This is a genomic window from Planktothrix sp. PLAVEN19ND (assembly GCF_057220675.1).
The window spans coordinates 2,259,043-2,316,315 of record NZ_CM170132.1 but is presented as its reverse complement, the minus strand read 5'-3'; the positions used below and the strand labels follow the sequence as shown (position 1 = coordinate 2,316,315).

The window sequence follows — 57,273 nt, the reverse complement described above, 5'->3', positions numbered from 1 at the left end:
GAAGTTTTGGATAATCCCCAAGTCTATAAAGAACAGCCTTATATTGTAGCAATTGATATCAAAACTAAACAAGTTGTTCCCTTTGTGATTTTACCTAATCAACAAGAAATTAATATCAGTTTATCTCCCGATGGATTAGCCTTACTTTTTGACCAAACCGTTATTGAAATGGGAGAATCAGATAATCTAAATCAATCCACAAAAACTCAAGCAGGAGATACAATTAAAACCAGTCGCATCTGGATTTTACCCTTAATGATAGATACGCCTACCGATGGTTCCAAACCTCAAGTTAAACCAGAAGAATTGCCCTTTTTTGGTTTCCATCCCCAATGGCTACCCTAAAATAGTAGTAAGCCCTTTAGGGCTAAGAGAGTCCTAAAGGACTCACTACGAAATTAACTAATTAGTGCAAAAATATGAGAGTTAAGTTTAATATTGTCCGCCAAAGTCCTAATACCTCAAGGCAGGTGCAAAGTTATCTCCTCGATGTTGAACCAGGAAATACTATTTTAGATTGTCTTAACCGAATTAAATGGGAACAAGACGGGACTTTAGCGTTTAGAAAAAACTGTCGCAATACCATTTGTGGCAGTTGTTCCATGGGAATTAATGGCCGTTCTGCGTTAGCTTGTAAAGAAAATATTGGCAGTGAAGTCGCCCGTTTACAAAAAATTGCCGAGGCGAATTCCGGTCAAACCCCCTCAAACGATATCCCAGAAATGACCATTGCCCCCATGGGAAATTTACCCGTGATCAAAGATTTGGTGGTGGACATGAGCCGTTTTTGGGATAACTTACAAACCGTTGAACCCTATATTAGTACCGCCGGACGGGCTATTCCTGAACGGGAATTTCTGCAAACCCCAGAAGAACGAGCCCAACTTGACCAAATGGGCAACTGTATCCTCTGTGGAGCTTGTTACTCCGAGTGCAACGCCGTCGAAGTTAACCCCGATTTTGTGGGGCCCCACGCCCTTGCTAAAGCGCAACGGATGGTAGCGGACTCCCGGGATGCCAAAACCGAACAACGTCTGGAACAGTATAGCGAAGGAACTAACGGGGTTTGGGGTTGTACCCGTTGCTTTAACTGTAACTCCGTGTGTCCGATGGAGGTCGCCCCCCTGGATCAGATTACTAAAATTAAACATGAAATCCTAGAACGCAAAGATGCCAGCGCCAGTCGTCCCATTCGCCACCGCAAGGTTTTAGTGGAATTGGTAAAACAGGGGGGTTGGGTAGATGAACGCAAATTTGCTGTAATGGTAGTTGGGAATTATTTCCGCGATCTCAAGGGGTTACTCAGCTTAGGGCCCGTGGGAATGCGGGTGATCATGCGGGGTAAATTTCCCTTGACCTTTGAACCCTCTGAAGGCACAGAAACGGTGCGATCGCTCATTCAATCTATTCAAGACCTAGAAAAACAACCATGACTTCTTCAACACCTTCTACTCCAGTCCAACCCAACCCCCAACCCGAACCCGCCATGGGTTGGACTCGTTACGCCGAACAAATTAACGGCCGTTTTGCCATGTTGGGATTTGTTCTATTAATTGTATTAGAATTTTTCACTCATCAAGATTTATTCACTTGGTTGGGTTTACGTTAGATTTTGTAGAGGCGTTTTATATAACGTCTCTACATATATTTATGACCGCATATTCCAAACAATTCTTTTTGTTGTAAACTTAGAAATCAAATCAACGAACTTTCAAGACCTTAACAATATCACCCGGATTAATTTGAGATTGACCTATCGGTAAAACCGCTAACCCGGTTGTTTGTGCCAAATTAATTAAATTGCCAGAAATTTGACTTCCGGGGGCTAATTGAAACTCATATTCCCCATCTACTAAACATAATTGACCCCATACATAAATTTCTCGTTTTCCTCCTCCTTTTAACTCTTGACGCGATCGCGCCTTTATAAATTCCGGCCCCCAAAACTGAGATAATAACCCCGATTGTTTTTTAATTGCAGGTTGGACAAACCGCCAGAAAGTTACTAAAGCAGAAACCGGATTTCCGGGTAAACCAAAATATAAACAATTCGGGAATTTGGCTACCGTTAAAGGTTTTCCGGGTTTAATCGCAACAGATTGAATATGAATTGTTCCACCCAAGTCCGTTAAAATTTCCTCAACATAATCATAATCCCCAACAGAAACCCCCCCGGTTGAGATCACCATATCGGCTGTTTCTATCGCTTGAGAAATTGCTTTTTTTAACACCTCCGGTCGATCAGGAATTATCCCTAATTCGATCACTTCCGCCCCTAAATTCCTGACCACCGCTGCCAAGGCATACTGATTAGAGTCTACTAATTGTCCCCGTTTTAAAGGGGTATCGGGCGTAACTAATTCATCCCCCGTTGATAATAACGCCACTCGCAAGCGTCGATAAACCGGAACCTGGGTACATTGTGCCGCCGCTAACACCGCAATCTCCACAGCATCCAAAGGAATGCCAGGAGTAAGCAGGGGTTTCTCCAGCTTTGTAATACGATCCTTGATGTCGAACAAAAGCCTGGGGTTTGGGAGCCGATAAAATTTTAACCTGATTTCCGTCCCGTTTTGTTTCCTCCTGTATCACAATGGTATCCGCACCATTTGGAATACAAGATCCCGTAAAAATTCGGGCAGCTTGTCCCATTTGAATCGTAGATTTGGGAGCAGATCCAGCCGGGATTTCTTCAATAATTTCTAATAATTTGGGATGGTCTATGGAAGCATCCGCAACATCTTCATATCGGACTGCATATCCATCCATTGCTGAATTATCCCAATGGGGAAAATCCAATGAACTTACGACCGATTTAGCCAAAACTCGACTAGCAACTTGAGTCATTGCCACCCCTTCTTGATCGATTTCAGTATTCAGAGGTTGGACTAAATTTAATATTATTGATTCTGCTTGTTCTACAGGTAACATTATTTTTTATAGGATTAACTAAGGTTCACTATCTCCTCCGTCCAGCCCTTGGTGATACAGATCACAAAAAAATAGGGAATTGATCATCATCCTTCCCAGATGAGCGTCACTGAAATTTATCATAACTTTGGCCATAATTAGAGGAGAATCAAATAAACTAAACACTAATCACAGCAATCTCTGAGTTTTAGGATTAGAATTTATCAACCTCTCGCCTTACTGTGATATGACCATGATAAAACCAAACCGGACTAAAAGTATCATCCCCGATCCCGAGGATTGGATCACAGAGCATTATGTACTAGCGAGTTTTGCTAACACCCTGAGTACCCTAAAACAACTTTTAGGGGATGAAGACACCCAAATCGATCACAAAATTTCCTACAACCACGAAGGCGAATTAGTAATTGGAACTGCAACCCGAAATCTGTTAAAAGAAAGCTACGGCGATGACCATTGGCAGTATGTCGAAAATTACCTGTCGGTGTATGAATATTAGAGATTAGGTGATCAAATTCAACTCTTTATCCTTGTCTATATAAAAGGATAAATTATTTGGCATGATTATGATTAAAAATACAGGAATTACGCAGCTAGGCTATATTTAGATTAGCAGGGGCTACGAATGTTGGGTTGTTGATGTAAATAAAACTGATAAAGGTGCATCCCTGGGGTTAAATTCGTTATTCTCTGGTTAGCTTAAATTAGAACTATCTGATACCGACTTGTGCTAATACCTGAAACAGAACTGAATTAATAAAACTCAGGGCTAAAGCTCCAATTACAGCACTCCAAATTCCCCAACGCAAGCGAAATCCTTCCACAAGTTTAGCTGCTAAGGCAAACATGGCAACGTTGAGAAGAAATGAAACAAAAGATCCGGCAAAAATCAAAGTTGCTGGAAGCAAAATTAATCCTAAAATCGGACGGACTAAAGCATTAACAATTCCAAAAACCGCCGCCGAAATTAAGGCTTTTTTAAAATCCTCAATTTCAACCCCAGTAAATTGACTCAGTAAAGCAATCAAATATAAGCTAACGGCTGTTACTAACCAAGCAATTAACAAACTAACTAACATTTTGAGAACTCCAGTATTCTTATAACGCCTGATTCTACTCCTAATTCATCACAGTCTGAAGATAAAATTATAAAATCTTTATTTTTCCTTAATAAAATTTAAAAAAACTCGCCCCGCACCATTCATTAGTACGGGGTTAACCTTCAGAAATTAAACATTAAATCGGAATAACAGCACATCTCCCTCTTGGACAATGTATTCTTTTCCTTCACTGCGAACTAATCCTTTTTCCTTTGCAGCATTCATAGAGCCCGTCGCCACTAAATCCTGATAAGCTACGGTTTCCGCCCGAATAAATCCCCGTTCAAAATCAGAGTGAATCACTCCTGCGGCTTGGGGTGCAGACATTCCGGCTTTAATTGTCCAGGCGCGAGTTTCTTTCGGGCCCGTGGTTAAATAAGTGCGTAATCCTAATAATTCATAAGTCGCTCTAATTAGGGATTTTAACCCCCCTTCTTCTACTCCTAAAGAGGCTAAAAAGTCCGTTCGTTCTGCTTCGGATAAATCCACTAATTCCGCTTCTACCTGTGCCGAAATAACGACTACTTGAGCATTGTCTAATTTAGCAACTTCTCGAACTTTTTCAACTTGGGCATTTCCCGTTGCTAAATCATCTTCTGAGACATTAGTTGCATAAATAACGGGTTTTTGAGTGACTAAACCTAAGCCTTTCACCGCTTCTAATTCTTCTTCTGTTAATACAGCTTGACGGGCGGGTTTTCCTTCATTTAATAAAACCGCAATTTTTTCTAACCCTGTCACTTCGAGTTGTGCTTCTTTACTGGTTCTCGCCTGTTTACGGGCGCGGTCAATCCGTCGTTCAACTTGAGATAAATCTGACAAGGCTAATTCTAAATTAATAATATCAATATCTCGCAAGGGATCAACTGAACCCGCAACGTGAATAATATCATCATTTTCAAAGCAGCGAACCACATGAACAATGGCATCCACTTCTCGAATATGGGATAAAAATTGATTTCCTAACCCTTCTCCTTGACTCGCTCCTTTGACTAACCCAGCAATGTCTACAAATTCAATTCGAGTGGGGATAATTTGTTCCGACTTGGAGATTTTTGCTAATACATTTAACCGTTCATCGGGAACTGCGACAACGCCGACATTCGGTTCAATAGTACAAAAAGGAAAGTTCGCCGCCGTTGCCTTAGCATTGGCAACTAAAGCGTTAAATAATGTCGATTTACCAACGTTGGGAAGTCCAACAATTCCGGCTCTTAGCATGGGTTCGATGTTTAAGTTAAACGTTCAATAGAATACTTGATTTATTATTATAAACCTTTTAGGGACAAATTTAACAAATTTCTACTTGAGCAGAATTGAAACCGTATTAGGATACAATCAATGGGGTGTGAGCGTCCTGGCTCGCCAGTTATCACCTAACAGTTTATAAACGCTCACAAAACATACTATATTTGAGTTAAAATATGGATAATTCTCTTAAAATAGCGGATTTATTTTCTGGAATTGGGGGGTTAAGATTGGCTTTTGAAAAGGCTGATTATCAATCTGTTTATTCTTGTGAAAAAGATCCTGCTTGTCAATCAGTTTATTTTAATAATTTTGGAGAACAGCCAGAGGCAGATATTACTAAAATTGATTATAATAATCTTCCTAAATTTGATGTATTAACTGCCGGATTTCCTTGTCAACCCTTTAGTATTTGTGGAAAACGCCAGGGGTTTCAAGATACCAGAGGAACCCTATTTTTTCATATTTGTGAAATTATAGCCATCCATCATCCCAGAGTTGTTGTCTTGGAAAATGTGAAGCATTTGTTACATCATGATCAGGGAAAAACCCTCAAGACTATTTTATATTCTTTAGAAGATTTGGGCTATGCTGTGGATTATAAATTATTGAATGCTAAAGACTTTGGACTGCCACAAAATCGAGAGCGTTTAATCATTGTAGCTTGCAAAGATCAAAAATTTTATTTCTCAAAATTGCAGAGGGTTTATCCTGTTCCTAAATTAAGGAGTTTTTTAGATAAAAAGGGAAATTTTGAATACTTAAACCCGGAAGAATATACGCTGATCGAGAATTATAAACAGCAGTTATCGGGTCTGATTTTTGTGGGATATCGGAATAAGAATATCTGGAAAAAAGGCATTAGACCGAATACCGAACATTTATCTCGGGTACATCATCAACCGAATCGAATTTACTCCATTGATGGAGTCCATCCCACCATTCCATCCCAGGAAACATCGGGACGTTTCTTTATTTATATTCCCGAAGAAAATCGAGTTCGTAAGTTAACTATCCAAGAATGTTATAGAATTATGGGGTTTCCCGATACGTTTAAACTGCATCCCAATTTGGGAGAATGTTATAAACAAATTGGAAATTCTGTTTGTATTCCTCTATTTCAAGAACTTGCCCTACAGATTAGAGAACAAATTTTTGGTTATTCTGATCATCAGCATTTATCAGGATGGACAGTCAAACAATCGATTAAAGAACCTATTCAACTTAAAATACCGGGACTTTTTGAATGAATATGAATTGCAAAGAAAAACTGTTGGAAATCTACAATAACGCTATTTCAATTATTGATATTGAAAATACAATTCCTGAACAGGATAAAAACTATATTTTAGAAATAGGCTCTAAGTGTAAGAGTCAGAAAGGAGTTTATACAGTTCTTGTTACATTACTGACCTATAAGATTTTGAACCCTCAACAAGATATTAGGTATCATCAATCTAATATGCCTAGTGGTTTTTCTGGTCGAGGTATAGATACACAATATATTACACCAACCCTAAAACAATTAGGTCTTCCTGCGATGGCTGAAAGTGGTTGGTTAACCCGTTCTCTTGAACAGCCTTATCCTTATACCTTAAACTATGAAGGGAAAATTAATGATAAAAATGTTAAAAAAGCGTTTTTATCTATTATTGATTATGTTCAAAACAACCCCGAAAAAGCAGAAATTTGTCTACGGTTATTGATGAATCAGGTTATAGAAGTTGCCAAGGCAAATCAAATTAACATTCTTAAATTATCTAATCCTGATAAGATGGATATTAAAACTCTGATCAATTGTCTGGATCAACATTTTAACTTTGACTATGAAACTCGTGGAGGTTCTAAACTTCCTGTCATTGCTTTCTATGCAATTTACAGTTGTTTAGTTACTGAAATTGAGAGATATAAATCCTGTACTCTCAAAATTTTGGCAAGCCATACGGCATCTGATCGAACATCTCAAAGTGCCGGAGATATTGAACTACTTGATGAGGCGGGTAATTTGTTTGAAGCAATAGAAATCAAACATGGGAAAGAAATTGATCTTCAAATGATTCATATAGCCAAAGAGAAAATTATTAAATATAATCCTCAGAGATATTTTATATTTGCGTCCAAAGATATTAAAGAATCAGAATCTAATCTGATCGAGATGGAAATTAAAAAAATAGCAGAAACTCATGGTTGTCAGATTATTTTAAATGGGATTATTCCTACTCTCAAATATTATTTGAGACTAATTATGTCGTTAGAAAAATTTATTGATGAGTATTCAAAGATTATTGAGTTAGATCAGGAAATTCAGACAATTCATAAAACCAAATGGAATCAAATTTTATCCAAATTTAATTAAAAATACTCAATTTGAGAATCTAAAAATGATATTAGATAAATTACAAGCACCTCTATGAATATCCCATATTTGTGCCAAAAATAATTATTTTATAGATGGTATTAAAGAAATCAGATTCCAGATGTATCTCTTACCAATTAGGAGGTAAACCGTGTAATTCCAACATTTCTTCATCTTGTAATAATTCCTGGGTCGGACGCTCTACGACAATTTTTCCCTGGGCTAAAATTAAGCATCTATCGGTAGTTTTTTTAATCCAATTCAGATCATGGGAAGCAATTAATATCACTTCTAAGGGTAACTCAGATAATATGTGAGCTAATTTTTTGCGCCAAGCGGGATCTAAACCGTTTGTGGGTTCATCTAATATTAAAATACTGGGTTTCTAATACTAAAATTGATGCTAATGCAGCTAGACGTTTTTGTCCTCCTGATAATTCATGGGAGGAGCGATTTTCATAATAGATTAACCCGAATTGCGATAAAACCAATCGTGCTTTTTCTTTAGCTTCGATCAGAGACATTCCATAGTTACGCAAACCAAACATCACATCTTCTAAAATAGTGGGCATAAATAATTGATCATCAGGATTTTGAAAAGCAAATCCTACCTGAAGACGAATATCAGAAAGATTTTTAGATTCTAAACTAATACCATTAATGAAAATCTGACCTGATTTGGGTAATTTTAACCCGATTAAATTTTCTAATAAAGTGCTTTTACCCGCACCCGTTGCCCCCATTAAAGCCACCCTTTCACCGGAATTTATGGTAAAAGAAATATTTTGTAAGATCGGCTCTTGTCGCGCGTATCCAAACATTAAATCTTGGACAATTAGGGTTTTTTCAGAACTATTAATTTTTGACATAGGAAAAAAATGTTAATAAACTAGCGATAGTGATCACAATAATTATGGTGAAATTATCTCTAGGTGTTGATTGAGATTCTACGGGTAATTTACCTTGATAACCCCGCAGAATCATAGCATTATAAACTCTTTCAGCCCGATCTAAACTTCGTAAATAAAGAGAACCAATCATAGCGGCACTGGTATAACGTAACCAACCGGAATAACCGGATAAACCTCGCAATTTTGCAGCTTCTTGCATTTGACGAACTTCTGAGATTAATATTTCTAAATATTGCCCAGTTAATAATATAATTTCTTGAAAGGTTGCGGGAATGGGTAAACCTTTTAATGCAATTCCTAAACTATGGGGTGGTAATGTAATGAGAAAACTATTCATGATTAGTAAACATACTAGGGAGCGAGTTACCATAAAACTGGCTTTTTCGTATCCCATGGGTAAGGCTAATAATGAAAGTAGGATTAATTCTGCCCCTAATAGTTTTGAGATAATTTTTAGGTGCGGTTTTAAAAGAATTACCCAAAAAAATGCGATCGCGCTATAGCAGCTTAATGCCCACCATACAGATGTTTTGAGTAAGGCAATTCCGATCACAAGCACAAGAGAAATCCGTAATTTAAACGGGATAGAAAATTGAATCATTGTTGAATTATAACTGATTGGGCTTACCAATTTGGAGAATCCCAAAAGCAATACCAAAACAAATTACACTTCCGATAATTCCAGAAATGCTAGTGCCAATTTCTCCTAATCCTTTGATAGTATAATCAGCGAAAGGTGTGGGAATACTAAACCGCACATTTTCGGCTAATTCACCAAAACCGTGAATTTCTGCAACCTTTTCTAAACCATCGGGCCAAGCTGATGCAAACAAGGATAATACTCCGGCAATTAATAATGTACCAATTACAGGAATTAACCATTTATTTAATTGGGGTTGATCTCCAGGTAATAAATCTGGTCTGACCGTAATTAAATAAGTTAAAATTCCGGCGGTAATTAATCCTTCGCCAATTCCAATTAAACTATGAACTCCGATCATTGCAGGTAAAATTATGGCTGCCGTAGCTGTGCCTGATAAAATCAAATTTATGGAACAAGCGATCGCAGCGGCAATAACACTAATTCCCCCGGCAATACCCGCAGCTAAAGGTAAACGAAAACGGGAACCTCCTAATAATTGTTGGAGAATTTGTGTTAGGATCCAACCTATCCAAACTCCCACAATTGCCATGTTAAAAATATTAGCTCCCAGGGCGGTAATTCCGCCATCAGCAAATAAAAAAGCTTGAATCAATAAAACTGTCGCAATGGATACAGAAGCTGCCCAAGGATTCCCTAAAATTACCGCAGCTAAAGTTCCTCCTAAAAGATGTCCACTGGTGCCTCCAGCTACCGGAAAATTAATCATTTGAGCGGCAAAAATAAACGCGGTTGTTAATCCCATAACTGGCGCATATCGTAATCCTACATTCTCGCGGGTACGCCCCAAACAAACTGCTAAAAATCCGGTGCTGGTAAGACTGGTAACAGTTGCTACTGCGGGAGAAATAAATCCATCGGGAATGTGCATAAACTAAGCCCTGATCCTTGAATTGCTGTATTAATGAATTTATCAACATTAATAGTAAATACCTTTTTTTGATAATTTGCAATCCCCTCTAGGGGTATTGTCAGTAAAAAATAGCAACAAATATCATCTAACTCTTGTATTTACTGACTTTTCCATGAGTAAAAATAAAATTCATGTTAGATGAGCGTATTTAGTAGATATATTGTAATATAGTAATATTTGGAGTTAAATTTTAGATTGTTAATATTTGCGCTTAAGCGCAACAACAACGGAGTTTTTTATTCAATGTTAGACCAATTTCAAACACCATTATTGACGGCTTTAAAAAATTGTGCCAATCAACCTGATACACCCTTTTATGCCCCCGGACATAAACGGGGACAAGGGATTTCACCTTTGTTGATAGAACTATTGGGAACTCAACTTTTTAAAGCTGATTTACCTGAATTACCTGAATTGGATAATTTATTTAATCCAGAAGGTGTAATTGCAGAAGCTCAAGATTTAGCTGCTGATGCTTTTGGGGCCGAAAAAACGTGGTTTTTAGTTAATGGATCAACCTCTGGAATTATTGCTGCTATTTTAGCTATTTGCAGAACTGGAGATAAAATTTTAGTCCCTAGAAATGCTCATCAATCTGTAATTTCAGGCTTGATTTTATCCGGTGCGATCGCAATTTTTATCCAACCCGAATATAATCCGACTTGGGATTTAGCCTATAGTATTACTCCAGAAACCGTTGCTCAAACCTTAGAACAACATCCCGATACCAAAGCTGTATTAATAGTATATCCTACTTATCAAGGAATTTGTGGAAATATTACCGAAATTTCTAAAATTACCCATCAATATAATATCCCTTTAATTGTCGATGAAGCTCACGGAGCGCATTTTAATTTTCATCCTGATTTACCAACCCCAGCCCTAAAAGCAGGAGCAGATTTAACAGTACAATCTACCCATAAAATATTGGGTTCAATGACACAATCTTCCATGCTTCATGTTCAAGGAAATTATATTGACAGAAAGCGTCTATCTCAAACCTTACAATTCCTTCAATCTACCAGTCCCAATTATATATTATTAGCCTCATTAGATGCTGCCCGTCAACAGATGGTAACCCAAGGCTATAATTTAATGAATCGAACAATATCCTTAGCACAAATAGCCAGAACGGAAATTAGCAAAATCAAAGGGTTATCTATTCTTGGAAATCCCGAATTAAAACCGACATCAGGATGTGTTAACCTAGATATTACCCGTTTAACTATTAAAGTATCAAACTTAGGAATAAGCGGGTATGAAGCCGATGAAATTCTCCGTCAACAATTCCATGTCACCGCAGAACTTCCTAGTCTTCATCACCTAACTTTTATGATTAGTTTGGGTAATACTGAAACCGATATTAACCAACTGATTAACGGATTAAAAACCCTCTCCGTTGAACACCAACTTTCTGCGACCCCCCATTCTCCCCTTAATTTCTCCCCTACACCCCACTCCGCGCCTTCTAAACCCCCTTTTTCCTGTCGGGATGCTTTTTTTGCCCAAACAGAAAAACGCCCCCTTAAAGACTGTGCAGGGTCTGTAAGTGCGGAAATTATTTGTCCCTACCCGCCTGGTATCCCCGTATTAATGCCTGGTGAAATTATCACCTCTGATGCTCTAAAATTTTTGCAACAAGTTATAGCGTTGGGTGGGAAAATAACAGGATGTAGTGATCCGAACCTGCAACAGCTTAAAATTGTTAAAGGTTAAATTAAAAATAGACAACTATTTATTTATCTCCAACCTAATCATTAAAAGTTGAAATCTCACCCCCAATTAATTCCCAAAATGTCCAAACTTTGGCCTTATGTTACCCCTGGTATTCCCGATGATTTATTTGAACAGTTGCCCGGTATTCCTTTGAGTAAGCGGGAAGTCCGTTTATTATTAGTATCCTTGATGCGATTGCAACCTGACTCAATTGTATGGGATATTGGGGCTGGAACTGGAACAATTGCGGTGGAAACGGGGCTATTATGTCCCCAAGGTCGAATTATTGCCATTGAAAGGGATGAAGATGTGGTGAATTTAATTCGAGTCAATTGTGAACGATTTGAAGTACAGAATATTGATGTAGTTGAAGGGAGTGCCCCCGAATGTTTACAAAGTATTTCCTATCTACCTCATCGGGTTTGTTTGGAAGGAGGAAAACCAATTAAAGCCATTCTGCATGAAGTTTGGAAATACTTACAACCTCAAGGAAGAATTGTAGCCACGGCATCTAACTTAGAAAGTCTTTATGCTATTTCTGAAGGGTTTGCTGAGTTACAAATCCGCAACGTTGAGGTGGTTCAATCTGCCATTAACCGATTAGAAAAACGAGGTAATCATCAAACTTTTGAATCCGTTAATCCTATGTTTATTTTAAGTGGTGAAAAAATAGATTAAATTTAAAATACGCTATAGATAACTGCCCCAGCCCGTCTTAACTTCTGACTCCTAACACTATGCCTTCTTTGTCTCGCATTATCAGTGGAATTATTGGAATTATTTTAGCCTTGGGAATGCTCATTTTTGGAGGATGGTATTTTACCCTGGGATTAAGTGTAATTATTTATTTAGGTCAATTAGAATATTTTCAATTAGTTCGAGCTAAAGGTATTGAACCCGCGGTTAAAACAACTTTATTTGTTAGTCAAGCCTTACTTTTGACCGCCGCATTTTCTCCTAGTTTAGTCGATGCAATGTTTGCCTTAGCCGGAACATTAGTCTGTTTTTATCTATTATTTAGACCTAAATTATCAACCATTGCTGATATTAGTTCTTCAATTTTAGGCCTATTTTATGGGGGATATTTACCCAGTTATTGGGTACGGTTACGAGTTGGACTTGAACCCAATACTTTACTAGAAAAAGCCTTCGCCAGTCCCATTCCTTTTAATGAAAATTGGTTAGAAAATTGGTCAATTTCTAATTTATCCCCAGGATTAACTGCTACCTTATTAGCTTTTAGTTGTATTTGGGCGGCGGATATTGGGGCTTATATTTTTGGCAAAACCTTTGGTCGGACTCGCCTCTCAGATATCAGTCCGAAAAAAACCGTTGAAGGGGCAATATTTGGGTTTTTAGGCAGTATTATAGTCGCCATATTGGGGTCTTGGTATTTAAAATGGCCGGGGTTTCCTTGGGCGGGTTTAATCCTAGGATTATTAATTGGAATTTCCAGTTTATTAGGCGATTTAACCGAATCTTTAATGAAACGAGACGCCGGAGTCAAAGATTCCGGTCAACTAATTCCCGGTCACGGCGGAATTTTAGACCGCGCCGATAGTTATGTTTTTACCGCTCCTTTGGTCTATTATTTTATCACCTTATTTTTACCTTTATTATAGCCGGGAATAGGGAATTAAAACATTTGTTCAGATTAGCTAATTTTCTACAGCACCTAACGCTTTTAAACACTCCTTTTGACCTGCGGTTAACCCTTGATTTCCTGTAATATTCATGTTAGTATAAGAGTTGGGAATAATTAAAGTTTTCAAACACTTTCCGGTTTGAACTTGCCAAAACTTAATCGTTCCATCTTCACTGCTACTAATTAACATTTCACTGTTAGGATTAAACATAACGGATGTAACAGTATTGCTATGTTCTTCTAAACTATAGAGGCATTTTCCAGTGTGGAAATCCCATAATTTTAAAGTAGAATCATCACTTCCACTAGCGATAGTTTGACCATCGGGACTAAAATCAACTGACCAAACCCAACCTTGATGTCCGAATAAGGTATGGAGACATTTTCCCTGATCTAAATCCCATACTTTGATGGTTTTATCCTCACTACCACTAACTAAAAATTGACCATCGGGACTAAACACAATTGACCGAACTTTATTGTTATGTCCGTGTAAAGTCTGCAAACATTCTCCTGTTTGAATATCCCAAATTTTAATCGTTTGGTCATCACTCCCACTGGCTAAAATCGAAGAATTAGGATGAAAAATAACTGTCCAAACCCAACTTTGATGTCCTATTAAAACTTGCAATTCATCGGTTTTAAGATTCCAAATTTTAATCGTGGTATCTTGACCGCCACTGGCTAAATATACGCCATCTCCACTAAACGCGATTGTCCAAATCCCACCTTGATATTTTTCTGTCGGATATTTCAAACATTTGTAACAATCCCCCGTCTCGACATCCCAGAGTCGGATGGTTTTATCATCACTTCCACTGGCTATGATTTGATTATCAGGACTAAAAGCAACTGTCCAAACCCATTGGGTATGTCCCTCTAAATCCTTTAACAATTGACCTGTTTTGGCATTCCAAAGTTTAACAGTATGATGTAAACTACTACTAACTAATTTTTCACCATCGGAACTAAAATCTAGTGCAACCGTCCACCATTTATGTTTACCAAAAGTTAGAATAGGTTGTCCATCTTCTGGATTTAATAACCGAATATAACCATTAGAATCTCCGGCGGCTAAAACTGTGCCATCAGGACTAAAAGCTAAGGAGTGAATTCCGCCGAAAGATTGAGTAAAAACGGTATTTTTAAAATAACAATTAGAAAAATCAACGTTTTGTAGATTAACCCCTTGTAGGTTAGCTTGCCAAATGGTAAGATTAGAGAAATTATAACCGTTTAGATTAGTCTGTAAATAGCAGAATATATTAATCAAATTTCCCCCAATATAACCTGGAGTTAGGGGATATTGCTCTTGAGCTTGACTTACTAATTTTTTTAAATGACTCTCTAAATTAGAGACGGTTTTAAATTTTTCTAATAAACAGTCTATAATCGGATTAATAATCGTTCTAATTTGGCTAGTTCTGATATAATCTTTAGAGGTAGCCAAGATTAACCCATGACTATTAAATAGATTAAAGTCTCCGGTTATTAATTCTTGAGTGATAGCGACAATTAATTTTTCCGTGACATATTCCATTAATACAGGTTGCAAGGTAAAACACTGTTGATTAGCTGTTTTTTCTAGCAACATTCTTAGGTGTAAGGACTCTAAATAATTCGATAAACGTTGTCGAGAAATCTTGGCAACAAAATTACTGTTTAATTCTACCCTTGAAACAGGTTCTCGGTAAATCGCTAACCAAAATAAAATCTGATGTTCTTCAGCAGAAGAAGATTGAAAATGCCAATCTAATAATTGTCGTAGATTGTCAAAAAAGAAGTTTTCGGTGTTGAGAAATTCGCTAATATTCCCCGCAAATACGTTTTGAATATGACAAGCGGTTAAATTTAAGGCTAAAGGATTTCCCTTATAAACATCAATTAAGGTTTCCCATTCCGTTTCAGTGGCTAAAAATTCACCTTTTTCTTGAAATAGTTGTTTTGCGGGGTCAAGGGTTAACCCCTCCAACTGGAAAAAACGCACAGGTTGATGTTGACCTAATAATTTTTCTAAATGACTAATTTTGACCCGACTGGTTAAAATTAAACAACTTTGATGGGAAACTACTGCAATTTTTTCTAATAATTGTTGATAGTCTTCATAACCGGGTTTATATTTTCCTATGTGAGTTTCTGTGGCGATAATCGTCTCAATATTATCTAAGATTAATAAGTATCGGCGTTGTTTTAAATAAGAAATTAATAGAGAAATTTGTTGATCTAAACTATCTGGTAAATCAGTCTTTTCTTGATGAGATAAAAATAAAATCCAGTCTTTAATAATATCCTGAATTGGAGGAGAATTTAAAAGCGATCGCCAAATAATTCCCTCAAATTCTCCCCTAATTTCTTCTGCTAATTTTATAGAAAGGCTGGTTTTTCCTTTCCCTGGAAGTCCCACCACCGCCACCAGACGACAATGATCTTGGATCACCCATTGTTTCAGGGTGTTTAAATCAGTTTCTCGTCCTAAAAAATAAGATACATCCGGTACATCCGCCCAATCTTGATATAAATTAGAAGAATGATGAGAAGTAGATAAATAAGCAACCTTCCGCTTTAACACTTCTAAACGAGTTTTTGTAATTTTTTCATCAAAAACTCCACTCAATAGCTTCCAGAGTAAAGACGCTTCTTTTTTTATACTATCTAGGCTTCTGTTGTTAGTACGAGCAATTTTAAAATACTCCTGTTGATTCAATGATCCACGCAGAATATCCACTCGAACATCTTTCAAGGATGTTCCCCGTTTGTTAAGAACAATCTCATTGATAGATGCAACTATTTGTTCAGTTTTTTGAGTATCCATCGCACGATATTGGATTGATTAATTGTTGTTTCAGCAGGATTTAGTAGCCAGTAAATCAGGAGCAAAATCGGTTTTGTTCACTTTTATTCACTTTATTATACACCTAACTTCACCTATGCTAAACAAGATGGAGAACAAGACCGATTATTCTTTAACAGTTTCTACGAAAAAATGATCAATCAAGATATTTTTGTGCCGTCAAACTTTGATAAACTGGATGATGAGTCTTTTGATGGATTCTGTTCACTGGGAGGAACAGGCTATAACTTCAAGAGTAAAGATAATAAAGAGACTTCTGCTAAAAAGAGTAAAGTTTTACAGCAAAAAGACATGGGAAGGATGATGTCTGATGAAGTGCGGAAGTGTTTATTAAATATGGGGAATGCGTTAGGGGAAGATGCTGTTCCTGCTTTCAAAGTATCCCTAAACCAGTTGGCAGAAGTTCGGTTAATCCAAAGGTTAGAAGCTACTTTAGGGAAAGATTCTGTTTACTATTTAGCTGTTTCTGCTCTAGGTAAAAATCCATCAAAGATACAGCAGGAAGGAAAATCTCAGATAGATGGTGTATTTAATCAGAAATTATCTGAATATGTCTTTATTTTACCCATTGCTCTAGCCGTTACAGATGGAATATCTAAGCAACAACCTTAGACTAACGGAGTAGGGTCATAATTAACTGCTTACTGTAGCTAATGATTAGCCTACTCTTGATCAAAAACATTGAATTATTCACAACTTGTATACCCGTTTTCGTAAAATTAACCGATTTAAGGAGACTTAAACTTATGCTCCGTTCTGTAAAAATTATTTCCCTGATCACCATAAATATTATAACTCTAGGAATATTACCTAGTTATGGCTTGAGCTTAACTGTATCTTCCGAGGTTCCAACATCTTCTTTAATTCTATTTAGCAGTTCTAAAAATTCCCATATTCCCTCTTTTTCACTTGCTGATAATAGATCTTCATCATTAGGACAGCAAATTGATGCTAAAGCAGCAAATACTTTATATGGCTTTAATGGTGCATATTATAGGATTGGTGGAATACTTTTATGGAGCCACTTATCTAATGAACAAAAATACCAATTTGCTCAATCAATTTGTAATTATCAGGGTTCTGATAATTTGGTGTTGGTGGTTATTGACAGTTTAGGAGGTAACCGTTATGGGGATAACCTGGAAGGTTCTGCAATAATGCTGGCAAGTCTGCACACTCTTTGCCCCGATAGATATCGTCAACAAATAAACAACACATCAAAAGAACTAATACGACAATACCCTTTGATTCCCTAATAAATAAAAGATGAATACATCATATACCAGTTCATTTATCAATAAGATTGTAAGGGAGGGTTCCGCAACAATATTCAATACTAACCCATAATATTCCCAAACCCGCCCCTCTTAAATGCGATCGCATTTTTACTATTAACCTGTATTCAAACCATAAAATTGATCAGAGGTTAAAAAATGCGATCGCCTTAGAAGGATCGGGCGAGTTTTGGAAGATAATTACTGATAATTCCAGATGGTATCGGAACCCGCCCTTACGGTTCAATTGTTAATTATTCTTGAAATGCGATCGGCATTTTTTAACAATTATTAACAAATTGTAGGGGCGGGTTTAGGAATAATATTGAATTATTAGCTATAATCTTATTAAACCCTCTTAAATGAGATCTCCTGAGAATAGAGGGCGGGTTTAGGGAGATAATTACTAATAATTAAAGAGGGTCTCGGAACCCGCCCCTACGGTTCAATTGTTAATTATTTAGCCAATGCGATCGCATTTTTTTAACAAAATGTAGGGGCGGGTTCCGCAATAATATTGAATTCTCACCAATAATCCTGCTAAACCCGCCCGTCTTAAAAGCGATCGCACTTCCGATTTAGCAAATGCGATCACTATTTTTGAAGGCGAGGATCGCTAGACGGAGGATGCCACCCGGCTCTAATCCATAAACGACGAGCTTTGATAATCGCCCTTTCATTATGATATTGATCGTTAAGGTCTAATCGAGCGCACGTCCCTCTGCCTGTTGGGGTAATACCAATTATTTCTAAACTATCCGCAGACCAGATAAAATGATCGAGCCATTGCTGTTGACGAGGATTAAATAAAGTTACTTCCTGTTCAGTTTCTGGGTCAGTACCAGTAATAAAATTATAACGATTATTATTACAGCGATGACAAGCTAAAGCTAAGTTTTCGAGTTCATCGCTACCACCAATTGATCGAGGTAAAATATGATCGATCGTAAATAAAGTAGAGCTACTTTCTTCCGCAGAATGGCAATATTCACAAAGAAAACTAGCTCTACTTCTGACTAAATTTCGAGTAGCACGGTTTATGGACATGAGGCTGCTATAACTTTAGCGTTAATTAAGGTAAAAATCCGATCTAGTTCTAGTAAACTTGCTAGTTCTACAACCTCTTCTGAAGTCAAAAGATTAGCCTTTTTTCCCTCAGCCAGTTCTTCTAATCTAGCTTGCAGATTTTCCGTAAATTTGAATAAGTAAAGATTTCTGACTTTCTGAATCGAAATCTCACTATCAATCCAGTAGGAAGGTTGTACCATAAGTTCAGCGATCATGGTGATTTAATTACTCAATTACTATATGTAGAGTATTCATTATATCATAAACTTGTTTGATCGAATAAGTTTTCTGTTAGTTTTTATAAATTTATAGATGATCGTTTGCTTATGAAGAAAACAGCGATCGCTTTTTTGGGGAGGTGCGATCGCGCTTATAATTTACTTAAAGGTTCTGGACTTGTTTAGGTAATAGAACTTAGAGATATAATTTATATTATCGGTAATTCTCAAAACCTATGACTCAAGCTTTAACCAAACTCGTAAACTTCGAGGAATTTGTGGAGTGGCTGCCAGAAAATTCGGCGGTACGCTACGAACTGCATAATGGAGATATTGTTGAGATGGCACAACCAGTAGGCGAACACGAGGAAGTTATCAGTTTTCTTAGCATCGAAATTCCTGTTGAGATTAAACGTCTGGGATTACCCTATGGTATCCCCCGCCAAGTGATAGTTAGACCTCCTGAAAAAGACTCTGGTTATTTCCCTGATGTTTTGGTGCTTGATCGCACAAATCTGGCGAACGAAACATTATGGCAAAAACAATCTACCCTCAGTTTAGGTGCATCAATAGCTTTAGTAATTGAGGTTGTATCAACCAATTGGCGAGATGATTACTATTTGAAATATGCCGATTATGAGGAGATGGGTATTCCGGAATATTGGATTATTGATTATGCTGCGTTGGGCGGACGCAATTTTATTGGAAATCCCAAACAACCGACAATTTCTATCTGTAACTTGGTTGACGGTGAATATCAAATCGTCAAGTTTCGAGAGAACGATCGCATTGTGTCGTCAACTTTTCCAGATTTGAACCTCACAGCAAACCAGATTTTTCAAGCGGGTGTAGTTTAGTTTATTCTAATACTCTTAAATGCGATCTCCTGAGAATAGAGGGCGGGTTTAGGGAGATAATTACTAATAATTCCAGATGGTCTCGAAACCCGCCCCTACGGTTGAATTGTTAATTATTATTGAAATGCGATCGCATTTTTATTATTAACCTGTGTCCAAACAATAAATTTGTAGCAAATCATACGGCATTGGACTATTTATTAGAAATAAATGATAATAAAGAAACATCTCGATTGAGTTCATACGTCACGGGTTTTTTATTCTTTTTAACCTTTCCTTGACTAACTGCTAAATTCAACCAATCTTGCATTTGAGAAAGTCTAACTTGTAATAACTCAGCCAAAGATTTGGCATCTTTTGGTTGTTCAAGTTGACCGAGAATTAGGGGTAATACTGCTTCATAAATAGTTTGAGAAACAGGATAAACGGGTGTATCTTTCTGAATTTCGCTATTTTCAGAAGCGGGTTTAAGTTCATTTTCAGTTTGGGGAGATAACGTTAAATCTATTTCTGAATGAGGAATAGAAATTAAAGCATCTTGATCCATTGCAATAACATCAGTTATAAGTTCTTGAAGTGGACGATTAAAAGGCATTTCAGGAAAAGGTTTAGCTCCCCGATTTATTAACTGTTGATTTCCGTCTGGTATTGTTCCTTGCATTCGCACAAATACTGGAACAGTTTTGATTTTTTCTAACGCTTCAACTGCACCCGCCCAGGTTCCTCCTTGGTCTACTGAAGAACTAATAATTAACCCATAATCTGATAATCCATAAATATATTTATTCCGTCCCATAGCATTACCCACATTAAATCCAGCATCAGGATCATAGGAAGAAATTAAGGTTAAATTTCCGCTTTTAATAAAGTGGCGATACTTGCTAGAAACCGCCGATTTTGCTAAACTATCTCCCAGGACTCCCACAACATTTCCTCCTGCATTTAAAGCCACTAACATCGCTGTTTGATCAACTCCTCTCGCCCCACCTGAAATAATTGGTATTCCCTGTTCTGCACAAGTTTGAACAATATAATCAGTATAATTGAGTCCTTCTTCATCAACATCACGGGAACCCACCACCGCTAAACCACCTTGAGAAAGTAGTTCAAAATTCCCCACACCATATAAAATTGCTGGAGCTAAATGTTGAAGTTTTTGTTTAAGACAGCGAGGATATTCAGGATCACTTCTCCCCAATATCCATAACCCTTGACTTGTCCATTTTTCCACCGCTAAACTTAACATCATTCCCCGTTCTAATAAGGAAATAATTCGGTTAGGATCAAGAGGAATGATCATTTCTAATAGTTGTTTTTTAGCCGTTTCTTCTAATAAATTTTTTGGTGTTAATTGCTGTAGTCGCAGACAATTAGCTAACGTATTATATTCACTTAAAGTTAACGGTTGGGGTTCGGTTTTGCGATTTTGACTAAAACTGGCACATAATAATAAAATTGCTTGGGTATCGGGGGGTAATTGATGGTTCAGCATGGGGCTTAAATTTAACTAGATTGAGATAAGGAATTTAGAGCTAAAGCGAGGGGAAAAACTTGACCACTTCCTCCTTGACGTAATAGGGCGGTAATGATAGTTAATGTCCATCGAGAATCTACAAAATCATCGATTAAAAAAACAGCACCTTTTTGAATATTTTCCAGATCAATTTGAAATGCACCATCTAAATTATGAGCTTGTTGATAGCTATTACTCATCGTTTTTTGAGGTTGAGTTGGGCGAATTTTTTGTACCACTGGAAGAAACGGTATACCCAATTTTTCTGCTAATCTTTGAGCAAAATTCGGTACTAATTCAGAACGATTTAAGGAAGGAACACAAGTTACCCAAGTTGGCATCGGTTGAGGTTGCCATCGCTGAATCATTTCAATTACACCCAAAACTAAAGCATCATCAAAATAACCCTTTTGATATTTTCCCATTTTGACCAATTCTCCCCAACCTGCATCCCCCCAAAGAGATAATGCTCGTCCAATTTCTGCCTTGAACCCTGGTTTAATGTTACCTGAAAAGTTGTAAATTTGTAAGGCTCCTTTTGACGGCCATTGTTTGCGAGGTTCAATAATTAAATCACACCGTTTTAAGTATTTAATGGCTTGATTAACTCTTTCTAAAGCAGCAGTTTCAGGGAATAATTGTTGACCCAAACAAACGGCACATTTTCCACAGGGTTGAGCATAGGGATCATCTAAGGCTGTTGATAAAAATTCCATTAAGCAAGATTTACTGTTCATATAATCTTGCATTTGAGCTTGTTCTTGTCTGCGAATTTGAGTTAATAGTTCTATTTTTTGGCGGTTAGATTGATAATCAATTGCTGTCGCATACCATTTCGTTTTTTGCTTAACAACTGGACTGGGAAATTCTAAAGAAAGTAACTTTAAAACCTTGTCAATTTGTCCTCTGGATAAATTACAATATTGTTCAAGTTCAGGAGTTGAAAAACCATTTTGAGATTGATTTAAAGCATTTAAAATCGATTGAGTATGGGCTTCTGGTGGAAAGGCTGTTTGAATAAAATAATTAATAATATCATCATCTTCATCGCCACACAAAAGAATCCCATAAGCTTGTTCAACGGCCCTTCCTGCCCGTCCTACTTGTTGATAATAATGGACAACGGAACCGGGTCTTTGATAATGAATTACAAACCCTAAATCGGGTTTATCAAAACCCATTCCTAAAGCAGTTGTTGCTACTAACGCTTTAATTTCATTATTCAAAAGTTGATTTTCTAAAGGTTCCCGTGATTCTGATTTTCCATGATAGGCTTTAGCATCAATTTCTTGCGTTTGTAACCATTCTGCCACTTGTTCTGCATCTCTAACCGTGAGGGTATAAATAATTCCACTTCCGGGTAAATGGGGTAAGGTTTCTGCTAACCAAGCCAGACGACTAGCGGGGTTAGGAAGGTGAATATTTTGGAGTTTTAAACTATTCCGATTTAAAGCTCCTCGGAAGATATGTAAATTGTCTCCCAGTTGGGTTTTAATATCCTCAACAACTCGATTATTTGCAGTAGCGGTTGTAGCTAAAACGGGAATAGTTTTTGGGAGAGCTTGTAAAATTCTAACAATGCGACGATAATCGGGTCTAAAGTCATGTCCCCAGTCGGAAATACAATGGGCTTCATCGACAACAAATAAACCGATTTTTTGAGAAATTGGAATTAAAATATTGTTTCTAAAGTCTTCATTTCCAAGACGTTCTGGAGAAATCAATAAAAGATCAATCTGTCCTGCTAATAGTTGCGTTTGAATGGTATCCCATTGCTCTTGATTATCTGAATTAATGGTAGCAGCTTTCACCCCAATTCGTTCAGCCGCTACCATTTGATTTCGCATTAATGCTAATAGGGGAGAAATCAATAAAGTCGGGCCTGAACCTTGATCTCTTAGCAGCCGAGTTGCGAGAAAATAGACTAAACTTTTACCCCATCCTGTGCGTTGAACAACGAGAAGTTGAGAACGATTTTGGATTAAATCGGCGATCGCTTCCCATTGTCCATCTCTAAAATTAGCCGTAGGATTATTTAGGGCTTGTCTAAGAAATAATAAGGCTTGATTTTGAAGAATTTCCGTCATATTTTTGACCAGAAACAGGGTTTATATCTGTTAACTTTGAGGATTTTCCGACAAATTTCCTAACGAAAGGGAATTATTTTGATCCAGATTATCTAAATCATCTAAGATGGCGACAATTTCCCGTTCAAAAGTAACTTTTGCCCGATTAGTTTTCCCCCCAATATATAAGCGATCGCCTTCTTTTAAAGCCCAAATTTGAGAATGGGAAACATAACTCATCATCACACTAATCATTAATAACCCAAACCCTAAATAAACAATCGGAATCCCCGGATCAGCTTTGATTTGTAATCCCGTACTCCCGATAATTTCATCAATAAATACCGTCACCCCATCTACTTCCGTAGACATTCCCTCGCGAACCGTTGAAACTAATTCACCCTTGCCATTATAAACTAATACATTTCCTTTTAAGTCCCTAGCTAAAACAGAAACCCCCGCGCTAAAATCCGGTTTAATTGGAATCCAAGTTCCCCAAATTCTGCCCTTTCCTTGGGTGTCTAGTTGTGCCATTGGTAAGCGAAATACAGGACTTTTATTCACTCGCACCCGCAGGGCAGCAATACCCCAATCTGCTTGATAAAAAGTCACACCTTGATGGTGCAAAGGTTCGTTAACGTGAATAGTTTTGCGATCCACTTCTTCCCCCTGTTGATTTAATACCGATAAATCAGAATAAAATTGATCAATTCTGCCTTCAGGATCATAATCAATCCAAAACCGATTCACTTTAACTGACCAATCTTTAGGAATTTGAGATTGAGAAAATTGTCCCGCATCTAGGATATTTTTAACTTGAAAAATATCCCCCCCTGGAACCATTTCTTGAGCCATAAATCCAGTAATAGAACCAATAATAGAACCCGCTAAAATTATTAACATACTAGCATGAACAATAATCGGCCCAATTCTACCAATCAGTCCCCGTCTCGCATAAAGTTTATTACCTTCTTGAAAGACTAAATAATTACGTTTTTTTAATAAAGGTTCTAAAGCTGTTAATGAACCTGTGGTTAATTCAGCACTTAAAGCGATGTTTTGAAATTGTTTAGGTTTATCGTAATATGTCCAGCGACGGGCTGATTTTAAAGTAGGTAATTGTCTGGTAAAGGTGCAAGCTGTTAAGCTACTACCAAATAATACTAAAAGTGATAAAAACCACCAAGTTCTATAAACATGATCAAGTCCAATAAATACAAGAACTTTCCAGGTTAAAAAGCCAAACAAAGCCGGATGTTCAGGGTAATTAGATTGATAATACTCAAGGGATTGTCCCTGTTCTAGCAGTGTCCCTGAAATACTGAAAATCGCAATAATTAATAACAATAAAATTGCTAGTCGTAAATCTGACAAAAGGGGTAAAATCTCTTTCTTAATCATTTTTTGAATGGCTGTTTCTCCATTGATTATTTTTTGTAATAGTGAAAGTTCTGTATCCATTTTTATTCCCCTTTAATTAAATTAAGTAACAGGTAAAAATCTAAACAATAGCGAAAATACACCAAATCCAACTAATAAAACTCCACTGGTGGGTGTAATCCAACTTGACCATTTTCGCATTTCTAGTAACTTTTTAATTGTGGCGGTAAAGGTTCCTGCTAATACCAGTGGCGCGACATAACCCACCGCATAGGCTAACAATAAAACCCCTCCTAAAATGATATCTCCTGTGGTTGAAACCCAGGCTAATAAGGTAGCTAAAACGGGGGTACTACAGGGAGAAGCCACTAACCCAAAGGTTAACCCTAATAAATAGGATTTTAAGTGATGGGGAACGGCTTTAGGTATCCAGCCTATGGTATCAAAAGCGGGTAATTGTAGCGGTAGAGCTTCTAATAAATTTAACCCCATTAAAATTGCAATTAAACTTACAATAATGGGCAAACCCAAACCAATTTGACCATACACTTGTCCGACAAAAGATGCTAAAATTCCCAACCCAGCTAAGGTCGTAGCTAGTCCCAATGCAAACCAGAGGGATTGAATTGCTGCTTGGAGTCGATTTTCGGTTTCATAACCCCCAATATAACCAATGGTAATCGGTAACATTGACAGCATACAAGGAGTTAAACTGGTTAATAAACCCGCAAAAAAAATAACGCCAATACTGACAAAACTTAGGTGATTCAGTTGAGTTTGAACCAGATTATTTGCTAGTTGTGCCAGTTCATACAATTTAATTTGTAGAGTTTCCAGCATGAAATTAAATCAACAGTTTGTTTCCTTTAATATTATAACCTATTTTGACCTTTGATGATTATTCATGAATTGAACCATCTGGCATAACTGCACCTTGTAATATCACAGTTTCTAAGTTAACTCCTTCCAGATTTGCGCCTTGTAAATTGGCATTACTAAAATTAGTAAATTGAGTAGCATCTCGAAACAATAAACTATTGACATCGGCAAAACTCAAGTTACTGTTTTCTAAATTAGCATATTGTAAATTTGTTCCCCGTAAACTGGCATGGGTCAAGTTTGCTTGACTTAGATTTGTCCCCCATAATCTCGCGCCTAATAATTTAGCTTTTTCCAAATTAGCATAGCTGAGATTAGCTAGGGTTAAATTCACTTCTAATAGGCTCGACTGGGTTAAATTAGCTTCAGATAATTTAGCCTTGTTCAGATTTGCTCTCAATAAATTAGTATGTGCTAAGTTGGCTTGTCTTAAATCGGCTCCTGATAAGTTGGCATATTTTAAGTTGGCTTCTCTCAAATTAGCTTGTTTTAAATTAGCTCCTGATAGGTTGGTATTTGACAAATCTAATCCTTGTAAATTTGCCCCTGATAAGTTACAATATTTCCAAATAAATGAATGACAATCTTTGGTTTCCATTAATTGTTTAATTGTTTTTAAATTGGTCGCATTAGCGGGCAATATCCAGCCCACTATTAAACTTAGAATCAACCCAATTTTAATCACGAAAGCAATTCCTTTCATGGCATAACTCAGATATTGATGGCACCTCAACAAATTATAGTTTATCTCAAAATTGCCTCCTAGATGGTTAAACAGGTTTAGGGACACTGCCAATTGCAGGATAAGTCAGTCGTCTGGCAAAAAATGTCGGGTACTGGGTCAGATGATATCTATAGTTTATATTAAAAATCACATCATTTTCTTGACTTATATTGAATTTTGTATCAAATTAGAAGGTAGGATTCTGGCTATACAGAGGACAGTAAAATGCCGACGATTAATTCGACCTGGGATGACTTAATTCTCCAATGTGACGGACGATATTTGACCAATGCAGAACTTAAGCCTCTGCATCAGTACGTTCAGACTTTAAATGCTCGCACCAAAACCTATGAAGTTCTACGGGTGAAATCGGCAGGTTTAATCAAACAAGCCCTGAAGAAATTCATGTTTTCCCATCCAGAAATCATGGAAAAGCATTCAAAACGCTGTGTGTATGATATGTCAATGACGATGTGTCTGATGTCCGTGGCTTTATTACGCGATGACCCGCACTTTTTTAAGGAATCTTTAATGTTATGGTTAGCCAATATTTTGGCAGCCCACGAAAAAAATACCCAATGTCTACAAGCCTATACCTATCTTCAAGAAACCTTACAAGAACAATTGCCTAGTGTGTGTAATCAACTATTAAAGCCCTATATGGACATTATTTTAGAAGTTTTAGATACTCCCCCTAAACTCCTCGCTAATGTTCAAAGAAGTGGGGTTTAATCCAGATTTTTTCATAGAAAAAAATATCAGGGTGTTATTTATTTAATTTCAAGCTACTGATCATTTCATCGCCAATCACTTCAACTTAACTTTGAGTATTGATGCACACAGGAGTTTAATTTATGTCCCTAACTCAACCGGTTACAACTCGTCATGACGCTTCCCCAGAAGAAAGAGAGTTTGTTTTAAAACAAATTTATCAGCAAGTAATAGAACGTCAACTTTATGAGTTTGAACACAAGCAACTTGCGGATTTAGAGAAGGATTTTATCAAGGGAAAAATCGGGATTCGACATTTTTTAAAAAGTCTAGCAGTTCGTTCTGTTTATTTAGAGCATTTTTACGAGAATAGCTCTAATATGAAATTCATTGAAAATGCTTGTAAACATTTTTTGGGACGAGCACCGAGAAGTAATGAAGAAATTCAGAAATGGGATGATATTTTAGTTCGCCGTGGTGTTGGTGCACTGGTTTCAGAGATGGTAGACTCTGAGGAATATCGCAAATCCTTTGGTTATTTTACCGTTCCCTATTGGCATGAACACCGTTATGAATCCGCGAGTGAATATATTGAAAATGAACGTTTAGGTCATGAACACGCAGGGCAAAGAGGCTGGGCAATTCCTAACCATTATCAACATGAATTACACATTGATTGTGATGGGGGAACCTGTGTAAGAGAGGAGGATAAATTAGCCATTGAACCTGCACAAACTACCCCAGAATTATTTGAATTAAGTACGGAGACAAAGATTACACCCAAACATATTCAACGCCTATCAGCCTGTGTTAAAGAAATTACAGATATTCTCTCCCTGTATCCTCAACCTGTGAGTCAAAAAGAGATCGAAACTGACCTTCAGCAAAAAGTATTAGAGTATGTCAGTGCCAGTAACGCCAGTTTACTGTTTAAAAATTAAAACCCGGGTGGGTAGCCCCCACCTTGGATTATAATTAAAACGATTGAAACGACTCTTAAAACTTTGCAACCAGTGATCGTATCCATTATTATGAGAATAAATCATACCTAGGAAATGGGGGTTTAATTAGTTATGGCGACTAACACTGATCAAAAATCAATGGCGAGGTTAGAAGCTCGTCTGAGTCCAGAAATTAAAGCTCTGTTGCAGAAAGCCGCCGATTTAGAGGGACGCACTCTGACTGATTTTGTTGTCGCAAGTCTTCAAGCGGAAGCTTACCGAGTCATAGAGAAACACCAAACCCTGAAATTGAGTATTGAGGATAGTGAAGCGTTTGTCGATGCAGTTCTCCATTCTCCTCAACCTAATCATGCACTTCAAGCCGCAGCGCTACGATATAAACAGGAAATTATATCTAATGGTTCTCAAAATTGAACCCCTCAACACTCGTCAGCATATTCGCTCCGGTTTCTGTTGTGGGAAGGATAGTTTAGATAACTATATTCGTAAACAAGCATCTCAGGATCTCAAAAGGCGAGTCTCAACTGTATTTGTTTTAATTGACAATCACTCTATTTACCCATGAAATCTATTGAAGAACTTTGTCAAAATTTTGGGATATAATGCAAATCAATCAATATCTCCATACTGCTATTTTAGTGTCTAATTTAGAACAGTCAGAACATTTTTATAGTCAAGTTTTGGGCTTAAAAAAGGTTGAACGTCCGTTAAATTTTCCGGGAATTTGGTATCAAATTGGTGAGTTTCAAATTCATTTAATTCAAGCTGAAACTGTTATTAACGATCAAGTTAATAATCAGAAATGGGGACGAAATCGACATTTAGCTTTTTCTGTTGATAATTTAGAGGAAGCCAAACAACAGTTAATCACTCATAATTGTTTGATTCAAATGAGTGCTTCCGGTCGCACTGCATTGTTTACAAAAGACCCCGACGGCAATATTATTGAATTAAATGAAGTATGAAAATTATTGCTTATTGTTATACTGATCCTCTGTTTGAACAGCCTCCTGATCGAATGATTTGGGGATGGGAAGTGGATCGGGTTTATCAGGATTTGGGGGGAAGACAGGAACTCGCAGACCTGTTAAAAGATTGTGATTTAGAACCACCGGATTATTTATTAATTAGACGGTTAGAGGAGTTAGGAAACTCGGTTTTAGAAGTGGGTGATCGCTTACAACAATTAGAATCTTTTCAGATTAATATTATTGCCATTGAGTCCGATTTTAATACCACCGTGGGCAAAATTAATCGCTCTGATTTAATCCAATTATTTCTGGAAATTCAAACCCGCCAACGCAGTCGTCGCATTTGTCACGGACACGCTAAAAATAGAATTAAAGCCTTGCCTCCCCCGGGAAAAGCTCCCTATGGATATCGACGGGGAAAAGAACGTTATATCTTAGATCGGAGTGTTTCACCGATTGTTAAAGAGTTTTTTGATCGGTTTTTAATTTATGGATCTTTGCGGGGTGCGGTGCGGTATTTAGAAAAACGTTATGGGAAAAAAATATCTGTAACAACGGGAAGAAGATGGTTAACAAATCCCGTTTATCGAGGAGATTTAGAATATAAAAATGGGGAAATTATTTCTAATACCCATATTTCAATTATTTCCCGGGATGAAGCCGCCCAGGTGGATCGATTATTACGGAGAAATCAACAATTGCCTCCTCGGACAGCCAGTGCGCCACGTTCTTTGGCGGGGTTGGTAATGTGTGGAGAATGTCAATCTTTAATGACCGTTGCCCGAGTCACCACCTATCGCCAAGAAAGGGAATATTTATATTTACGTCCGATAAATTGTCCGAGAAATTTTAAGTGTAAAGCGTTATCTTATGAAAGGGGATTAGAGTTGACAATTGAACGTATTTGTCAAGATTTACCACAGGCGGTTTCTGGTTTAAATTTACCGGATTTAGAGAGTATTAAACGGGTTATTATGGAGGAGATTCATCAAAAACAAGAGATTTTATTACAAATTCCAGATTTATTAACTTCTGGAATATTAGATTTAGAAACAGCAGATTTAAGAAGTTATAAACTGCGGATAGAAATTTCTCGGTTACAAGGAAAGTTAGCCGAACTTCCCCCGGTTAATTTAAAAGAAACGGCGCAGGCAGTTTGTATTCCGCAGTTTTGGTTAGATTTATCGGAAACTGAACGAAGATTTTATTTTCGAGAATTTATTAAAACAATTGAGATTATCAGAGACGGGGATAATTGGGAGTTAAAAGTAATCTTTATTTTTTAATTAGACTTTAACACAATATTGATTTCGTCCTTTTTCTTTGGCTTCATAAAGTGCCTGATCGGTAATTTCTAATAAATGTTCAGCCGATGTATCCGGTTGGGGAATTTGACAGGAAATACCAATACTGAGGGTAACAATAGAATTAACCATTGAATAGTTATGATCAATTTTTAATTTTTGAACTTCCTCCTGGATGGTTTGAGCTACTTTCAGCGCTCCTTGTAAATCTGTATTCGGTAGAATAATTGCAAATTCTTCTCCACCATAACGGGCAACTAAATCCCGAGTATTAATCACTGATCGATCAAGGGCTTGGGCAACCAATTTTAGACAAATATCTCCGGCAGGATGTCCGTAATTATCATTATAATTTTTAAAACAATCTAAATCACATAACAGTAGAGAAAGAGGTTGTTGTTCCTCCAGCATTTGTTTCCAAGTGTCAGCAAAATATTCATCAAAATGACGACGGTTAGCAAGGGTTGTTAAACTATCATAGGACGCTAAATTTTGTAATTGACGATTAACTGTTTGTAAGTTTTCTTCCGCTTTTTGACGAATTCGGACTTCTTGTTCTAATTGGCTATTTTGTTGTAACAGTTTTTGATTTTGTTCTATAAGTTTCTTTTTTAAGTCACAAATGGTCAACTGATTTTTGACCCGAGCCAAGACCTCATCCACTTTAAAAGGTTTGGTAATATAATCTACCCCTCCAGCAGAAAACGCTTGCATAATATCCTCAATTTGATTCAGCGCACTAATAAAAATGATCGGGATATCATAGGTTTCTAAATTTGATTTTAGCTGACGACATAACTCGTACCCATTAACACCCGGCATCCGAATATCTAATAAAATTAAATCCGGTTTCAGACTCTCAATCGCTATCAGTGCCATGGGCGCGTTTAGGGCTTTACGAACATAATAGCCATGTTGATTTAACAAGGCAGATAAAACTCGAATATTATCAGGTTCATCATCCACAATCAGCAAATTGCTATGAGAACCAATATTATCTTGATTCATGGTTTACCACTGGGGAGTTGAGGATAAAAACTTGATCAATTGTTCTCCAGGTAGAGGTTTGGCAAAGAAATATCCCTGACCAAATCCACAGTCTAATTCCCTGAGTATTTCCAATTGATCAACTAATTCAATACCTTCAGCAACGACATTCATATTCATGGTTTTAGCCAAACTAATAATCACAGGAATTAAGCCGATATTTTCCGATTCTAGGTTCAGTCTTTGGACGAAGGATTTATCAATTTTCAGGGTATCAACGGGAAAAGAATGCAGATAACTCAGAGATGAATAACCTGTACCAAAATCATCAATACTAATTAAAATATGACGTTTTCTGAGTTCTTTGAGAATAGTAGCAACGTGCTTATGATTGTCCATAATTGCACTTTCAGTAATTTCTAGTTTTAAACAGTCGGGGGAAAGTTGACTATCCTCTAAAACTTGATCAATTTGTTCTAATAAATTGGGTTGAGCAAACTGTTTAACGGATAAATTAACACTCACAAATAAATTCGGATCTATTAAATATTGTTCTTGCCAAGTCCGCAGTTGGTGACAAGATTCTGATAAAACCCAATAGCCAATAGCCGTAATTAAACCTGTTTCTTCAGCAATGGGAATAAATAGATTCGGCGCCACTAACCCCTGTTTGGGATGGAGCCATCTAACTAATGCTTCAAACCCGGCAATTTTGCCTGTATTTAAAGAGATAATTGGTTGATAATGAACAACTAATTCCTCTTGTTCAATACCTCGACGTAAATCAGTTTCTAACTGTAATCTTTGTAAAGCTGCGGTGTGCATTGCCGGATCAAACAGATGATATTGTCCTTTGCCCAGGGCTTTGGCTCGGTACATCGCTGTATCTGCGTCTCGAAGTAAATGTTCCGGTTCGTTATAGTCACAATTCCCGATGACAATACCAATACTCGCATTAATAAAAATCTCGTGTCGTTCTAAGTTAAAGGGTTGAGAAAAACACTGTAAAATCTGATCCGCTAGTGTGGTTACATCATGAAAGTTGGGAATTTCTGTTAATAAAATCGCGAATTCATCGCCCCCCAAACGAGCTAATGTATTTTGGGGTTTAACATAACAGCTAAGACGATGAGCAATTAAAATTAGGAGTTCATCCCCGACTAAATGACCCAAGGAATCATTCACTACTTTAAAGCGATCACAATCTAAAAATAACACCGCAAACTGATAGTTCGGATCGGCTTTAGCCAGATGAATGGATCGGCGTAAATCCGTCATCAGTAAAGCTCGATTGGGTAAACCCGTCAAGGAATCATGAAGTGCCATTTCTAATAGTTGAGTGTTGGCTGCTTCTAGTTCCTGAGTCCGTTCTTTAACCCGGGCTTCTAATTCCGCATTCAAGACCCGAATCTCTAATTCTGCGGCTCGTAAAGCCAATTGATTTTGAACTCGGATTAAGACTTCTTCAAACTGAAATGGTTTAGTAATATAGTCCACCCCCCCAACTTGAAAACCTTTAACTTTATCGAGAACATCATCTAAAGCACTCAAAAAAATAATCGGAATGGTGGCGGTGTTCGCATCCGCTTTTAAGTGTTGGCAAACCTGATAACCATCCATCTCCGGCATCATAATATCTAGGAGAATTAAGTCGGGAGCAACGGTTTGGGCCGCCGTTAACGCCATTGGCCCACTCAAGGCTTTACGCACATTGTATCCCTGACGGGTCAACATTCGGGACAATAAATGGAGGTTATCAGGGGTATCATCAACGATGAGAATATCTTCCGTTTTTGTGGGATCAAGGTTATAATGATTCATTTGTCAATCAGATAAGATAGGGGATGGATTTAGGGCATAGCTAAATCACTACAGGCAGCGGATGAAAACCCATGTTGATTTTTCTTGCTAGTATGGGGTGGAGTTTCTCTGGCAGCGATAGTATCGGGTATCGTTTTTAATAATCCTTCATATCAAAATATAATCTGTGATCATAACATTTTTTTGCTATTTGACTCAAGCCCGTTGAGTTGTGATCTGATTAACATTTGTCTAAGGGTTTATCAAAACAATATTAATCAGGAATATACACCTCTGGCTGATCTTTTTTCTGCTCTTGCTGTTGAATTTTAGGTAACTTGAAAAGTACACCGACTAAAAACCAATAATAAACCGCCACCGGATCGGTATCCAGAGGATACCAGTAGGGATTATAGCTAATTAAAACAATAAAAATCCAGAAAGTAATTCCATAGCCCCACAGACTATGATCCTGTAGTTGATGATAAGATTTAAACCCTAAAACCGTAATATTAGTCACTAAGAACAAAAAAGCAGTCACTCCAAATGGCCCAATTTCATAGAACAATTTAGGATAGTAGGCTTCAATCAATCGGGTTTTTCCTAACCCGCGGGCGGAAGTTGTGGCTTCCCCTAAACCATTACCTAAAAAGCCTCGATGGGCTTTCAAACTAAAGTTAGTTTGCTTGGTTAAAAATACCGCCGGAGGATCGGCATTCCAACGTCCAATAAAGTTATCAACTCTTTCGGTCATGACTTCGGGTACGATAATCCAGGTTCCTACCACAAAAACAACCATCCCCAAAACAATCACTAAAAGCCGCTTCATTCTGGAAATGTGACTGGTGGCAACCAGCAGTAAAATCACAATCGATGGAGAGGCTAAAAGGGCTGTTCTTTGACCAGAAACAATGGCATTCAGTATCACTAAAGCCAAGGTGAATAAACCCATTAAACGCCAGCGTAATTTGGGATCACTAAAGGATGTAGCAAAACAGAAAAACGTACCCGAAACTAAAAACCAAGCCCAATGCCAGGGGGCAACAAAGGTTCCGGGTAAACGAATAAAATTTTCTGCGGGTAAATATCCTAAAGCACCTCCCACCAAACATTTTCGCTGCACATTTGCCCTTAATAATAAATGTTCGGGTAAACCCGTATTATCAGGACAGTATCCAGTAATAATTAATCCAAATTGAATTAATCCTAAGATGCAGCAAATTAAGATTAAAATTACTTGTAAGCGAGTAAAAAATTCCAGATCTTGACGATGGCGAATTAGATAATAACCACAGGTGATCAGGGGAATATATCCCATTAAAACTTTTAAGCCAAATAGTCCTACGGCAAAGGGTTGATTATCAGGGGTGGCGTGTTTTTGTAGGACACCATTAACCGCAATCAAGGTGACAATCGCAATGACAAATAAAATTAACAGAGGAATTTTAAGTTGCGGGGGATTAATCAGGGGTAACTTTTTTTTCCTTAATTCCACAACCAAACCAATTAAGGCGGGAATATACAGTCCATCCTTGGCTAAATGAAATAGAAAATGATCGTTACCCACCCAATAGGAAATCGTCCCGGCAAAGGGTAAATAAATTAAAAATGCCCATAATCCTTGGCGGGGATAGCGCCAACAAAGCACCATGATGATCACCAGCAAAGTGATCAGAATGATGGTAATTACACTCAACCCATTGGCAAATAACAACAGTCCGACTAACAGTCCTAGGGCGCTGACGATTCCCAAAAACCGCAGAAAATCCGATCTCGTAGGGGAGATATGTTCACTCTCAATCACGGAATAGGGGGTATCCTGAACTTCCGGGTCATTCTGACCCGGAAGTGATGATTTTTGGGGAGGGCTGTGGAAGTTGGACATCAGAATTTAATTAATTATTTCCAGCCTTCAGAAATTTTGACTTCCCAAAGCTCCTGTACTCGCTGTTGCTGAACAGAGGAAAGTTGTTCAAAGGCTTGCATAATCTCTAAATGGGTATGATTAATAATCAAAGCTGTCAGTTCACCCACGGTTTCAGCTTGTGATAAAGCTAATTGCAACATTTGAGTTTCCAGAGTCGTTAGGTTCAGGTTGTTTTCTGAAGGTAAAAGTGTTGCTGCCATCGGATTTAAAACCAAGGATTACAGAATATTGAAACCAGGGGTGATTTTACTGCTGAAATTAGCGAGAGAATCACTCCAACTATAGCACCACCCAAAAGGGTAAAGGTGATGAGGGAACTAATTCCAAACCCTAACCTCCGCTTTTCTGCGGCTTGGTAATATCCCCAAGCAAATAAAATCCGTCCAATTACCCAAACTCCGCCCAAAGCACCAGCCCAAATCGGACTAATCCATTCAGAGAATAACCATAAAGTTGGAAGAAATAAAACTAATTGTTCTAGGGTATTTTGTTGGACTCGTACCACGCGCTCAAAATTTTCGTCTCCGGTCATTTGAGGAGGCATAATTTTGTATTTGATTCGCGCACGTCCGACATTAATCGTCACGACCAAATACAGCACTAAGGCACAAATTGTAACTAAACTGGGCCAAATTGACATAGACACCTATTTTCTTTGATTCAGTACATTAACCTTTCCTATCCTACACCCGACTCCCAACCTCGGGGGTGAGAGAGAGGTCACACAGGTTTGTGATCAAAAATTTAGCCTCCACCCCTCAATTCCCCTAAAGATGGAGACTTCAATACTGCGGTCTTTGCCACCAGTCCATTGCCCATTTGTGATCCCAATCACTTATACACTGTGCTATCAGTCACATTTGATCTGACCTGTTCGTCACGTCGAGGGTTTCAAACTATCACAGGTTTATCCAAGCTCTATCACTGCTAGTCAAAACTAAACATTAGATACTTGGGTCAGTCCGAAGTAACAGATTAGGTCAAAATGCTGAACTTAAATATCCCAGGTTGCATACCCGCCATGAATCAAAGTCAATTAAAACCCTATATCATTGTTGTCATTGAGGAAACCAACTTATTCAATTTTAGATCATTTGTTAACTTATTGAACCAACTTAACTTAAATTTTGTGATTTCTCCCGATCCAGAAAGTGCTATTTTTCATGCTGAATATAGTAATCCTGATATTATTATCATTCCTTTTGACCCTGATCAAGCTAATGCCCAAGAAACGCATCGACAATTAAAACAGGCAAAAATCACTCAAAATGTCCCTTTATTGTGGATGAATAGTTATTCAGAAATGAACAACCAAAATCCAAGCTCTTTAGCCACAGCTTTTAATGCTTTAAATCCATTTGTAAATTTCAATAATTCCCAGGATAATTTATTGCCTGATATCACCATTAAAACCCTAAAAAACCAAGTTAAACTTCAGCAAGAATTACTAATCAAGTTACAGGCTGAAAACCAACAACTTAAGCGTTTAGCTACCTTGGATGATTTGACTCAAGTGGCGAACCGCCGTCAGTTTTATACCTATTTACAAGAACAATGGCAATCCTATGAACGGGGTTATCTTTCAATGATTTTATGTGATGTGGATTTTTTTAAGTTTTATAATGATACCTACGGTCATTTAGCCGGGGATTATTGCTTACAACGAATTGCTAATGCCATTGAAACTGCGGTAAAAAAAGTTAGGGAATCCAAACCATATTTAGTAGCTCGTTATGGTGGGGAGGAGTTTGCGGTTATTTTACCCCAAGTCGATGTCGAAAATGCTCGAAAAATTGCAGAGGCAATTCAATTTCAAATCCGTTCTCTACGGATTCCCCATCTTTCATCCCCGATTAGTTCTTTGGTTACCAATAGTTCTGGTGTTGCTTGTGCTATTCCTGGAGATCAATCCCATATCCAAGAGTTGATTAGTGCCGCAGATAAAGCCATGTACCAGGCAAAATTTCAAGGGCGTGACCAAGTTCGGGTTGCCCCCCAAATTATTGAATAAATGGGGAATGGGGAATGGGGAATAGCAGGAAAAAAATATAACAATCCTAAATAAGTTTTAATAATTTAAAGTGTCTATAAACAGGCTAAAAATATTTATCCTATTGCTCATTCCCTATTGATCATAAATTTTTAACCCTAATCAAATAGAACTACTATAGGTGTATTTTATGTCTGAAGTAAATGATTTTAAAGACTTAAGAATTTGGCAAAAAGGTATGGATATAGCTAAACAATGTTATTTTCTAACTAAGCAATTTCCCAAAGATGAGTTATATGGAATGGTTCAACAAATCAGAAGATCAGCTTCATCAATTCCGGCAAATATTTCGGAAGGATACGGTAGAAGATCATCGGTCGAATATAAACGTTTTCTCAATATTGCACAAGGCTCTATTAACGAATTACAAACCCATCTTTTTCTGGCTGAATCTGTAGGATTATGTGATAAAAAAGATATAGAATCTTTAATAAATGATCTACAATCTGAAACTAGAATGATTATTTCTCTTATTAGAACACTTGAAAAATAAATCCCTATTCCCCACTCCTTTTTTTTCCATTGCCCATTCCCTATTCCCCACTCCTTTTTTTTCCATTGCCCATTGCCCATTCCCCACTCCTTTTTTTTCCATTGCCCATTCCCTATTCCCCACTCCTTTTTTTTCCATTGCCCATTGCCCATTCCCTATTCCCCACTCCTTTTTTTTCCATTGCCCATTCCCTATTCCCCACTCCTTTTTTTCCATTGCCCATTGCCCATTCCCTATTCCCCACTCCTTTTTTTTCCATTGCCCATTCCCTATTCCCCACTCCTTTTTTTCCATTGCCCATTGCCCATTCCCTATTCCCCACTCCTTTTTTTTCCATTGCCCATTCCCTATTCCCCACTCCTTTTTTTCCATTGCCCATTGCCCATTCCCTATTCCCTAATTATTTATATTTTTAATTAAATTCCCCAAAATTTTCATCGCTTGCTCCAGTTGATCTGACCAGGGCAAACCACAGTTTAATCGAAAACAATTTTTATAGGCTCCCGATGCCGAAAACATTGAACCCGGAGCAATACTAATTTGATGTTGACAGGCTTGTTCATGTAATTCTAAAGCGTCAAAATGAGCGGGCAATTCTACCCAGAGGACATGACCCCCAGAAGGACGAGAAACTTTGGTTTCTGGGGGAAAATAATCACAAATTGCCTGGGTCATGCGCATCACCTGTTCATAATAAGCTCGTCTTAATTGGCGCAAATGTCGTTCATAGCCACCATTGGATAAAAAAGCGGCGATCGCTAACTGATTGACAGTAGCCGTAGCCATATTAGTAAATAGTTTTAATTGTTCGACCTGAGTTTGATATTGTCCTGCTACCAACCAACCCACCCGTAATCCTGGGGATAGGGTTTTACTACAGGAAGCACAATATAAAACTAATCCTTTTTGATCAAAGGCTTTAATCGCTTTCGGGCGGTTTCCTTGAAAACATAAATCCCCATAAACATCATCTTCTACTAAGGGAATATTATATGTTTCTAAAAGTGTAACTAATTGTTTTTTATGTAAATCACTCATACAAGTGCCTAAAGGATTACTAAAATTAGACACTAAGGCACAAGCGGCAATTGAACATTTTTTTAATGCCGTTTCTAAGGTGTCTAAACAGAGCCCCTCCCGTGGATGGGTAGGTAATTCCAAGGCGCGTAAATTCAGTGAGGCGATGACTTCTAATAATCCATAATAGGAGGGGGATTCAATGGCAATGGTATCCCCGGGTTGGGTGATCGCTCTCAAGGATAAATACAGGGCTTCGGTGGTGCCATTGGTAATCAAAATCTGATCCGGTGTGATCGAACATCCGGCTTCCATTAACCGACGGGCAACTTCATGCCGCAGGGGTTCACAACCGGGTAGGACATCATAGGAATGGCAGCGCTGCGGATCATTTCTCAAGGCTTGTCCGATCAAACGGTTTAGGGTAGCCAGGGGAAGCAGGGACGGATCGGCCACCGCCGCCCCGAGTTTAATGATATTTGGTTCCCGCAGGGTGCGATTAATCCGCACAGCGAGGGAGGTATCCACCTTTAAGGCTTGGTGGGGCGGGGCTGAGGGGTTGGGTTCCTCTCGATGGGATAGAACACCTGGACGGACAAAATAACCGGACTGGGGACGCACGGCAATTAATCCCCGGTCTTCTAATAAACGATAGGCTTCTAAGACCGTAGAAATACTCACGTTCATCTGTTGGTGCATTTTTCGCACGGAGGGAATGCGATCGCCCGTTTGTAAAGTGCCTTCAATAATTAAGCCTTCTATTCTATGGGCTACCTGCTCATAGAGGTTTGTACCATTTTCCGTTTCCAGGGGTCTAACTTTCATGGGGTGGGTCGGGGGGTAACAGTTGAGGGTGAGAACTAGCATAACAGTTCAGATCAATAAAACTGTTATGGTTACAATTTAGTATAACTGCATCTGTACGGGTGAGATGGAAAATATAACAATAGGAATAGAACAAGATTAGTTTTCCCTAGTGGGAATTAAGCAAGGATTAAACGGGACAGAATCAGGTTTTTTCGGGTGAAGTGTACTGAAACCAAACACCCCGGTTTGTCATCGGTGTTTGTTTAATTTTGGGATAACTCACCATCCATTTTTAGTGAGGTGAATCGGATGAAAATGAGCAAAAGTTCATCATTAGCAACGCTGCACACATCGTTGACCCTATTGCCCAGTTATCAGGATAAAGGGTTGAGTCTGGGGCAAAATATTCTTCATAGTCTCCAAAGTATTACAGCAATATTTGTGAATGCTTTTGCTTCACCAACTGAACCTAAAATCTGGCAAAAAAAAGATGCTGAGGGAAATATAATCTGGCAGACTTATGATCCGGTTACGGGTGATCAAGCTCGCTTTGATACGGAGCAGGAAGTTAGAATTTGGTTAGAAAAACGTTATAATTCATAAGAAAATAAAACTACCTAAATCCTCCTTAAAAGGGGGATTTTTGGTGTGATCATTTTAATTAAACCACGAAAACAAAAAGAAGTAAGTAAGGGCGGGTTCTGTTAGATATTTGTTAATCACCGCGCATCTCGATTAACCCGCCCCTACAACTGCTATAATTATTCTTGAAACCATTCTTCTACTTCTTCCCAGCCTTGACCTTTTCTAATAATAATAGGTTGATCAGTGGTTAAATCAATAATGGTTGAAACATGATATCCTGGGTCTGAGGTATCATCCACAATAATATCGACTAACTTGCCTAAACTATCATATAATCTGGCTTTATCAACTTCATGTTCTATGGGTAAAGCAATCGGAGCTTGACCTTCTTCTTCTGTGGTAATATGGGCAGAAGTTGAAATAATGGGATTGCCTAAAGTTTTAAGAATGGACAAACAACCTTGATGATTAGGAACCCGAATACCCGTGGTTTTTCGTTTAGGAGACATGACTAATTTAGGAACTAATTTAGTCGTGGGTAATAAGAAAGTGTATGTCCCGGGGACTAATCGCTTAATTAAACGATAAGCGGAGTCACTCACAATGGCATAATCTGTAATATTAGATAGGGAAGAACACAGGAAAGTTAGGGGTTTATCATTGGAGAGTTGTTTGATGCGTCGGACTCGTTCAATGGCTGACTTCACCGTCAAATCACAACCAATAGCATAGACTGTATCCGTCGGATATAGCATCACCGCCCCATCCTTGAGGTCGTCTTTGATTTTTTCCAGGATGCGTTCTTGGGGGTTTTGGGGATGAATTTCGTATAGAATTGCCATAGTAATATGTTGTATTTTAGAAAACAAATTTTATATCGATTTCAAGACTAGCAGACTAACGACAAATTATGGCTAAGATTGGTTATTTCCAATGTCCGACAGGAATTTCTGGCGATATGTGTCTAGGAGCATTAGTCCACGCGGGTGTTCCCCTGGACTATTTAAAAGAAAAGTTAGAGTTACTGGGAATTGGGGCAGAATATGAGTTAAAAGCCGAACCTGTGCGTCGCCAAGGGCAGTTAGCCACAAAAGTTTCTGTTAATTTAACTCAACAAAACTCCGATGATCATGATGATGATCATGATCATGAACATCATCATCATTCTAGTGCCACCCGGCATTTATCACAAATTGAAGCAATCATTATACAAGCTAAATTGCCTCAACAGGTGGAAATTTGGAGTTTAGCTATTTTTCGCAAGTTAGCCCAAGCAGAAGCCGCAGTCCATGGTATGAACGTTGAAGAAGTGCATTTTCATGAAGTCGGAGCGACGGATGCAATTGTGGATATTGTCGGGACTTGTTTGGGTTTAGATTGGTTAAATATTGAACAATTTTATTGTTCAACATTACCGACTGGAGGAGGAACAGTTTGGGCGGCTCATGGTCAATTACCTGTTCCGGCTCCGGCGGTTTTAAAGTTATTTGAAATGGGGAAAGTTCCGGTTTATAGTAATGGAATTGAACGGGAATTGGTGACACCAACGGGGGCGGCAATTGCAGTTACTTTAGCTCAAGGTTTTGGAGAACCTCCGGCTTTATCGATTCAAACTATTGGATTAGGTGCAGGGTCTAGGGATTTACCGATTCCTAATATTTTAAGACTATGGGTGGGCGAACAACATCAATCTCTGGATTCCGATATTTTTTCAACGGTTAATACAGAAATTCAAACGATTGCAGAAACTATTTCTGTACTACAAACTCAAATTGATGATTTAAGTCCTCAAGTGATTGCTTATACTTTTGAATTGTTATTTCAAGCGGGAGCTATTGATGTTTTTAGTCAACCAATTACCATGAAAAAATCCCGTTTAGGCGTATTATTGACGGTAATTTGTCATCCCGAACACCGTCAAGTTTGTGAAGCTATATTATTTCGAGAAACTACAACATTAGGCATTCGTCATACACTACAAAATCGGAGTATTTTGAAACGGGATATTCAAACAGTTGAAACTCAATATGGTGCAGTTAGAGTTAAAGTGGGTTTTTCAGGTAAAAAGATCACGAATGTTCAACCGGAATATGAAGACTGTGCAAAACTAGCTAAACAGCATAAAGTTAGTTGGTTAGAAGTTCATAGATTAGCATTACAAAGTTGGTATGGTTTACCTTAAAGATAGGGAATGGGCTTTTTCAGTTACCAGTTATCAGTTGTAGGGGCGGGTTCTTTTAGATCTTTGTTAATCACCTAAATCTCGATAAACCCGCCCGTACCAGAAATTAGTCATTAGTTATTAGTTATTAGTTCTGAGATTCAGCAAAAAAAATTACCAAACTGAAGTATGATTATATCATATAAATCAGATCGCTTAATTATCTAGCTGGGAATCTATAAAAGAATATTAAGAAATTGGGCTTAACTTCTGGCACTATTTATAATGGAGTTAAGATTGGAGATCAAAAAACCATGAATTATGTCTTTGGCTCTTTCTTTATTCTATTAGCTTATTTAACAATTTCAGGGTTTAAATTAGATCGAGAATATCAACGGGGAGTGATTTTCAGATTAGGACGAATTCAAGCAATTAAAGGGCCGGGTTTATATTGGATTATTCCGGCAATTGATCAAAAAGTTCAAGTGGATATTAGAACCAAAACCGTTGATATAGAACCGCAAGAAACGATTACATCTGATAGTGTAACTATTCGAGTGAATGCAGTTCTTTATTACCGTTTAATTGATCCTTCCAAGGCAATTGTTAAGGTAGAAAGTTATGAAAAAGCAGTTTATCAAGCTGCCTTAACGACCCTACGAAATGTCATAGGTCAAAGTAGTCTTGATGATGTTTTACAAAATCGAGATAAAATTAATCAGAAAATTCAAGAACTCGTGGATGAAATGACTGAATCCTGGGGAGTTGTGATTGAAAGAGTGGAAATGAAAGATGTTGAAATTCCTACTTCTATGCAACGAGCTATGGCAAAAGTAGCAGAAGCACTTCGAGAAAAACGTTCCCGTTTAATTAAAGCGGAAGCGGAACAAGAAGCCTCAATTAAGTTAGCAGAAGCCTCTCAATTAATTATGGCAAATCCTGCTGCATTGGAGTTAAGACGGTTACAAATGCTCTCGGAAATTGGGATAGAAAATAACACCACAACTATTGTGGTGCTTCCCTCTGATATACTACCATTTGTTCAAAATTTGAGTGTTCCACACCAACAAAAACCTCCTCTACCCCCGAAAGTATAATCGCAAGTATGGGGTCTAGTCTTCAACTTTAACCCTCTTAAGGGTTTGGAGACCAAACCCTTAAAGTGATTTTAGGATTAATTATAGACAATATTAATATGCAAAGTAACCCTTTTAATATTAAGCTATAAGTTTAGATGTTGTTTATTTAACCACCGTCATGGACTTCTCATTATCAACAGCAGAATTGCTCAACTTTTCTAAATGGATAGGAATTGCCACTTTAGTTCTGGCTGTAATTACCGTATTCTCATTTATTTTTAAATGGGGAATTAGGTTTAGGTTAGTAGGAATTACCGCCTTTACAGGGGTTCTAACGGGTGGAGTTTTTGGTCTAGGTTTGGGTTTATTTCATCATGTTCAAATTCCTGGGGCAGCACGTTATACTCGGGTCTTTGATGATGGGAGTAGACAGATTGTGATTGCTGTTGCACCTAATATTACCAAAACCGAATTAGATGCCACCTTGCGTCAAGCGGCGTCGGATTTATATTCTTCTGGACGGGGGGGACAATTTCAAGCCCCGCTATTAGTTCGTGCCAGAACCCTTGTTCACCCCGATGCCAACCTTTCTCAACCTCTCTATTTAGGTCAAGTTAAACGTTCTGTGACTGAACAAGAAAATGAAAACTTAGATATTCAGATTTTCCAGAAAAATCTGGCTCGTTTAAAACAATTTCAGTCTTAGTTTTTTGGTTTTTGAACAATTAAATGGGTGGGTTGATATTCGAGAATAAAGGTTGTCATTATCTCTCGTTCTTCTATGGTTGGTGTAGCTAAACATCCTGATGTTCCGGTTTCTGAAACAGATAAAAAAGCCGAGGGGTCATAATGAACACCTAACCCCACTCTTTGTGTGGGAAAAGTTGGTGTAATTGCTGACCAAACCCCGCCAAATTCTCCGGGTGCATCTTCAACGATACCCGGAGCATCAAAGGTATAAATCCCAAAGGGTAATGGTGTTTGAGTTCCCGATATATCGCAGGGAATTTGATGACCAATACGACCGGAAACACAGCGCACGGTATTAATAATTTTACCCGTATTATCTACTAATTGGGTTTGATAAACTTGTAAACCTCCTCCGATTTGTTCTTCGGTTTGTGTGGATATAATTTTAGCACCTGGAATGGCTAAAATTTCGGCATCAATAAGTGTTAAGTATTTCGCAGCCACCCAACGATTTGTACCAATAGGTGTCCAGATTTCACCCTCAATATTAACAGAATCTCCACTAATTTCAACCTGGGTTCCATCGTTCAAAATATCAACAATTTCACCGTTGGGAGTAGAACGGATATTCAGGGTATCATTGGGAGTTGTAACAATAGCTGTAGGAATCATATTATCAATTGCAAGTGTATTATTTTATTGTATCCTATGGGTTTGGATATGCTCTCTTTCCCATAATATAAGTGGCTCGAATGGCTCGGTCATCCCCTAATATAATTAAACTAAAGATGGTTTCGGCAATTTTTAATCGGGTTTGAGGTTCGGAAATTTGTTGATTTCTTAAAGTCATTAAAGGAGTTGAATTATAGTCTAAAACAATAAAATCCGCTTCTTTTCCCAAATTAAAGTTACCAATTTTATCCTCTAATTTTAGGGCTTTTGCTCCGCCTAATGTGGCTAAAAATAAGGCTTGAAAGGGTGAGAGATTTTGATTTTGTAGTTGAGCAACTTTGTATGCCTCATTAGCAGTTTGGAGGAGGGAAAAACTGGTTCCGGCTCCAATATCACTACCCAAACCAATGTTAATGGGATGGGTTTTAGATTTGGCTTCATGGAGTTTAAACAGTCCACTTCCGAGGAATAAATTAGAAGTAGGGCAAAATGCGATCGCTGATTTAGCTTCAGATAACCGTTGAAATTCATCTGGAGTTAAATGAATACTATGGGCAAAAATTGAACGTTCTCCAACTAAACCCGCCTGGTCATAAACCCCTAAATAGTGAGGAGCCTCGGGGAAAAGTTCGGCGACTAATTCAACTTCTTGGAGATTTTCTGAAAGATGGGTTTGTAAATAAACATCGGGAAATTCTGTTAATAATTTTCCAGCTATTTTTAACTGCTCAGGACTAGAAGTTATGGCAAAACGAGGGGTGATAGCATAGAGTAAACGTCCTTTTTTATGCCAAGTTTGGATTAGTATTTTGCTCTCTTGATAGGAGGTTTCGGGAGTATCTTTTAAATAATTGGGGGCATGACTATCCATCATCACCTTACCAGAAATCATGCGTAAATTCCGGTGATAGGCTTCTTCAAAGAAAGCATCAACGGACTGGGGGAAAACCGTGGCAAAAACTAGGGCGGTTGTGGTTCCATTTTTGAGTAATTCATCTAGGAAAAATGCCGCGATTTGTTGAGCATATTCTTTACTACTAAATTTACGTTCTGTGGGGAAGGTATATTGATTTAACCATTCTAAGAGTTGTTTTCCATAGGAGGCTATCATTTCAGTTTGGGGAAAATGAATATGGGTATCAATCAATCCTGGTAAGATTAATAAATTAGGATAATGGGTAATAGTAAACCCTTGATATTTGTCTTTTAAAATGTTATAATCATCGAAGTCTATAATAATTCCATATTCTATAACTAATAATCCATCGGCAAGATAACGAACACTGGTTTCTTCAGATTCATAAAAAGGGTCATCAATAAAGTCTAAAAATGATGAGCGAAATAGTTTTAAGTAGGTCATCAGTGATGGGATTTTAGGTTGGTAAGCTGTTGTGTATTTAAATCGATCAAAGGTATTGGAGGTTCAAAATTGTATATAGGTTTATTAAAAGAAAAAACCCATCTCATTTTAATCCCTGATCTTCATACAATTGTTGCCAAGTTAATTGAGAAATCTTTTTTAAGGTTTTTAAGACAGCCAGGGATTCTGGTTTTGGTAAAGCGAATAAATCTTGTTGAAAAACAGGATTATTTAAGTCTAGTAACACTTTATTCATAATCATTTAATTGTGTTTCTAAATCTTCTAAATCCGAAATTTGAGGTTGATGATTACAATTCCATTCTAAGGCTTGATCTAGTTTTTCTTCCATCTGGGGTTGATGTAACCAATCTTCTTTACTGGAAAAATTTTTCAAAAGAATTTGGGAGAATTGTTGCCATAAATTTCCCCATTCTTTTAAATCAATCACAACGGCGGTTTTTTCTCCGTTTTCATCGACAATAAATTGGATTCCTTTCATACTTTAGGTAAGATTTTAATTGTTTATTGTGGGAAGTCAAAAGTAATCAGAATAACTACAAAAAAAAGTATTAGCAATCATAATGATACTTTTTAACTAAAATTGTGTCCGATTAAGCGATTATAGCGTATCTTTAAATATTGAAGTGTCCAGTGAATAGTGACACTCACCAGCACGTCTGTTTTTCTGGAATGGCGATGACCTAACTCTTTGAGCAGCAAAGCGGGTTGCTCTGCAAACTCATAGACTAAGCTGTTGCGTATTTAAACTGTTTTTTCATAAAGACGAAATTGTGCGATTTTATAAATTTCTTCTAGGGCGGTTATTTTTTCCTGCTCTATCGAATGATTTAACCTTTGTTCAAACGCAGCTAAAATACTGGTTTTGGTCTGATTTTTAACAGCAATAATAAAAGGAAACCCAAATTTATCTTTATAGGTTTGGTTGAGTTGATGAAAGTGTTGATATTCAGCCGATGTTAGACGGTTTAACCCGACTCCGGCTTGTTCTTTTACCGAAGATTCTGCCATTTTTGTTTTACTTCCTAAGTCGGGATGGGCACGAATTAAAGCTAATTGTTGTTGTGAATTACTATTTTTAACGATGGCAACCATTGTTTGATATAATATTTCTATAGTCTCAAATGGTCGTTTTAATTCTGCTTGTTTTGCTATCCAAGGAGATGCTTCAAAAATAGACCCTAATGCTGCGATAAATTCCGCTTGAGTCATTTGATTAACTTGGGATAAGGAATAGGTTTGCATGGGGTTTAACTGCCTCGATAGGTACTATAAGACCAGGGAGAAACTAATAGGGGAACGTGATAAGCAACGGTGGGGTTAGCAATGCCAAAGCGAATGGGAATATAATCTAAAAATAAGGGATAATTTAGGGATTTATATTGTGTTTTAAAATAGTCCCCGACGGCAAAGACTAATTCATAAATTCCCTGATTTAATTCGGTTTCTGTTAATAAGGGGTTATCGGTTCTACCGTCTTGATTTGTAATAGCAGTTTTGAGAAGGGTTCGTTCTCCTATTTCTGAATTAATTTGCCATAATTCAATCTTTAAATTAGCTACGGGACGACCTTGGGCTGTGTCTAATACATGAGTTGTGAGTTTACCAACCATAGGAAAAAGTTAAGGGTTAAAATTAATAATACCTCAGAAACCGGGTTTCTAATTATGGTCTATTAACTCAAATCAAGATTTTTTTAGAAACCCGGTTTCTTTTCTTTTAGTGAAAGGGGCCGCCTAGGATGGTTTTAGATAGAGCCTGGGTAACATCCTGTTCGGTTTCTTGTTGGAGTTGTTGATACCATTGTTGGGTTAAATAGGGATCTTTTCCATAAATTATATCGGCTCTTTTTCGGGCTTTGATAACTAGGGTTGAAGTCCGTTCTTTCCGTTCAGTTTCATATCGTTTTAAAGCATATTCTACTCCTAAATTAGTGGTTAATAGAAATCGAGATAATATTTCTGCATCTTCCATAGCTTGACAGCCTCCTTGTCCGAGGGTTGGGGTGGAAGCATGGGCGGCATCTCCTAACAGTACAACTCGACCTTTAACGATGGTTTCTAAGGGGTCTAAATCATGAATCTCTAAACGGTTTAATTCCTGGGGATTGAGAGTTTCTATTAAACATTGAACGGGAGACGGCCATTGGGCAAATATTTGTTTTAACTCCCGTTGACGATGATCTGGTTCAACGATTATTCCACTAGCCATTGGACAACCAAAGAAATAATAAAACCGATTATTTCCAATGGGCATCATCGAGGCTCGTTTACTTTCTCCGACATAAATCACCCAAGTATTTTTATCTCCTAAATTGGGATTTATTTCAATTAAACCATTCCAATTCACATAACCCGCATAACGCAATTCTACCGGATGACCGACCACATAATCTCGCAATTGAGAATGAATGCCATCGGCGGCAATTAAGAGGTCACCTCGGGTTTGATCTCCATTGGCAAAATAGGCGGTGATACCCTGGGCATCCTGTTCAACGCCGATAAATTGAGTATTCAGTTTAACGGTTTCAATATTATTATTAAAGGCATTTAAAAGCAAGGATTGTAATTCTGTTCGAGACACGGGATAGGGTCGCTGTCCTACGGTTTCGGTTACGGGATGGAGATTAATTTGATTGTATAATTCATCGGTATGACTGCGATATTCCATCCTATCCATCTGTCCACCGATTTTGGCAATTTCATCCCCTAAACCTAAACTATTGAGAACTTTAACCCCATTTGACCAAATAGAAATTCCGGCTCCGGCGGGACGAATTTCCCTAGTTTTTTCATAAATTTCTACGGTATATCCTGCCCGTTTTAGAGCTAAACCAGCCGTTAAACCGCCAATTCCGGCACCGATAATAATAATTTTGAGATGATTCATAATTTTAAGGGTTAGAAGATGGTTCTAGGGCAATTTGACTATAGATTTTTAGGGCGGAACTCCAAACCAAATAACCTTGTTGATTCAGATGTAAACCATCGGTGCTTAATTCCGGTCTTAAATTGCCTTCTGCATCAATAAAGAGGGAATGTAAATTTAAAAAATAAGCTCCTTCTTCCTGGGCAATGAATTTCAACTCTTGATTTAAGTGACGGATTCGTTGATTAGAAATTTTTAATAAGCGATCGCGTCCTTCCCAGTTAGACTGTTTGTCGCTATGGGGAAGAATAGATTGCACCACGATTTGAGCATCGGGATGTACCCAACGTAAATCCCGAATAATATCTCGATAATTATTTAATAATGTACTATCATCTATTCCCCGAATTAAATCATTAATGCCAATCATGACAAAAATAGTTTCCGGTTGAGTAATATCAAATAATTTAACCCGCTTTAATAATCCTGTGGAAGTTTCCCCAGAAATGCCTTGATTTAACCAAGTTCTTTCTGAGGGCAGAAGTTCCGTTGGAAACCACAAACTTAAGGAATCTCCCGCTAAAATACTTAAACGTTCCGGGGGGTTGCTGGCAATGGCATTAGCCTCGCGCCCCAACTGTTCCACCCATTGTTCATAAGTCCAACGATGACGGGGAATACCCATTAACGCGGATTCTGATGCCGAGGGTAATTGATGGGTTTGAACCCCATCCGTCAGGGCCGATACAGAGGTGGCATCAGAAATAGATTGTCTGTGCATCATCAATCCCAAGATGATAAACAAGAGTAGTCCATTGCCGATTAAGGATATCCAAGCCCAATACGGAATTGTTTTCGAGCGAATAAATACTGGATTCCAATGCTGCTTAAACAAAACTAACTCAGCCTAACCTGTTCATTTAACATTTAACCTTGTTTCTCCCAATCTACAAAGAATCCCCATCAAGCTACGCTGTGACGGGGGAGTGTCAATAATCTAATTTCTGTATTCAGCAATACAGTTTTTTGAGTGATTTTCGATTGCCGGGCAGGGTTCGGTTGTGGGTCAACCGTCAATGGTCAACAGCCTTTCACCGGTTTTATGAACCTTAGACTCAAGGATTTGTTTGACCGGAATTTCGATCAAAAATTTAGTGTATTCCCCCACTTCTGACTCGCACCAGATTCGACCTTTATGGTGTTCAACAATAATTTGATAGCTAATTGATAATCCTAAACCTGTGCCTTTTCCTACGGGTTTAGTGGTAAAAAATGGGTCAAATAGCTTACAGCGAATCTCTTTAGGAATCCCCAAACCATTATCGGCAATTTCGACAATAATTCGTTGGTGATTCGCCGATAGAGTTCTAATCAAAATTTGAGGTTGAATCCTAGACTTATCACAGGATATTAAAGAAAACTTATCCTGCATCATTGAATCATGGAGGGCATCAATGGCATTACTAATCAGATTCATAAATACCTGATTCAGTGGCCCTGGATAGCATTCAATTAAGGGAATATTCCCATATTCCTTAATCACTTCAATTCCGGTTAATTTCCCCTGGGGTTTCAGTTTATTTTTCAGAATCATCAAGGTACTTTCTATTCCATCATGAAGACTCACCTGTTTTAATTCGGCTTCATCATGGCGAGAAAAGGTTCTCAAAGACCGCACAATATCTCGAATCCGGTCAGCCCCGACTTGCATGGATTCGACAATTTTAGGAAAATCCTCCTTGAGAAAATCCAAATCAACCGATTCAATCTCTTGCTGAATTTTAACACTAGGATTAGTATATTCTTTTTGATAAATATCTAATAAATTCAGCACATCCCGGGTATAATTGGTGGCGTGAATCAAATTACCATAAACAAAATTAACCGGATTATTAATTTCATGGGCAATCCCCGCGACCAACTGACCCAAACTCGACATTTTTTCACTTTGAATCAGTTTAATTTGAGTTTTTTTAAGTTCTTTCAGGGTGTTTTTAAGTTCATCATTTTTTCGCTTTAATTCCAGAGAAGTTTTTAACCGTTCTTCGGCTTGTTGCAGGGCTTCTTCGGCTCGTTTATGGGCCGATAAATCCCGAAAGGTTCCCAGATAAAACGATTGATAGCCGAGTTTAGCTTGATTAATTGTGGCTTCCAGGGGGAAACAAGAGCCATTCGCCCGACGACCCACAATCTCTTGACGTCCTTGTAATAGGCATTTTTCCAATAGGGTTTTCTGCTCTTGAATCTGGGAAGTTGGCCAATCAAATAAATGTAATATCGAGGTTCCCACTAATTCCGCAGCCGAATATCCAAATATGGCTTCCGCACTGGGATTAGTCCTTAAAATTTCTCCCGATGGATTAGCAAAGGTAATCATGGCATCCGTGGCATTTTCAATAATTGCCTCGGTTTGGTTTAAGGAATCTTCTAAAGCCTGCATCACTTGGTTATAGCGACAGCCAATTTGACCCACTTCGGTAAATTGATTTTGAGGAACCCGTTGTTTAAAGTCTTGGGTACGGGCTTGATATTCCATGACTTCAAACAAATCATAAATTTCGGTTTTGGCTCCATGTTCAGAAATATTTAACCCCGTTGTTTCTGCCTCAAGGGAAACTCGTAATGGGAAGTAATGATTGATAATCGATAGAATCAACCAAGTTAAGCCAAATCCCCAAATAAAAGAAACTCCAATCCCCAAAACTTGAACCAGCAATTGTTCCGTGCGGGATAACCCGGTATTCAGGAGATGGAGATTGCCAAACAGACCCACGGCGAGGGTTCCCCAAACTCCACCCCCCGCATGAACCGCAATCGCATCAACGGCATCATCAATCTGACATCGTTGCAAGGTGACAGACACTAACACCATGACGGCTGCACCCACCCCACCAATTAAGGAAGCCATGGGAGTCGAAATCACATGGGAAGATGCGGTAATGGCAACTAAACCCGCCAAGGAACCATTAATAATCAGTTCAACTTCCGGGCGGCGATGCAATACCCACCCTAAGACCGCTCCGACCAACATTCCCGATGTCCCGGCTAAGATGGTATTCACAATCACCGTGGCGACTCGAATGTCTAAATGTAAATAACTGCCCCCGTTAAACCCTAACCACCCTAACCACAACAACATCGCCCCCAATACGGATAACTGAAGGTTAGAGCCACGCATTTGTTGAGGAGGTTTATCGGAGGTAAAGCGTCCCAACCTAGGCCCAATCACCAACAGAACCGCCAGGGAAACCCATCCGCCAATGCTATGAACGATGGTAGACCCGGCAAAATCCACAAATCCAATTTTTCCTAACCACCCGATTAAATGGTTGGTTTCAATCCCATTCCAGGCCCAATGACCAAAGATGGGGTAAATAATCCCGGAGGTTAAAGCCGCGACTAATAAATAAGCTCCAAACTTCATCCGTTCCGCCGATGCCCCTGAAACGATTGTTGTGGCGGTACTGCAAAACATAGCTTCAAACAGAAAAAATGCGGCTTGCCCCGGATTCGAGGTGGTATCAAAAAAGAAAGCCTGGGGGTCAATACCGCCCATGGCCGCTCTGCTGAACATAATGGCATAGCCAAAGGCCCAAAACAAAGCCACCGAAATGCCAAAGTCGGCAAAATTTTTGACGGCAACATTAATACTATTCTTGGAGCGGGTCAAACCCGACTCTAAACACATAAATCCGGGCTGCATCAGAAAGACTAAGCCCGAACAGACCAGCAGCCAGAGAATATCAATCACTGAATTATTGGTTACTCAATCAACCCGATATTGTCTCAATTTCTCTTAGAAGTTTTTGTGGACTTTTATACCGTTACGCAATCCGTATGGATTTTACAAGGCCCAAACTAGAATCCTTCAGCCCGAAAGCCTTATTTTAGGGGCTAAAACCCTGAAATAAGAAAAAAAAATATTTTAGGTGTTGACAAATGTAACGGGGTTTGGATAGAGTAACAAGCGTGTGAGGAGCGAACCAGTTAAGGACACCGAGACGAAACACGGCCAGTCGCCGGTGTCCTTTCTGACAAAAAGGAAACATACGTTTTTTGTGAAAACTCTGATTTTGAAGAGTCTATCGAGATTAGATTAATATTGCTGGGTTCAAGACGGTAATTGATCCAGTTTTTAGCTGTTTTGTGTGGTTAGCTATTTTGAACCCTGTCTTTGTTATGGGATTATAGAATAGTAATATTCAAAATTTTTTCCCGAATGACCCAGTATTTTGCCACGGTTGCCAAGGGTTTAGAATTTGTTGCCGCTCAAGAATTAGAACGTTTAGGCGCCCATGATGTTCGTCCCGATTTTGCAGGGGTTCATTTCACCGGTTCCCGCCAACTGCTTTATCGAGTTAATCTTTGGGGAAGAACCCTATTTCGGGTTTTAGTTCCGATTGCTGAGTTTCCCTGTGCCAATGGGGAGCAGTTGTATCAGGAAATTCAAAATATTAATTGGAATGACTATTTATCGCCCCTAAATACTTTTGCGGTGAACTGCACAGGCAAAAATGAAATTTTAAACCATACCCATTTTACCGCCTTACAAGTCAAGAATGCAATTATTGATCAACAGCGTTTGGAATTTGGAGAACGTTCCGATATTGATATTAATAATCCCGATTTATGGATTAATCTTCATATCCACGAAAACCAAGGGATTCTCAGTTTAGATAGTTCTGGAACCAGTTTACATCGCCGGGGATATCGTCCGGCTGTTGGGATTGCACCTTTGAAAGAAACTCTGGCCGCAGCTTTATTGGATATGGCAGAATGGCATCCTGATGTACCTTTTTTAGATCCTTTATGTGGGTCGGGAACCCTACCAATAGAAGCAAGTTTAAAAGCCTTAAATATTGCCCCCGGACTATTCCGAGAAACCTTTGGATTTATGAAGTGGAAAGATTTTGATCCTAAATTGTGGGAAAGTCTAAAACAGGATGCTTTAGATGCAAAATTAACTACCTTAACCGTCCCAATTGTGGGTTCAGATGAAGATGAGGATGTTATTTATCAAGCCTCAGAAAATGCTCAACGCTGTGGCGTTGCTGAACAAATTCGGTTACAACAAATGGAGTTATCTGAGGTGGAAGCTCCGGCGAATCATGGGGTAATTATTTGTAATCCTCCCTATGGTGAACGTCTGGGAAATGCTGAAGAATTGGGTGCTTTATATAAACAGTTGGGAGATACTTTTAAACAACGATTTAAAGGCTGGACGGCTTATATTCTGACGGGAAATAAAGCCTTGGGAAAACAAGTGGGTTTGAGAACGTCTCGAAGAATTGCGGTGTATAATGGGGCTTTGCCTTGTACTTTGTTAAAGTATGATCTTTATTAATAGATAAAAAGATGCGAATAAGGATTATTGCAAAGGTGTTATAGCAGTCGCCACATTTATTAGGACATTCTTGAAAGCTAAAAGCTGCTCACAGTAAGTATTTACCTATAGCGAGATTGCCTATTCCCTATTGCCTCTTGCTATAAGTGATAACTGCGATCGCACAATAATAATATCTATCAACCCAGGATTCATTTAATTAAGGAAAAAAATGAAAAAAACTTTAGACTTAATGGGTTCAAATCGGAGTTTTAAGACATTATTTTCTTCTGATTTTAGACGATATTTAAAAGTTATAAAAACCGGGGTTTTAGATCGGTTATCAGGACAAAGGTGGCGGTTTGTTAAACAAAAAATTATGACTGTTGAAGAACAGCAAGATTTTAGAGAACAAATTAAAATCGTTCAAAGGGTTAAAAAAACTAGCTATTTTGAGAATAAAAGACATAATTTAGCAACGGCGATCGCTCAAATTGAAAATATTTTAATTCCCCCAGGCGAAATTTTTTCCTTTTGGTATTTAGTCGGAGAACCTAGTATAAAAAATGGCTATCGAGAAGGACGAGCTATTGTTAATAATCAACTAAAATCCGATGTCGGTGGCGGTTTGTGTCAACTCTCTGGACTGATTTATTATTTAATCTTAAAAGCGGGTTTCATACCTTTAGAAAGATATCCCCATTCCCAAGATATTTATACGGAGGAAACTCGGTTTGCTCCCCTAGGGTCGGACGCAACGGTTGTTTATGGATATAAAGATCTGCGGTTTAAAAATAATTTATCTATTCCTATCTGTTTTCGATTTTATTTGTTTGAGGAAGAAATCATCGGATGCTTATGTTCTTCAGAAACCCTGGAAGAATTTAATATTGAATTTAGAATTGAAGCGCAACAAGAATTAAAAAAAGTGGATACAATTCGTTGGGTTAAAACTAGAGATCAATTCACTTTAATTACTTCTAATTTTTACCCTAGTTTAATAGCTAAAGATTAACAATGATATTTGAACACAACTCAAATAGGATTGCTATAGGTATAGGTGAATTATTTTTAGATTTTTAGTCTAAGTTTCATAAGGAAATAGGGATAAAAATATTCGCACAATTGTTGTTTTTCCAGGAATGCTTTCAATTTCCATATCTCCTTGATAAAACTCAACTAAACGCTTCACCAGAATTAATCCCAATCCAGAACCTTGCTGCTCATAAATATGGCGTTCAAATTGTTGATAAGCGCCTATTCTGGCAATTTGTTCTGCGGTCATTCCTCGTCCTGAATTAATTAATTCAAGACAATAACGATTCATGATTTTATACCCTTTCACCGAGATTAGGTCATTAAAATCAGAGAATTTGATAGCATTATCAATTAATTCTTCTATAATTTTATTAAAAATTTCTTCAGGAATATTAAGGGCTAATTTTTCTATTTCAAAATATAATTCATGATCAATGTAACTACTTTCTTTTCTTTTATTTTCAACCACATTTTTAATTAAAATTTCTGGATCTGATATCACGCCTTTAGGAAAATATTTAAGTCGTTGCGGATCTCGGTTGAGTAATTCTAAATCCGCATAGAGAAGAAAATTACAGGTCAGTCGATACAGACGAGTTGCAGAGATACTAATATTTTCTAACATCTCTTGAATTTCATCCGGTGACATTTCCTCAAAATCCGACATTAATAGTTGTGTTGTCCCGATGATTCCATTCAAAGGAGTTCTTAACTCATGGGGGAGAGATAGGGTAATATTATTACGCAATTCATCCAATTGTTTTTTGTTTTTTTGTTCAAAGGTTTCATGTTTTTGAATTCGACTGTGAATAGCTGCTAATAAATCCTGATGCGTAAAGGGTTTTGTTAAATAATCATCTGCCCCTAAATTCATACCTTGGCGTAAATCAGCCGAGGTTGATTTCGCCGTTAAAAAAATAAAAGGAATGGTTGCTGTAGCTTGATAACTCCTTAATTCTTCTAATACTTGATACCCGTCTAATGCTGGCATCATCACATCACAAATAATTAAATTAGGTAAAATTTCTTTAGCCAGTTTGACCCCGGTTTCTCCATCTTCCGCACCCACTCCTAAAAATTCTTCAGCTTCGAGAATATCTAAAATAATAGATCGAACATTCAGATCATCTTCAATCACTAATATTTTTTTCATAGGGGAAAATGACGGTTATCGTTGTACCTACGTTAATTTTACTCTGGACTTGAATCATCCCACCTTGAATCTCAACTGATTTTTTGACAATGGTTAACCCTAAACCTGTACCTGGAATTACACCCACGTTTTTAGCCCGATAAAAGGGTTCAAATAAATGTTGTTGGTCTTCTTGAGGAATACCGATACCTTGATCTTTTAGGATTAAAATTACTTGATTTTGATTATAATTTAAGTTTAATTCTATATTCCCCTCTTGAGGAGAGTATTTAATCGCATTACTAATTAAGTTATATAAAATATGTCGTAATAGTCTTTCATCTAAATAAACTTGAATGGGTAAGTTAGAGGTATTTATAGCCTGATTTTCAGAATAAATAAAGCATAAGTGTTGTTTGTCTTTTAAACTTAGTTTCATTTCTTCAATCATACCATAACAAAAACTTTCTAAATTAATTAAACTCGGTTGAAAAGGGATTTTTTGGGCTTCTCCTTGACCAATAAATAACACTTGATTTAAAAGTTCTGTCAGATGATTAACGGTTGTTTGAATTCGTTGTAGATAGATTAATTTTTTTTCTTCATCCCATTTATAACCATAATATTCTAAGGCTTCTGCTGAGGCTAAAATCGTGGTTAAAGGAGTACGAAATTCATGGGAAATCATGGAGACAAAACGAGATTTAAGTTGATTTAATTCTTTTTCTTGGTCTAGTGATTTTTGAATTTCTGCTTCAGAATATTTACGTTGAGTAATATCTTTAACATCTCCTTCATAGGCAATAATTTTTCCTTTAAAATCTCTAATAACTCTGGCATTTTCAGAAATCCAAACAATACTCCCATCACAACGATAAACCTCAGACTCAAATCCTAAAACCGTTCCTTGTTCACTCATCAGACGAACAAATTCCTCTCGACGTTGAGGATTAACATAAATTTGATCTGGGATATAGGAAAGATTTTGCATCAAATCTTCCGGGGA

General features: G+C 37.8%; 59 protein-coding genes and 2 pseudogenes (2 of these 61 cut by a window edge). 25 read left to right on the top strand and 36 right to left on the bottom strand.

Features of this window, described 5'->3' with window-relative positions; translation table 11 throughout:
* From AC2D3N_RS09925 to AC2D3N_RS09915, 3 genes are all read left to right on the top strand, one after another.
* A protein-coding gene (locus tag AC2D3N_RS09925; RefSeq protein ID WP_484693510.1) for a hypothetical protein crosses the window boundary here: on the top strand, positions 1-345 show its end. The gene continues 1,179 nt to the left of window position 1, outside the view; only the last 345 of its 1,524 coding nucleotides appear in the window; its start codon lies beyond the left edge, outside the window; it ends in the stop codon at positions 343-345.
* A gap of 74 nt (positions 346-419) precedes the next feature.
* Positions 420-1,433 carry a succinate dehydrogenase/fumarate reductase iron-sulfur subunit gene (locus AC2D3N_RS09920; protein WP_484693509.1) on the top strand — a complete coding sequence of 338 codons (1,014 nt, stop codon included), beginning with the start codon at positions 420-422 and terminating at the stop codon, positions 1,431-1,433.
* Entirely contained in the window at positions 1,430-1,609 is a 180-nt protein-coding gene (locus AC2D3N_RS09915; RefSeq protein WP_079677021.1) for a chlorophyll a/b-binding protein, read from the top strand. The genes AC2D3N_RS09920 and AC2D3N_RS09915 overlap by 4 nt, the downstream gene beginning before the upstream one ends.
* Positions 1,610-1,700: 91 nt before the next feature.
* Here AC2D3N_RS09915 and AC2D3N_RS09910 read toward each other — a convergent pair.
* Positions 1,701-2,931, bottom strand: a pseudogene (locus AC2D3N_RS09910) (molybdopterin molybdotransferase MoeA).
* Positions 2,932-3,163: 232 nt separating this feature from the next.
* Here AC2D3N_RS09910 and AC2D3N_RS09905 point away from each other — a divergent pair.
* Positions 3,164-3,430 (top strand): hypothetical protein, encoded by a 267-nt coding sequence (locus tag AC2D3N_RS09905; protein WP_144017648.1) that lies wholly within the window; start codon positions 3,164-3,166, stop codon positions 3,428-3,430.
* 211 nt (positions 3,431-3,641) lie between these two features.
* Here AC2D3N_RS09905 and AC2D3N_RS09900 read toward each other — a convergent pair whose 3' ends face one another.
* Together AC2D3N_RS09900 and ychF are read right to left on the bottom strand one after the other, a co-directional pair.
* Complete coding sequence (locus AC2D3N_RS09900) at positions 3,642-4,010, bottom strand: phage holin family protein (RefSeq protein WP_079677024.1); 369 nt, start codon at positions 4,008-4,010, stop codon at positions 3,642-3,644.
* A gap of 150 nt (positions 4,011-4,160) precedes the next feature.
* Positions 4,161-5,252 carry a redox-regulated ATPase YchF gene (ychF, locus tag AC2D3N_RS09895; protein ID WP_484693508.1) on the bottom strand — a complete coding sequence of 364 codons (1,092 nt, stop codon included), beginning with the start codon at positions 5,250-5,252 and terminating at the stop codon, positions 4,161-4,163.
* Positions 5,253-5,455: 203 nt separating this feature from the next.
* Here ychF and AC2D3N_RS09890 point away from each other — a divergent pair, with 203 nt between their 5' ends.
* Both AC2D3N_RS09890 and AC2D3N_RS09885 read left to right on the top strand, forming a co-directional pair.
* The gene (locus AC2D3N_RS09890) at positions 5,456-6,529 is read left to right on the top strand and encodes a DNA cytosine methyltransferase (RefSeq protein WP_484693507.1); all 1,074 of its coding nucleotides are present in this window, start codon (positions 5,456-5,458) and stop codon (positions 6,527-6,529) included.
* Positions 6,526-7,635, top strand: a complete 1,110-nt coding sequence (locus AC2D3N_RS09885) for a hypothetical protein (RefSeq protein ID WP_484693506.1) — start codon at positions 6,526-6,528, stop codon at positions 7,633-7,635. The genes AC2D3N_RS09890 and AC2D3N_RS09885 overlap by 4 nt, the downstream gene beginning before the upstream one ends.
* A gap of 130 nt (positions 7,636-7,765) precedes the next feature.
* Here the strand turns inward: AC2D3N_RS09885 and AC2D3N_RS09880 are convergent, their stop codons facing one another.
* The 5 genes and pseudogenes from AC2D3N_RS09880 to AC2D3N_RS09860 all read right to left on the bottom strand — a co-directional run bounded on the left by AC2D3N_RS09880 (position 7,766) and on the right by AC2D3N_RS09860 (position 10,078).
* Complete coding sequence (locus AC2D3N_RS09880; protein ID WP_484693505.1) at positions 7,766-7,924, bottom strand: hypothetical protein; 159 nt, start codon at positions 7,922-7,924, stop codon at positions 7,766-7,768.
* A 30-nt stretch (positions 7,925-7,954) separates the two neighbouring features.
* Positions 7,955-8,005, bottom strand: a pseudogene (locus AC2D3N_RS09875) (hypothetical protein); the annotation flags it as partial.
* On the bottom strand, positions 7,995-8,504 hold the full coding sequence (locus AC2D3N_RS09870) for an energy-coupling factor ABC transporter ATP-binding protein (RefSeq protein WP_484693504.1): 510 nt from the start codon (positions 8,502-8,504) through the stop codon (positions 7,995-7,997). The gene AC2D3N_RS09870 and the pseudogene AC2D3N_RS09875, both read right to left, overlap by 11 nt.
* A complete protein-coding gene (locus tag AC2D3N_RS09865; RefSeq protein WP_484693503.1) occupies positions 8,491-9,147 on the bottom strand; it encodes an energy-coupling factor transporter transmembrane component T family protein in 657 nt (218 codons plus the stop codon). The genes AC2D3N_RS09870 and AC2D3N_RS09865 overlap by 14 nt, the downstream gene beginning before the upstream one ends.
* A gap of 7 nt (positions 9,148-9,154) precedes the next feature.
* Entirely contained in the window at positions 9,155-10,078 is a 924-nt protein-coding gene (locus AC2D3N_RS09860) for an energy-coupling factor ABC transporter permease (protein ID WP_079677028.1), read from the bottom strand.
* Positions 10,079-10,363: 285 nt separating this feature from the next.
* Between AC2D3N_RS09860 and AC2D3N_RS09855 the strand changes: the two genes are divergently transcribed.
* From AC2D3N_RS09855 to AC2D3N_RS09845, 3 genes are all read left to right on the top strand, one after another.
* Entirely contained in the window at positions 10,364-11,836 is a 1,473-nt protein-coding gene (locus tag AC2D3N_RS09855; RefSeq protein WP_484693502.1) for an aminotransferase class I/II-fold pyridoxal phosphate-dependent enzyme, read from the top strand.
* 78 nt (positions 11,837-11,914) lie between these two features.
* Positions 11,915-12,514 (top strand): precorrin-6Y C5,15-methyltransferase subunit CbiT, encoded by a 600-nt coding sequence (cbiT, locus tag AC2D3N_RS09850; RefSeq protein ID WP_079677030.1) that lies wholly within the window; start codon positions 11,915-11,917, stop codon positions 12,512-12,514.
* Positions 12,515-12,573: 59 nt separating this feature from the next.
* Entirely contained in the window at positions 12,574-13,458 is an 885-nt protein-coding gene (locus tag AC2D3N_RS09845; protein ID WP_484693501.1) for a phosphatidate cytidylyltransferase, read from the top strand.
* A 36-nt stretch (positions 13,459-13,494) separates the two neighbouring features.
* On the opposite strand, the gene AC2D3N_RS09840 is transcribed toward AC2D3N_RS09845, so the two are convergent.
* Positions 13,495-16,293 carry a WD40 domain-containing protein gene (locus AC2D3N_RS09840; protein WP_484693500.1) on the bottom strand — a complete coding sequence of 933 codons (2,799 nt, stop codon included), beginning with the start codon at positions 16,291-16,293 and terminating at the stop codon, positions 13,495-13,497.
* A gap of 171 nt (positions 16,294-16,464) precedes the next feature.
* Between AC2D3N_RS09840 and AC2D3N_RS09835 the strand changes: the two genes are divergently transcribed.
* Positions 16,465-16,944 carry a hypothetical protein gene (locus AC2D3N_RS09835; RefSeq protein WP_484693499.1) on the top strand — a complete coding sequence of 160 codons (480 nt, stop codon included), beginning with the start codon at positions 16,465-16,467 and terminating at the stop codon, positions 16,942-16,944.
* Between the two features lie 134 nt (positions 16,945-17,078).
* The gene (locus tag AC2D3N_RS09830) at positions 17,079-17,588 is read left to right on the top strand and encodes a hypothetical protein (protein ID WP_484693498.1); all 510 of its coding nucleotides are present in this window, start codon (positions 17,079-17,081) and stop codon (positions 17,586-17,588) included.
* 478 nt (positions 17,589-18,066) lie between these two features.
* Here AC2D3N_RS09830 and AC2D3N_RS09825 read toward each other — a convergent pair whose 3' ends face one another.
* The 3 genes from AC2D3N_RS09825 to AC2D3N_RS09815 are packed head-to-tail and all read right to left on the bottom strand — an operon-like array spanning position 18,067 to position 18,889.
* Positions 18,067-18,201 (bottom strand): hypothetical protein, encoded by a 135-nt coding sequence (locus AC2D3N_RS09825; RefSeq protein WP_484693497.1) that lies wholly within the window; start codon positions 18,199-18,201, stop codon positions 18,067-18,069.
* Entirely contained in the window at positions 18,201-18,653 is a 453-nt protein-coding gene (locus AC2D3N_RS09820) for an HNH endonuclease (protein WP_484693496.1), read from the bottom strand. The genes AC2D3N_RS09825 and AC2D3N_RS09820 overlap by 1 nt, the downstream gene beginning before the upstream one ends.
* Positions 18,644-18,889 carry a hypothetical protein gene (locus AC2D3N_RS09815; protein WP_193871594.1) on the bottom strand — a complete coding sequence of 82 codons (246 nt, stop codon included), beginning with the start codon at positions 18,887-18,889 and terminating at the stop codon, positions 18,644-18,646. The genes AC2D3N_RS09820 and AC2D3N_RS09815 overlap by 10 nt, the downstream gene beginning before the upstream one ends.
* A 239-nt stretch (positions 18,890-19,128) precedes the next feature.
* Between AC2D3N_RS09815 and AC2D3N_RS09810 the strand changes: the two genes are divergently transcribed.
* Positions 19,129-19,749: a Uma2 family endonuclease gene (locus tag AC2D3N_RS09810; RefSeq protein WP_484693495.1), complete on the top strand. Its 621-nt coding sequence runs from the start codon at positions 19,129-19,131 to the stop codon at positions 19,747-19,749.
* Positions 19,750-19,942: 193 nt separating this feature from the next.
* On the opposite strand, the gene AC2D3N_RS09805 is transcribed toward AC2D3N_RS09810, so the two are convergent.
* The 5 genes from AC2D3N_RS09805 to AC2D3N_RS09785 all read right to left on the bottom strand — a co-directional run bounded on the left by AC2D3N_RS09805 (position 19,943) and on the right by AC2D3N_RS09785 (position 26,290).
* Entirely contained in the window at positions 19,943-21,241 is a 1,299-nt protein-coding gene (locus AC2D3N_RS09805) for a DNA-processing protein DprA (protein WP_484693494.1), read from the bottom strand.
* Between the two features lie 11 nt (positions 21,242-21,252).
* A complete protein-coding gene (locus AC2D3N_RS09800; RefSeq protein ID WP_484693493.1) occupies positions 21,253-23,349 on the bottom strand; it encodes a RecQ family ATP-dependent DNA helicase in 2,097 nt (698 codons plus the stop codon).
* Positions 23,350-23,379: 30 nt separating this feature from the next.
* Complete coding sequence (locus tag AC2D3N_RS09795; protein WP_484693746.1) at positions 23,380-24,729, bottom strand: cytochrome c biogenesis protein; 1,350 nt, start codon at positions 24,727-24,729, stop codon at positions 23,380-23,382.
* 81 nt (positions 24,730-24,810) lie between these two features.
* Complete coding sequence (locus tag AC2D3N_RS09790; RefSeq protein ID WP_484693492.1) at positions 24,811-25,548, bottom strand: cytochrome c biogenesis protein CcdA; 738 nt, start codon at positions 25,546-25,548, stop codon at positions 24,811-24,813.
* A gap of 58 nt (positions 25,549-25,606) precedes the next feature.
* The gene (locus AC2D3N_RS09785; RefSeq protein WP_144017649.1) at positions 25,607-26,290 is read right to left on the bottom strand and encodes a pentapeptide repeat-containing protein; all 684 of its coding nucleotides are present in this window, start codon (positions 26,288-26,290) and stop codon (positions 25,607-25,609) included.
* 246 nt (positions 26,291-26,536) lie between these two features.
* On the opposite strand from AC2D3N_RS09785, the gene AC2D3N_RS09780 reads away from it, so the two are divergent.
* The 5 genes from AC2D3N_RS09780 (at position 26,537) to AC2D3N_RS09760 (ending at position 30,241) form a co-directional block, all read left to right on the top strand.
* On the top strand, positions 26,537-27,043 hold the full coding sequence (locus AC2D3N_RS09780) for a globin family protein (protein WP_079677036.1): 507 nt from the start codon (positions 26,537-26,539) through the stop codon (positions 27,041-27,043).
* A gap of 122 nt (positions 27,044-27,165) precedes the next feature.
* Positions 27,166-27,963 (top strand): phycobilisome rod-core linker polypeptide, encoded by a 798-nt coding sequence (locus AC2D3N_RS09775; RefSeq protein ID WP_484693491.1) that lies wholly within the window; start codon positions 27,166-27,168, stop codon positions 27,961-27,963.
* 132 nt (positions 27,964-28,095) lie between these two features.
* On the top strand, positions 28,096-28,398 hold the full coding sequence (locus AC2D3N_RS09770; protein ID WP_079677038.1) for a type II toxin-antitoxin system TacA family antitoxin: 303 nt from the start codon (positions 28,096-28,098) through the stop codon (positions 28,396-28,398).
* Positions 28,399-28,586: 188 nt separating this feature from the next.
* A complete protein-coding gene (locus AC2D3N_RS09765) occupies positions 28,587-28,949 on the top strand; it encodes a VOC family protein (protein WP_079677039.1) in 363 nt (120 codons plus the stop codon).
* Positions 28,946-30,241: a recombinase family protein gene (locus AC2D3N_RS09760; protein ID WP_079677040.1), complete on the top strand. Its 1,296-nt coding sequence runs from the start codon at positions 28,946-28,948 to the stop codon at positions 30,239-30,241. The genes AC2D3N_RS09765 and AC2D3N_RS09760 overlap by 4 nt, the downstream gene beginning before the upstream one ends.
* Here AC2D3N_RS09760 and AC2D3N_RS09755 read toward each other — a convergent pair whose 3' ends face one another.
* The 5 genes from AC2D3N_RS09755 to AC2D3N_RS09735 form a co-directional block, all read right to left on the bottom strand.
* Positions 30,242-31,267 carry a diguanylate cyclase domain-containing protein gene (locus AC2D3N_RS09755; RefSeq protein ID WP_079677041.1) on the bottom strand — a complete coding sequence of 342 codons (1,026 nt, stop codon included), beginning with the start codon at positions 31,265-31,267 and terminating at the stop codon, positions 30,242-30,244. It abuts the gene before it with no gap.
* Between the two features lie 3 nt (positions 31,268-31,270).
* Complete coding sequence (locus tag AC2D3N_RS09750; RefSeq protein WP_484693490.1) at positions 31,271-33,067, bottom strand: EAL domain-containing response regulator; 1,797 nt, start codon at positions 33,065-33,067, stop codon at positions 31,271-31,273.
* 253 nt (positions 33,068-33,320) lie between these two features.
* Positions 33,321-34,931, bottom strand: coding sequence for a hormogonium polysaccharide biosynthesis protein HpsL (gene hpsL, locus AC2D3N_RS09745; RefSeq protein WP_484693489.1), 1,611 nt, complete (start codon positions 34,929-34,931; stop codon positions 33,321-33,323).
* 14 nt (positions 34,932-34,945) lie between these two features.
* Positions 34,946-35,173, bottom strand: coding sequence for a hypothetical protein (locus AC2D3N_RS09740; RefSeq protein WP_079677044.1), 228 nt, complete (start codon positions 35,171-35,173; stop codon positions 34,946-34,948).
* A 5-nt stretch (positions 35,174-35,178) separates the two neighbouring features.
* On the bottom strand, positions 35,179-35,613 hold the full coding sequence (locus AC2D3N_RS09735) for an MAPEG family protein (RefSeq protein WP_079677045.1): 435 nt from the start codon (positions 35,611-35,613) through the stop codon (positions 35,179-35,181).
* 345 nt (positions 35,614-35,958) lie between these two features.
* Here AC2D3N_RS09735 and AC2D3N_RS09730 point away from each other — a divergent pair, with 345 nt between their 5' ends.
* Positions 35,959-36,984, top strand: a complete 1,026-nt coding sequence (locus AC2D3N_RS09730; protein ID WP_484693488.1) for a GGDEF domain-containing protein — start codon at positions 35,959-35,961, stop codon at positions 36,982-36,984.
* A 169-nt stretch (positions 36,985-37,153) separates the two neighbouring features.
* Complete coding sequence (locus tag AC2D3N_RS09725) at positions 37,154-37,516, top strand: four helix bundle protein (protein ID WP_079677047.1); 363 nt, start codon at positions 37,154-37,156, stop codon at positions 37,514-37,516.
* A gap of 112 nt (positions 37,517-37,628) precedes the next feature.
* On the opposite strand, the gene AC2D3N_RS09720 is transcribed toward AC2D3N_RS09725, so the two are convergent.
* A complete protein-coding gene (locus tag AC2D3N_RS09720) occupies positions 37,629-37,895 on the bottom strand; it encodes a hypothetical protein (RefSeq protein ID WP_484693487.1) in 267 nt (88 codons plus the stop codon).
* A gap of 17 nt (positions 37,896-37,912) precedes the next feature.
* On the bottom strand, positions 37,913-39,400 hold the full coding sequence (locus AC2D3N_RS09715) for an aminotransferase-like domain-containing protein (protein WP_234996594.1): 1,488 nt from the start codon (positions 39,398-39,400) through the stop codon (positions 37,913-37,915).
* 249 nt (positions 39,401-39,649) lie between these two features.
* On the opposite strand from AC2D3N_RS09715, the gene AC2D3N_RS09710 reads away from it, so the two are divergent.
* Positions 39,650-39,943, top strand: a complete 294-nt coding sequence (locus tag AC2D3N_RS09710) for a hypothetical protein (RefSeq protein ID WP_484693486.1) — start codon at positions 39,650-39,652, stop codon at positions 39,941-39,943.
* Positions 39,944-40,101: 158 nt separating this feature from the next.
* Here AC2D3N_RS09710 and AC2D3N_RS09705 read toward each other — a convergent pair whose 3' ends face one another.
* Positions 40,102-40,767 (bottom strand): L-threonylcarbamoyladenylate synthase, encoded by a 666-nt coding sequence (locus tag AC2D3N_RS09705; RefSeq protein WP_079677049.1) that lies wholly within the window; start codon positions 40,765-40,767, stop codon positions 40,102-40,104.
* Between the two features lie 68 nt (positions 40,768-40,835).
* Between AC2D3N_RS09705 and larC the strand changes: the two genes are divergently transcribed.
* The 3 genes from larC to AC2D3N_RS09690 all read left to right on the top strand — a co-directional run bounded on the left by larC (position 40,836) and on the right by AC2D3N_RS09690 (position 43,871).
* Positions 40,836-42,107: a nickel pincer cofactor biosynthesis protein LarC gene (gene larC / locus AC2D3N_RS09700; RefSeq protein WP_079677050.1), complete on the top strand. Its 1,272-nt coding sequence runs from the start codon at positions 40,836-40,838 to the stop codon at positions 42,105-42,107.
* 236 nt (positions 42,108-42,343) lie between these two features.
* Entirely contained in the window at positions 42,344-43,183 is an 840-nt protein-coding gene (locus tag AC2D3N_RS09695; protein WP_484693485.1) for a slipin family protein, read from the top strand.
* Between the two features lie 160 nt (positions 43,184-43,343).
* Positions 43,344-43,871, top strand: a complete 528-nt coding sequence (locus AC2D3N_RS09690; RefSeq protein WP_484693484.1) for a DUF2518 family protein — start codon at positions 43,344-43,346, stop codon at positions 43,869-43,871.
* Here AC2D3N_RS09690 and AC2D3N_RS09685 read toward each other — a convergent pair.
* The 9 genes from AC2D3N_RS09685 to amt all read right to left on the bottom strand — a co-directional run bounded on the left by AC2D3N_RS09685 (position 43,868) and on the right by amt (position 52,525).
* Positions 43,868-44,527, bottom strand: a complete 660-nt coding sequence (locus AC2D3N_RS09685; RefSeq protein ID WP_079677052.1) for an SH3 domain-containing protein — start codon at positions 44,525-44,527, stop codon at positions 43,868-43,870. The genes AC2D3N_RS09690 and AC2D3N_RS09685 overlap by 4 nt on opposite strands.
* A 34-nt stretch (positions 44,528-44,561) precedes the next feature.
* Positions 44,562-45,887: a guanine deaminase gene (gene guaD, locus AC2D3N_RS09680; RefSeq protein ID WP_079677053.1), complete on the bottom strand. Its 1,326-nt coding sequence runs from the start codon at positions 45,885-45,887 to the stop codon at positions 44,562-44,564.
* 103 nt (positions 45,888-45,990) lie between these two features.
* Positions 45,991-46,143: a hypothetical protein gene (locus AC2D3N_RS09675; RefSeq protein WP_159451501.1), complete on the bottom strand. Its 153-nt coding sequence runs from the start codon at positions 46,141-46,143 to the stop codon at positions 45,991-45,993.
* Positions 46,136-46,387, bottom strand: a complete 252-nt coding sequence (locus AC2D3N_RS09670; protein ID WP_079677054.1) for a hypothetical protein — start codon at positions 46,385-46,387, stop codon at positions 46,136-46,138. The genes AC2D3N_RS09675 and AC2D3N_RS09670 overlap by 8 nt, the downstream gene beginning before the upstream one ends.
* Positions 46,388-46,650: 263 nt before the next feature.
* The gene (gene uraD / locus AC2D3N_RS09665; RefSeq protein ID WP_484693483.1) at positions 46,651-47,151 is read right to left on the bottom strand and encodes a 2-oxo-4-hydroxy-4-carboxy-5-ureidoimidazoline decarboxylase; all 501 of its coding nucleotides are present in this window, start codon (positions 47,149-47,151) and stop codon (positions 46,651-46,653) included.
* 5 nt (positions 47,152-47,156) lie between these two features.
* The gene (gene uraH / locus AC2D3N_RS09660) at positions 47,157-47,519 is read right to left on the bottom strand and encodes a hydroxyisourate hydrolase (protein WP_484693482.1); all 363 of its coding nucleotides are present in this window, start codon (positions 47,517-47,519) and stop codon (positions 47,157-47,159) included.
* Between the two features lie 106 nt (positions 47,520-47,625).
* Complete coding sequence (hpxO, locus tag AC2D3N_RS09655) at positions 47,626-48,795, bottom strand: FAD-dependent urate hydroxylase HpxO (RefSeq protein ID WP_484693481.1); 1,170 nt, start codon at positions 48,793-48,795, stop codon at positions 47,626-47,628.
* 4 nt (positions 48,796-48,799) lie between these two features.
* Complete coding sequence (locus AC2D3N_RS09650) at positions 48,800-49,558, bottom strand: GDSL-type esterase/lipase family protein (RefSeq protein ID WP_484693480.1); 759 nt, start codon at positions 49,556-49,558, stop codon at positions 48,800-48,802.
* 282 nt (positions 49,559-49,840) lie between these two features.
* Positions 49,841-52,525 carry an ammonium transporter gene (gene amt / locus AC2D3N_RS09645; protein ID WP_484693479.1) on the bottom strand — a complete coding sequence of 895 codons (2,685 nt, stop codon included), beginning with the start codon at positions 52,523-52,525 and terminating at the stop codon, positions 49,841-49,843.
* A 468-nt stretch (positions 52,526-52,993) separates the two neighbouring features.
* Between amt and AC2D3N_RS09640 the strand changes: the two genes are divergently transcribed.
* Entirely contained in the window at positions 52,994-54,118 is a 1,125-nt protein-coding gene (locus AC2D3N_RS09640; protein ID WP_079677059.1) for a THUMP domain-containing class I SAM-dependent RNA methyltransferase, read from the top strand.
* Between the two features lie 211 nt (positions 54,119-54,329).
* Positions 54,330-55,112 (top strand): VanW family protein, encoded by a 783-nt coding sequence (locus tag AC2D3N_RS09635; protein WP_484693478.1) that lies wholly within the window; start codon positions 54,330-54,332, stop codon positions 55,110-55,112.
* 69 nt (positions 55,113-55,181) lie between these two features.
* Here the strand turns inward: AC2D3N_RS09635 and AC2D3N_RS09630 are convergent, their stop codons facing one another.
* Together AC2D3N_RS09630 and AC2D3N_RS09625 are read right to left on the bottom strand one after the other, a co-directional pair.
* Entirely contained in the window at positions 55,182-56,288 is a 1,107-nt protein-coding gene (locus AC2D3N_RS09630) for a hybrid sensor histidine kinase/response regulator (RefSeq protein ID WP_079679617.1), read from the bottom strand.
* Positions 56,266-57,273 carry the 3' portion of a PAS domain-containing sensor histidine kinase gene (locus AC2D3N_RS09625; protein ID WP_484693477.1) on the bottom strand. 822 nt of this gene lie beyond the right edge of the window, so the window shows 1,008 of its 1,830 coding nt (coding positions 823-1,830); its start codon lies beyond the right edge, outside the window; its stop codon occupies positions 56,266-56,268. Before AC2D3N_RS09625 ends, AC2D3N_RS09630 begins: the two co-directional genes overlap by 23 nt.

Bases quoted from the DNA above. Each gene is read 5' to 3' on its own strand.
- AC2D3N_RS09635 (WP_484693478.1), top strand. From the start codon at position 54,330: ATGAAAAAAACTTTAGACTTAATGGGTTCAAATCGGAGTTTTAAGACA.
- AC2D3N_RS09915 (WP_079677021.1), top strand. From the start codon at position 1,430: ATGACTTCTTCAACACCTTCTACTCCAGTCCAACCCAACCCCCAACCC.
- AC2D3N_RS09815 (WP_193871594.1), bottom strand. From the start codon at position 18,889: ATGATCGCTGAACTTATGGTACAACCTTCCTACTGGATTGATAGTGAG.
- AC2D3N_RS09705 (WP_079677049.1), bottom strand. From the start codon at position 40,767: ATGGCAATTCTATACGAAATTCATCCCCAAAACCCCCAAGAACGCATC.
- AC2D3N_RS09835 (WP_484693499.1), top strand. From the start codon at position 16,465: ATGATCAATCAAGATATTTTTGTGCCGTCAAACTTTGATAAACTGGAT.
- AC2D3N_RS09740 (WP_079677044.1), bottom strand. From the start codon at position 35,173: ATGGCAGCAACACTTTTACCTTCAGAAAACAACCTGAACCTAACGACT.
- AC2D3N_RS09800 (WP_484693493.1), bottom strand. From the start codon at position 23,349: ATGACGGAAATTCTTCAAAATCAAGCCTTATTATTTCTTAGACAAGCC.
- AC2D3N_RS09785 (WP_144017649.1), bottom strand. From the start codon at position 26,290: ATGAAAGGAATTGCTTTCGTGATTAAAATTGGGTTGATTCTAAGTTTA.
- AC2D3N_RS09855 (WP_484693502.1), top strand. From the start codon at position 10,364: ATGTTAGACCAATTTCAAACACCATTATTGACGGCTTTAAAAAATTGT.
- guaD (WP_079677053.1), bottom strand. From the start codon at position 45,887: ATGACCTACTTAAAACTATTTCGCTCATCATTTTTAGACTTTATTGAT.
- AC2D3N_RS09735 (WP_079677045.1), bottom strand. From the start codon at position 35,613: ATGTCAATTTGGCCCAGTTTAGTTACAATTTGTGCCTTAGTGCTGTAT.
- AC2D3N_RS09640 (WP_079677059.1), top strand. From the start codon at position 52,994: ATGACCCAGTATTTTGCCACGGTTGCCAAGGGTTTAGAATTTGTTGCC.
- uraD (WP_484693483.1), bottom strand. From the start codon at position 47,151: ATGCAAACCTATTCCTTATCCCAAGTTAATCAAATGACTCAAGCGGAA.
- AC2D3N_RS09650 (WP_484693480.1), bottom strand. From the start codon at position 49,558: ATGATGCACAGACAATCTATTTCTGATGCCACCTCTGTATCGGCCCTG.
- AC2D3N_RS09860 (WP_079677028.1), bottom strand. From the start codon at position 10,078: ATGCACATTCCCGATGGATTTATTTCTCCCGCAGTAGCAACTGTTACC.
- AC2D3N_RS09890 (WP_484693507.1), top strand. From the start codon at position 5,456: ATGGATAATTCTCTTAAAATAGCGGATTTATTTTCTGGAATTGGGGGG.
- ychF (WP_484693508.1), bottom strand. From the start codon at position 5,252: ATGCTAAGAGCCGGAATTGTTGGACTTCCCAACGTTGGTAAATCGACA.
- AC2D3N_RS09885 (WP_484693506.1), top strand. From the start codon at position 6,526: ATGAATATGAATTGCAAAGAAAAACTGTTGGAAATCTACAATAACGCT.
- larC (WP_079677050.1), top strand. From the start codon at position 40,836: ATGGCTAAGATTGGTTATTTCCAATGTCCGACAGGAATTTCTGGCGAT.
- AC2D3N_RS09670 (WP_079677054.1), bottom strand. From the start codon at position 46,387: ATGAAAGGAATCCAATTTATTGTCGATGAAAACGGAGAAAAAACCGCC.
- AC2D3N_RS09725 (WP_079677047.1), top strand. From the start codon at position 37,154: ATGTCTGAAGTAAATGATTTTAAAGACTTAAGAATTTGGCAAAAAGGT.
- AC2D3N_RS09755 (WP_079677041.1), bottom strand. From the start codon at position 31,267: ATGAATCAAGATAATATTGGTTCTCATAGCAATTTGCTGATTGTGGAT.
- AC2D3N_RS09865 (WP_484693503.1), bottom strand. From the start codon at position 9,147: ATGATTCAATTTTCTATCCCGTTTAAATTACGGATTTCTCTTGTGCTT.
- AC2D3N_RS09715 (WP_234996594.1), bottom strand. From the start codon at position 39,400: ATGCTAGTTCTCACCCTCAACTGTTACCCCCCGACCCACCCCATGAAA.
- AC2D3N_RS09750 (WP_484693490.1), bottom strand. From the start codon at position 33,067: ATGAATCATTATAACCTTGATCCCACAAAAACGGAAGATATTCTCATC.
- AC2D3N_RS09820 (WP_484693496.1), bottom strand. From the start codon at position 18,653: ATGTCCATAAACCGTGCTACTCGAAATTTAGTCAGAAGTAGAGCTAGT.
- AC2D3N_RS09630 (WP_079679617.1), bottom strand. From the start codon at position 56,288: ATGAAAAAAATATTAGTGATTGAAGATGATCTGAATGTTCGATCTATT.
- AC2D3N_RS09920 (WP_484693509.1), top strand. From the start codon at position 420: ATGAGAGTTAAGTTTAATATTGTCCGCCAAAGTCCTAATACCTCAAGG.
- AC2D3N_RS09780 (WP_079677036.1), top strand. From the start codon at position 26,537: ATGCCGACGATTAATTCGACCTGGGATGACTTAATTCTCCAATGTGAC.
- AC2D3N_RS09830 (WP_484693498.1), top strand. From the start codon at position 17,079: ATGCTCCGTTCTGTAAAAATTATTTCCCTGATCACCATAAATATTATA.
- hpxO (WP_484693481.1), bottom strand. From the start codon at position 48,795: ATGAATCATCTCAAAATTATTATTATCGGTGCCGGAATTGGCGGTTTA.
- cbiT (WP_079677030.1), top strand. From the start codon at position 11,915: ATGTCCAAACTTTGGCCTTATGTTACCCCTGGTATTCCCGATGATTTA.
- AC2D3N_RS09805 (WP_484693494.1), bottom strand. From the start codon at position 21,241: ATGCTGAACCATCAATTACCCCCCGATACCCAAGCAATTTTATTATTA.
- AC2D3N_RS09795 (WP_484693746.1), bottom strand. From the start codon at position 24,729: ATGATTAAGAAAGAGATTTTACCCCTTTTGTCAGATTTACGACTAGCA.
- AC2D3N_RS09905 (WP_144017648.1), top strand. From the start codon at position 3,164: ATGATAAAACCAAACCGGACTAAAAGTATCATCCCCGATCCCGAGGAT.
- uraH (WP_484693482.1), bottom strand. From the start codon at position 47,519: ATGGTTGGTAAACTCACAACTCATGTATTAGACACAGCCCAAGGTCGT.
- AC2D3N_RS09710 (WP_484693486.1), top strand. From the start codon at position 39,650: ATGAAAATGAGCAAAAGTTCATCATTAGCAACGCTGCACACATCGTTG.
- AC2D3N_RS09840 (WP_484693500.1), bottom strand. From the start codon at position 16,293: ATGGATACTCAAAAAACTGAACAAATAGTTGCATCTATCAATGAGATT.
- AC2D3N_RS09870 (WP_484693504.1), bottom strand. From the start codon at position 8,504: ATGTCAAAAATTAATAGTTCTGAAAAAACCCTAATTGTCCAAGATTTA.
- AC2D3N_RS09900 (WP_079677024.1), bottom strand. From the start codon at position 4,010: ATGTTAGTTAGTTTGTTAATTGCTTGGTTAGTAACAGCCGTTAGCTTA.
- AC2D3N_RS09775 (WP_484693491.1), top strand. From the start codon at position 27,166: ATGTCCCTAACTCAACCGGTTACAACTCGTCATGACGCTTCCCCAGAA.
- AC2D3N_RS09675 (WP_159451501.1), bottom strand. From the start codon at position 46,143: ATGAATAAAGTGTTACTAGACTTAAATAATCCTGTTTTTCAACAAGAT.
- AC2D3N_RS09690 (WP_484693484.1), top strand. From the start codon at position 43,344: ATGGACTTCTCATTATCAACAGCAGAATTGCTCAACTTTTCTAAATGG.
- AC2D3N_RS09730 (WP_484693488.1), top strand. From the start codon at position 35,959: ATGCTGAACTTAAATATCCCAGGTTGCATACCCGCCATGAATCAAAGT.
- AC2D3N_RS09720 (WP_484693487.1), bottom strand. From the start codon at position 37,895: ATGGGCAATGGAAAAAAAGGAGTGGGGAATAGGGAATGGGCAATGGAA.
- AC2D3N_RS09760 (WP_079677040.1), top strand. From the start codon at position 28,946: ATGAAAATTATTGCTTATTGTTATACTGATCCTCTGTTTGAACAGCCT.
- AC2D3N_RS09765 (WP_079677039.1), top strand. From the start codon at position 28,587: ATGCAAATCAATCAATATCTCCATACTGCTATTTTAGTGTCTAATTTA.
- AC2D3N_RS09790 (WP_484693492.1), bottom strand. From the start codon at position 25,548: ATGCTGGAAACTCTACAAATTAAATTGTATGAACTGGCACAACTAGCA.
- AC2D3N_RS09770 (WP_079677038.1), top strand. From the start codon at position 28,096: ATGGCGACTAACACTGATCAAAAATCAATGGCGAGGTTAGAAGCTCGT.
- AC2D3N_RS09845 (WP_484693501.1), top strand. From the start codon at position 12,574: ATGCCTTCTTTGTCTCGCATTATCAGTGGAATTATTGGAATTATTTTA.
- AC2D3N_RS09810 (WP_484693495.1), top strand. From the start codon at position 19,129: ATGACTCAAGCTTTAACCAAACTCGTAAACTTCGAGGAATTTGTGGAG.
- hpsL (WP_484693489.1), bottom strand. From the start codon at position 34,931: ATGTCCAACTTCCACAGCCCTCCCCAAAAATCATCACTTCCGGGTCAG.
- AC2D3N_RS09685 (WP_079677052.1), bottom strand. From the start codon at position 44,527: ATGATTCCTACAGCTATTGTTACAACTCCCAATGATACCCTGAATATC.